Origin of the sequence: Arthrobacter sp. BL-252-APC-1A, assembly GCF_009696625.1 — a bacterium.
Classification (GTDB): Bacteria; Actinomycetota; Actinomycetes; order Actinomycetales; family Micrococcaceae; genus Arthrobacter_B.
The window spans coordinates 171,316-228,448 of sequence record NZ_VULS01000004.1; the positions used below are offsets into that span (position 1 = coordinate 171,316).

Genomic DNA, 57,133 nt, shown 5'->3' on the forward strand with positions numbered 1-57,133 from the left:
ACGATGATGAGCATTTGCTGCAGCGCCAGGAACGCAACGGTGGTCAGGTACAGGAAGGCACCCGTGCCCAGCAGGTAGGCGGGATGGATCTCAAGGCCCCAGACCATCACGGCCATCATGATCAGTACCTGGCCCAGGCCAATGGCCAGGGCAGGGATGAGCCCCGTTGCCGCTGCCCGGAATCCGGAGACACCGGCAGCCAGTGCCCGGGTGGGAAGTGCGCGGAGGAGCAGCCAGGTAATCAGTGCGCCCACGAAGGTGGCCAGGGCCAGGAAGAAGGGCGCAAAGCCTTCGCCGAAGCTGTCCGCCTGGGTAGCGAAACCGGCGTCCAGTTCAACTGGATCAGCAGCTACTGCGGCTTTGGCATCGATGAGTGAGCCGTCATCCTGGGGGAGGGCGCTGCCTCCGTCAGCCAGTGCATCGGCAAGGGTGTGGCTGCCTGCCGACAGTTCGCCGGCGCCCTCGGAGAGCGAGGTGCCGCCGTCAACCAGTTTTCCGGCTCCGTCCGCCAGGTCGGTGGTGCCTCCGCTGAGGGTGGCTGCGCCCGCGTTCAGTTCAGCGGCGCCCCGGGCTGCTGCCTGCGCGCCGTCGTCCACCTGGGAAGCGCCCGCAGTGAGGTCCGCCGCACCCGCGGACAGCGCCGCAGCGCCGTCGGCTGCGGACTGTGCGCCTGCGGAGACCTGGGCGGCTCCGGCGGCGAGGTCTGAGCTGCCGGCTGCCAGCCTTCCGGCGCCGTCGGCGGCCTGTCCAATGCCGGCCTGCAGTGATTCGGTGCCGGAGGCGACCTGCTGTGCGCCCTCGGCCAGCGGCATCAGCTGGGCCAGCAGTGCGTTGTCAGGATCCTGTGCGGCCAGTCCGGCGACGAGCTGATCGAGTCCGGAGGAGACCTGGGCCGCACCCGTGTTCAGCTGACCGGCCTGCGGGACGGCGTCTCCGAGTTTGCCCGAAAGCGCGGAAAGGCTGGTGTCCAGCGTCTGTGCGCCCGAGGCCACATCGGCAGCGCCGTCGGACAGGGTGGCTGTGCCGGCCGAGAGGGACTGTGCCCCCGCAGACAGGTTGCTGCTTCCGGCGGAGAGGGCTGCGGTGCCGGAGGACAGGTCGGTCAGTCCGGCTGCCAGCGTGCCTGCTCCGGCAGAAAGCCTGAAGGCTCCGTCCTGCAGGGTAACCGTGCCGTCGGCCAGGCTGCCCAGACCTGCGGTCAGCTCTCCAGCTCCGGTGACGGCGGAGTCGATTCCTTCGCTCAGTTCACCGGCGCCGGCGGCGGCGTCGCGGAGGCCGGAACCGGCGTCGTTCAGTCCCACAAGAAGCGTGGAGGCAACCTGATTGCCCAGCTGGGAGGAAACAGCGGCCTGCACCTGTGCCATTGCCTGCTTGCCGAGCACGCCGGCCAGGAAGTTGTTGGAGTCGTTGTAGTCGACCTTGAGTTTTGCCGCCACCGGGTTGTCCGTGCCCACGGACACGGCGCTGGCGGAGAAATCCTCCGGGATGGTCAGCGAGAGGTAGTACGTGCCGTCGGAGACTCCGGCGGCAGCATCGGCAGCGTTCGTTGAATGCCAGTCCAGGTCAGCGCCGTCGAGCAGTTTTGTTTCAAGTTCGTCTCCGGCATTGAGGGCTTCCCCGTCCCGGTCTGCTCCCTTGTCCTCATTGACCAGGGCGACCGACAGCCCGTCCAGGTGCTTGTCCGGGGAGTCGAAGGCCCAGAGATACAGGGCGCCGTAGATCAGCGGAATGAACAGCATCACCACAACCGCGATTTTGGGCAGGGTTCCCCGCCTGAACCGGCTGAGTTCGGTGCCGGGTGAAAAGAGAGCAAACATCAGTGCGCCTCCTCGGCGATGAGCAGTGCGGAGGGCTGGATCTCGAGACCGCTCCACAACCGTGTTTCCAGGGACGCGGCACCAACGACGACGGCGGTGCCGTCTGCCGCGAGGGCCGCCAGGCGCTCCATCACCAGGGCACGTGCCTCTTCGCTGTGGACCTGTTCAATGTCGTCAACGAAGAGGATGCGGGGACGGGACAGCATGGCCAGGGAGATGCGCAGCAGGAACTGTTCTGCCTCTCCGAGGTTCCAGATCACGGTGTTCCCGGCAGGCACCGGCGTGCTGCTGCCGAAAACGGGCCCGCAGGCACGGGCTGCCTGGCGGTCGGAAACCTTGGGAACGAACTGCCACCACGGCGCGAGCCAGGCGAGGCGTTCGCGGAGGGCCTGGCCGACAGTGACGCCGGGCTCCAGGTCATCAATGTCGCGGAACCCGGCAATGGCGGTCTCTTTCTGGACCTGGCGGGCGGCCCGGGGGAGCGGATGGCCGAGGACCTCGAGGGTACCGCTGCCGGCTTTCATTCGTCCCGCAAGGGTGAGGAGCAGGCTGGTCCGGCCGCTGCCGGCAGGGCCGCACACCACGCTGAGTGGATCGGCCACGGTGAAACTTAGCGGGCCGTAGACGCGGCCCCGCGCGGCGGCGAGGCTGAGCCCCTCCGCTGAGATAAGCGGTTGCACGTAGGTGCCTTTCTGTTTTTGTACTGACCAGTCAGTCTAACCCTGTTGGATGCCGGCGAATTACCGATTCGGCAATCAGCGCACGGCATAGGGAGAATGGGGGTGCCTACCCCGTCCGGCCATCCGGTCACCCCAAGAACCAGTGAGGACCAGCATGGGACACAGTCACCTGCCCGCTCCGGGCACACCCACGCGCGCTGCGCTCGCGGCACGGCGTCGGGCGAACCGCCTGCTGGCCTGGATCCTGGTACCCCTGGGGCTGCTGGCATTCGCCGGCATGGTGGCCCTGTGGCCCAGCGGAGACACCGGCGAGGTCACTGTGGCTGATCCCTATGCAACGGCCGACGGCGTTCGTATTGACACCGGTTCGGTCCAGCGGGTGCTGGAGGAAGACTGCCCTTCGGCAGTAACCCTCACGCAGGCCGGAGCCCAGGCTCCGCAGTGCCAGGTGGCGTATGCGCTGCCCTCATCCGGCGGTGCCGCCGTCCCGGTGGAAGTCCCCCCGGAAATCGCCAAGACCAATGAGATCGAGGCCGGGGACACCATCCGCTACCTCAACCTCGAAGACGTCATGGTGGACAGCGGTGCGCCACCCTACATCTTTATGGATTTCGTCCGGAGCGTTCCCATCGCGGCCCTGGCCGTGCTGTACGCCGGCGTTGTCATCGCCGTCGCGCGCTGGCGCGGACTGCGCGCCCTCATTGGACTTGGCGGCGCCTATGCCGTGCTGGCCGGGTTCATCCTCCCCGGACTGGTGGAGGGCAAACCGCCGCTGCTGCTGGGACTGGTCGGATCGAGCGTGATCATGATCGGGGTGCTGTATTTCGCCCACGGTTTCAGTGCCAGGACCTCGACGGCGCTGCTCGGCACGCTCTTTGGCCTCGCCATCACCGCCGGGCTGGCAGCGTGGGCCACGGATGCCGCACACCTGGTAGGCGTCGACAATGAGAACGCCTACGCACTGATCAACGCGTCCGACGAACTCTCCATCTCCGGGATCATCCTGTGCGGGCTCATAATCTCCGGACTGGGTGTGCTCAACGACGTGACCATCACCCAGTCCTCGGCGGTCTGGGAAATGTACGAACTCGCTCCCGGTGCCTCTGCCAAACGGCTGTTCGCCGGCGCCATGCGAGTGGGCCGGGACCACATCGCCTCCACGGTGTACACCATCGCCTTCGCCTACGCCGGTGCTGCGCTCCCGGTCCTGATCCTGGTGTCCCTCTACGACCGCACGCTGGCAGAGACCCTTACCAGCGGCGAGCTGGCCGAGGAAGTCATCCGAACACTGGTCGGTTCGATCGGCCTGGTGCTGGCCATCCCGGTGACCACCGCCGTCGCGGTCCTGGTGGTCAAGGCAGTGGGCATCTCCCGTTCCCCGGAAGCCGAAGGGGAAGGGGCCGGGGGAGTGGCCGACGCCGCCGTTTCTGTGGACGGCGACGACGCCGTTGTCTCCGGTGGAGCCCACGACGACGCCGGCACCCGGCGCGGTGCCCGGCGCCTTGCCCGGGCGCAGCGTGCTTCCGGCCGCGGACCCGTTGCTGTCTCCGGACCGGCTGCTGTCCCCGGCCCCGCTGATGTCCCGGGAACCGCAGGTGTCGCCGGACCGGCTACTGAGCTGCCGGCTCGGGAATGACCGGCGGCTCGAAGGTGAAGGTCATGCCGAGCAGCCAGACCAGCAGCAGCACCACCGGCAGGTGAAGAATGAACTGCAGGAACGTGAACCCCACCAGGTCCCGTGCCCGCAGCTTCAGCACGGCGAGCAGGGGCAGCATGAAGAATGGGTTGATCAGGTTCGGCAGGGCCTCGGAGATGTTGTAGATCTGCACGGTCCAGCCCAGGTTCATGTCCACGTCCGTGGCTGACTGCATGACGTACGGCGCTTCCACCAGCCACTTGCCGCCGCCGGAGGGAACGAAGATCCCCAGGATCACTGTGTAGACCGCAATGACCACGGCAAAGGCGCCGCCGGAGCCGACGTCGGTGAAGAAACCGGCCAGGTGCTCGGAGAGAGTCAGGCCGCCGGCGCCCTCGGCCTCGGTGAGGATGGCGGCCATTGACGCGTAGAGCGGGAACTGCACCAGGATTCCAGCCGTGGCGGGAACAGCTTTGGTGACTGCCTGGAGGAAGTTGCGCGGTGTGCGGTGCAGCACCAGGCCGAGCACCAGGAAAACCAGCAGATAGGCGTTCAGGCTGGAAATGACACTCAGGAATGGCTTGGCAGCGAAGGAAGATACCAGCCATCCGGCCGTCAGCAGACCGATCAGCGCAGGAAGGATCGCCGAGTACTCCAGCCACTCGCCGGGGCGCTGCCGCTTCGACGCAGGTTCGGGCTGGTCATTGAGGTCAATGCCCAGATCCTCGGCTGTTCGGATGGCACTGCCGCGGGGAGCAGAGAAGTGGGCGATCACCGTAGTCAGTGCTATCAAAAGAACGCAGGTCAGCATCGACTGCCAGGTGAAGATGGTCTTGCCGAAGTCGAGGACTCCCGTGATTTGCAGAAGTGCCGGCGGAAGGGAGGCGGCCGTGGCCTGGAGCTGGGCGGCAGAGGAAGACAGGCCAAGTGCCCAGACGGCGCCCAGGCCCATAAACGCTGCGGCGCCGAGCGCACGGTAGTCGACGTGCAGGTCCCTGCGGCGCGCGATGGCCCTGGCCAGGAGTCCGCCGAAGACGATGCTGAGTCCCCAGTTCAGTACGGAGACTGACATGGAGAGGAACGCTACGAAGCTTACGGCGGTGGCAGGCGCCTGGGGTATCCGGGCGAGCCAGGCGATCAGCCGCGCCACCGGGGGAGATGTGGCCACGACATAGCCGGTCAGGACCACCATGGACATCTGCAGCGTAAACGCGGTCAGGTCCCAGAAACCGTCTCCGAACGAATCCACCACCGCCTGCGGCGAGGAACCGTTCAGCAGTGCTGCCAGCCCAATAAGCACCACACCGCCGAGCGCGAAGATGTAGGCGTCGGGAAACCACTTTTCCGTCCAGCGGGCCAGTGCCTGGGCAACCCTGGCGAGCCCTTTCTCGGAACCGGCAGACCGCTCTGTGGCCGTTGGCATGGTGAGACTCCATCTTCTCGGTGCTTCCCGGCTGCGGCGTTGAAGCCGGGAGGCCTGCCAGTCCCGGAGGGGCCGGCAGGCCTCCTGCACCGTAGAAAGGGCTCCGGCGGACAGTCAATACCCCGGCCCCGAACCCGTGCCGGGAACCCGGAAACGGTCCTGCCGGCGTCGTGCATTATTGGCGCGTGATTGGCCGTGATTGGCCGCGTGCGGGGGAGCGGCGTTGCTGAATGCGGCGTCTGGTGTGCGGCGTTCCTGGACCCAGCGATCCTGCGTTTTGGGACAAATCGTCCACGAAGGGACAACCCTGCCACGAAGGGACAATCCTGCCGCCGCGCCGCGCAGGAAAGTCTCCAAGCGGGAGGAAAGTCCCAAAACGGAGGAATACGGCTCCCTGAGGTGTCCCGATACGGCGGGAAAGTCCCAAAGTGCAGGAAAACCCCTTCCCCCGGCTGCCCCTAACGCAGGAATGTCCCGAAACGGAGCAACCGGGCACCGGAGCAACCGGGGACCGGGGCAAACGTACATACAGGCAAGGCTGGGCTCCGGATAGGCGGGGCACCGGAGTAAGCGGACAGCAGACCGGCAGGGCCCCGGGCCGGCCGGGCCCCGGGCCGGCCGGGCTCCAAACGGACAGGCACCCTGCCAGGCGGGCCGCCAAAGCCGGGACGCAAGGCGCTGGACCAGGCCGGAATCCGCTCCGACCCGGGACCAACCCTGCGCTCGGCACCAACAGCCTGCGGCAAAGGTCAGCAGGATTTGCACCCGCTTGCGAGAATAGGAAGGTGAGCGTTGCAACGACTAAGACCAGGCTTGAACTGCCGCCGCTGAAACTCGGCCGGCTGACCGTTGATACGCCGGTGATCCTGGCGCCGATGGCGGGGATCACCAACAAGGCGTTCCGACGGCTGTGCCGTGAGTACGGCGGCGGGCTCTACGTGACCGAAATGGTTACTTCGCGTGCCCTGGTGGAACGCTCGCCGGAGTCGATGCGAATCATCGAGCACGACGATGACGAGTCCATCCGCTCCGTCCAGCTCTACGGCGTTGACCCGGTTACCGTTGGTGCCGCCATCCGGATCCTGGTGGAGGAAGACCGTGCCGACCACATTGACCTGAACTTCGGCTGCCCCGTTCCCAAGGTCACCCGCAAGGGCGGCGGCTCGGCCCTGCCCTGGAAGCTGGACCTGTTCACTGCGATTGTCCAGACCGCCGTCCGGGAGGCGTCCAAGGGCGGCGTCCCGCTGACGATCAAGATGCGCAAGGGCATTGACGAGGACCACCTCACGTTCCGTGAAGCCGGAAAGATTGCCCGGGATGCAGGAGTTGCCGCAGTCACGCTGCACGGCCGCACCGCGTCACAGTTCTACTCCGGCAAGGCCGACTGGAACGCCATTGCCGAACTGCGCGAATCCCTCCCGGACGTACCGGTGCTGGGCAACGGTGACATCTGGTCCGCTGAGGACGCCATCGCGATGGTCGAGCAGACCGGTGTTGACGGCGTCGTCATCGGCCGCGGCTGCCAGGGCCGCCCCTGGCTCTTCGCCGACCTGCAGGCTGCCTTCGAAGGAAGCGCCGAACGGCACCGCCCGGGCCTGAAGGAAGTGGCCGACAGCGTCTACCGCCATGCCGAACTGCTGGTGGAGACCTTCGGTGACGAAGTGATCGCCCTGCGGGACATCCGCAAGCACATGGCCTGGTACTTCAAGGGCTACGTCGTGGGGGGAGAGCTGCGGGCTAAGCTGGCCACTGTGCCTTCCCTTGAAGTCCTGCGGGGGCTCCTGGCGGAGCTTGATCCCACGGCACCATACCCGGGTGCGGATGCCGAAGGCCCCCGCGGCCGGGCCGGCACACCCAAGAAGACAGCCCTGCCGGAAGGCTGGCTGGACGGCCGGGAGCTCAACCCCGCCCAGAAAGCCATCATTGCGGCAGCCGAACTCGACGTATCAGGTGGCTAAGAACCAATGACCCTCCCGCAGGTTTTCCGTACCGCCGGCTACACCGATGTCGACCTGGCGCGCTGGGTGACCGAGCCGGCCAAGAGCACGCACCGGACCCAGTTTGGCCGTGACCGTGCCCGGGTGCTGCACTCCTCGGCGCTCCGGCGGCTGGGAGCCAAGACCCAGGTGGTGGCACCGGACACGGACGACTTTGTCCGCACCCGGCTGACCCACAGCCTGGAGGTAGCCCAGGTGGGCCGCGAGCTCGGCAACGCCCTGGGCTGCGATCCGGACGTCGTGGACGCCGCCTGCCTTTCCCACGACCTGGGGCACCCGCCTTTTGGCCACAACGGTGAAACTGCACTGAACGACATTGCCCACGCGATCGGCGGGTTTGAGGGCAACGCCCAGACCCTGCGCCTGCTCACGCGCCTGGAGCCCAAGATCATTGCGCCGGACGGCTCCCCGGCAGGGTTGAACCTGACCCGTGCCAGCCTGGACGCATCCTGCAAGTACCCGTGGTCCGCCGTCGACGCCCCGCTGGTCAATGGGCACCGCACCACCAAGTTCGGCGTCTATGAGGATGACCTTCCGGTGTTCACCTGGCTCCGCGACGGGGCCCCTGCCGGGCGTTCCTGCCTCGAAGCCCAGGTCATGGACCTGGCGGATGACATTTCCTACTCTGTCCACGACGTCGAGGACGCAATTGTTGCCGGGCACGTCCAGCTCAAGTGGCTGGACAATCCCGACCAGCGCGCACGCGTGATCGGCTATACCCAGCAGTGGTACGTACCCACCGCAGAGACTGCTGCCGTTGACGCTGCACTGGCCCGGCTGGAAGCCGAAGCGGTCTGGGTGCGCGAAGCCGACGGCAGCCGCCGCGCGATGGCGGCGCTGAAGGACATGACCAGCCAGCTGATCGGCCGGTTCTGCTCCAGCGCACTGAACGCCACACGGGACATCTATGGTCCGGATCCGCTGACCCGGTACAACGCGGAGATGGTGGTCCCGGAGGAAACGCAGCTGGAGATCGCCGTGATGAAGGGCCTTGCCACCACTTTTGTGATGACCACGGACCAGCGGCAGCCGCTGTACGAACGCCAGCGCGAGGTCCTCACCAACCTGGTTGCCCAGCTCTCCGCCACCGGCGACCGGCACCTGGAACCAATGTTCGCTGCGGACTGGCGGGAAGCGCCCGACGACGGCGCGCGGCTGCGCGTGGTCATCGACCAGGTCGCGTCCCTCACAGACGGTTCTGCCCTGGCCCTGCACGAACGCCTGGTTGGGCCGGTTCCCGCGCTCTGGTAGCCGGTCCGGTTTGGTGCCGGGGAATAAGGTAGAACCATGGCCGGCCTGATTAAACGCGAAGACATTGATGAAGTACGTTCCCGCACCGACATCAAGGCGGTAGTGGACGGGTATGTCACGCTGAAGTCCGCCGGCATTGGTTCCTTCAAGGGGCTGTGCCCCTTCCACGACGAGCGCTCACCGTCCTTCCACGTCCGGCCGCAGGTCGGCACGTACCACTGCTTCGGCTGCGGGGAGAGCGGCGACGTCATCTCCTTCGTGCAGAAGATGGACCACGGAACGTTCTCGGAAACCGTGGAGAAGCTCGCCGCCCGCCTCGGCTACGAACTGCACTACGAAGACGGCGGCACCGGCCCGCGCCGCGAAGACGTCGGCAAGCGGCAGCGGCTGCTTGATGCGCACAAGGTTGCGGCGGAGTTCTTCCGCGAACAGCTGGTAACCCCCGGCGCCGCTGCTGCCCGCGGTTTCCTGGCTGAACGCGGTTTCGACCCCGCCGCAGCCGAACACTTCGGCGTCGGATACGCGCCGCAGGGCTGGGACTCGCTGCTGAAGCACCTCACCGGCCGCGGCTTCACCCGGGATGAGCTGGCCCAGACAGGCATGTTCTCCACCGGGCAGGACGCCTCCAGGTTCTATGACCGGTTCCGCGGCAGGCTCATTTGGCCTATCCGCGACCTCACCGGCGCCGTCATCGGCTTCGGTGCCCGGAAGCTCTACGAGGATGATCAGGGCCCCAAGTACCTGAACACCCCGGAGACTCCGCTCTACAAGAAGTCGCAGGTGCTCTACGGCATCGACCTCGCGAAGCGCTCGATTGCGAAGGACCGCCAGCTTGTGGTGGTGGAGGGCTATACCGACGTGATGGCCTGCCACCTCGCCGGGATTACCACCGCCGTCGCCACCTGCGGTACGGCTTTCGGCACCGACCACATCAAGATCGCCCGCCGGCTGCTCTCCGATGACGGCACCGGGGGAGAGGTCATCTTTACCTTCGACGGCGACGCCGCCGGCCAGAAGGCAGCGCTCCGTGCGTTTGAGGAAGACCAGCGCTTCAACGCGCAGACCTTTGTGGCCGTGGACCCCAACGGCATGGACCCGTGTGACATCCGGCAGCAGAAGGGCGACGCCGCCGTGGCGGAACTGATTCGTTCCCGCCGCCCGCTCTTTGAGTTCGCGATCCGCTCCACCCTGGCCAAGTTCGACCTCAACACCGTCGAAGGCCGGATCTCCGCCCTGCGGGCAGCCGCTCCCGTAGTCGCTGAAATCCGCGATTCGGCGATGCGTCCGGCATACGCCCGTGAACTTGCGGGCTGGCTGGGCAGCGAAGTGGACGATGTCCTGCGGGCAGTCAATGCCGCCGCCAAGCGGCAGCGGGAATCCCGCGACCCCAACAGCCAGCACAATCAGCACAACCAGCGCTCCCAGCACGGCCAGGAGACCGCGCGGGACCGCAGCACCCACACGCCTCCGGCTGAAGATCCGGCGCACCAGGCTTTCACCCGGCCAGACCCCAACGATCCGGCCGCACGCATGGAACGCCAGGCCCTGGAAGTTGTCCTGCAGCAGCCCGGGCTCCTGGACGCCGGCCAGTGGGAACGGTTCAAGGCCGCCCGGTTCACCGTTCCGGCCTACGTTGCCGTCCATAACGCCGTCCGTGCAGCCGGGGAGGTACCCGGTTCAGCTGCTGCCTGGGTGGAACAGGTCCGCCAGGAGCTGCCGGACGCACTGCGCGGGTTCGTGAGCGAACTTGCCGTGACACCCATCCCTGCCCGGGACGCTGATGCACTGGCGCTTTACTGCCGTGACATCCTCAACCGGCTGTTCGAACTGCAGGTCACGCACCTGAAGGCAGAGAAACTGGGACAGCTGCAGCGGCTTGATCCGAACGCGGATCCGGCCCTGTTCCAGCAGCTGAACCGTGAGCTGATGGAGCTGGAAATGCAGCGCCGGGCCCTGCGCGAGATGCAGTGAAGTCCGGATTTCGTTTCTAGGCGCTTCGTCTGTAAAGTAATAGTCGCGCTTTCCCCCGTAGCTCAATTGGCAGAGCATTCGACTGTTAATCGAAGGGTTACTGGTTCGAGTCCAGTCGGGGGAGCAAATGGGCTCCTGACCTGCACAAACAGGTCAGGAGCCTTCTTCCTGCTTCGATGTCCGGGGTGGGAGGCAGGGCAGGTGGTCGGTGACAGCCTCCGGTTCCTGTAGACTGATGTCGCCGCTTTCCCCCGTAGCTCAATTGGCAGAGCATTCGACTGTTAATCGAAGGGTTACTGGTTCGAGTCCAGTCGGGGGAGCAACTGCCAAAGGCCTGTAACAGGAACACTGTTACGGGCCTTTGCCGCGTCCCGTACCATTCACTGCCCGTGGAACGCGGAGCCGCGCCGCCGAGACCGCATGGTTTGCGGATCTCCCCGTGATCGTGGCTACACTGGGGGTCTGCCGCTGCAAAGGGCACTGGAACCACAACTGTCCGGTGCTGCAGGCGCCAGGGGCGTACCTATCCTGATGCCCATACCGGAGCCCTACTGCTCTGTTACGTTTCGCGCACGTGAGGCCGCTGATCCAGCAGGCTACGCATCCGCGGTTCCTCTCTGTTCCTACATCAGGAGTACAACCATGACCTCTACCGTTGCATCAGCAGCCATCAGCCAGCAGGAAATTTACGCGGCCCACGAAGGCGGAAAGCTGTCGGTGGAAACGAAGCAGCCGCTGGATTCGATTCGCGCGCTCTCGATCGCCTACACGCCCGGAGTCGCAGAGGTGAGCCGCGGAATCGCCGCAGATCCTTCTTTGGCGCAGACCCACACCTGGGCATCCCGTCTGGTGGCTGTGGTCAGTGACGGCACCGCCGTGCTGGGCCTGGGAAACATTGGCCCAGCGGCATCGCTGCCGGTCATGGAAGGCAAATCCGCGCTCTTCAAGACCTTCGCCGGGCTGAACTCAATTCCGCTGGTCCTTCAAACCACGGACGTCGACGAGATCATTGAAACCCTGGTGCGGCTGCGGCCCAGCTTCGGTGCCGTGAATTTGGAGGACATCTCCGCTCCGCGCTGCTTTGAACTCGAACGCCGGCTCATCGAAGCACTGGACTGCCCGGTGATGCACGATGACCAGCACGGTACGGCGATCGTGGTGCTGGCAGCCCTCACCAATGCCGCCCGGGTCATCAAGAGGGACATGTCAGGGCTGCGTGTGGTGGTAAGCGGTGCCGGTGCCGCCGGCGTCGCCTGCGCGAACATCCTCCTCGAAGCCGGAGTGAAGGACGTCATTGTGCTTGATTCCCGCGGAATCCTCTCCGAGTCAAGGGCGCTGGACGGTGCCAAAGGAGAACTGGCCGGACGGACCAACCCCCGGAACCTCGACGGCGGTCCGGCAGAGGCACTGGCAGGCGCAGACGTCTTCATCGGCGTTTCCTCCGGTACCGTGCCGGAGGACATCCTGGCCACTATGGCCCCTGACGCCGTCATCTTCGCGCTCTCCAACCCGGATCCGGAAGTCCATCCCGATGTTGCTTCCCGCTACGCCGCAGTAGTTGCCACCGGGCGCAGCGATTTCCCGAACCAGATCAACAATGTACTGGCGTTCCCCGGTGTATTCCGCGGGGCACTGGACAGCGGTGCCCGCCGGATCACATCGGCCATGAAGGTCGCAGCTGCGCAGGCCATCGCTGACCTGGTGGGGGATGGTCTCAGCGCTGCACACATCGTGCCCAGTCCGCTCGATCCGCGCGTTGCGCCGGCCGTCGCGGCAGCCGTGGCATCGGCAGCGGAGTAAGTCCTCCGGAACCCACTCGCGGCGCGTCCCCGGACCTGAATCCGGGGACGCGCCGTCGTTGTGCCTGCCCGCGGTTCGGGTGCCCGGCGTTGCGCGTTGGCTGCGGAACGCTGAATACTCCCTGTGCAGTTCCCACCAACTCAAAGCATGCTTAGTGTTGGAGTAGGCTTTATTGGTTATTTCCCAGTACTAGGAAAGCCGAGGAATCGATGGGCGCCAGTCAGACAGGCCCTAGCCGGGGAAGTGCCGGGAATGTTGCTCATCCGGCCAAGGTCATTGCCGTTACCGTTGCCGCTGCCGTAGGCGGTCTGCTCTTCGGTTTTGATACGGCCGTGATCAACGGTGCCGTTGACGCGATCGGCGGCGAGTTTTCGCTTAGTGCGGGTGTCCTTGGATTCACCGTAGCCATCACGCTGCTCGGCTGCGCGATCGGTGCCTGGTTTGCCGGACAGCTGGCAGACCGGCTGGGACGCAAAACCGTCATGGTGACGGCTGCTGTCCTGTTCGCGGCCAACTCCATCGGTTCCGCCTGGGCGTTCAGCGTGTGGGACCTGATGCTGTGGCGGCTAATTGGCGGCCTGGCCATCGGTACCGCGTCAGTTATTGCGCCGGGATACATCGCCGAAGTGGCGCCGGCGAAATGGCGCGGCGCGCTTGGATCGGTGCAGCAGCTGGCGATCACCCTGGGTATCTTCGCGGCGCTCCTTTCGGATGCCTGGCTGGCAAACACCGCCGGAAGCGCGTTCAACGAGCTGTGGTGGGGCATGGCCGCCTGGCGCTGGATGCTCCTGGTAGGGGTGTTCCCGGCAATCGTGTACGGTGTCCTGGCCCTGACAATTCCTGAGTCTCCGCAGTACCTGGTGCGAAAAAACCGGGACGAAGACGCCGCCCGGGTGCTGCGTGACATAACCGGTGTGCAGGACACGGACCGGAAGATCCGCGAAATCCGGGACAGCTTCGAGAACGAGGAAAGGGCAACCTACTCCGACCTGCGCGGGACCATGCTCGGGCTCAAACCCATCCTCTGGGTCGGCATGGCGATTGCCGCCCTGCAGCAGCTGGTGGGCATCAACGCGATCTTCTACTACTCCACTACGTTGTGGCAGTCGGTTGGCTTCAGCGAGTCGGACTCATTTACGACATCGGTCATCACGTCCGTGGTGAACGTACTGATGACCATCGTCGCCATCGCGTTCGTCGACCGGGTGGGCCGGCGGAAACTGCTTATGACCGGCTCGATCGGCATGTTTGTCGGTTTGCTGGCAGCCACAGTCTCCTTCTTCCAGGCTGACAGCAGCAGCGGTGAAGTCGTCCTGCCGCAGCCCTGGGGTGCCATCGCCCTGATCGGCGCCAACCTGTTCGTGGTCTTCTTTGCAGCAACCTGGGGACCGGTCATGTGGGTGACGCTGGGAGAGATCTTCCCGAACAACATCCGTTCCCTGGCCCTCGGGCTCAGCACCATGGTCAACTGGATCTTCAATTTCATCGTGACGCTCTCCTTCCCCTGGGTCAGCGAGAACTTCGGCCTGTGGATCATGTACGCAATCTTCACGATCTTCGCCGTGGTCTCGTTCTGGTTCGTGAAGACCAAGCTTCCCGAGCTCTCGGGACGTGAGCTTGAGGAGAACAGGGACCATCTGTGACTGGTGGTGCTGGGGCGATGCGCGCAACTGATAGTGAAACCTGAGGAGAATGGTAATTTTGGGTAATGGCAACGGCGAACAGTAACGAGCAGACGGAGGCAGGGCCGATGAACAGCTCCGCAAGCACCAGGACCCAGCGGGCTAATGGAAGCTCCTCCCTCGTGGGCCTCTCCAAGGTGATGGCGAGGCTGCTGCCCCGCCAGGTCAGCGACGAACTGTCCCTGGCCCTGGCGGAGATGAAGCAGAAGGGCATCAAGGCAGGCGTCGCAGCGGCGTTCCTCGTCGTCGCGCTTCTTTTCCTTGCCGCACTGGGTGTTGCACTCATCGCCGCGGCCATCCTGGGCCTTGCCACAGTGATGCCCGCGTGGCTCGCTGCCCTGCTGGTCGCCGCTCTCTTCCTGGTGATCGCTGCAGTTGCTGCCCTTGTTGGCGTAAACCGCTTCAAGAAGACCATGCCGCTGCTCCCCGAAGACGCGCTCCGGGGAATCCGCTATGACCTCGGCGTCCTCAAGGAAGGCCGGAGCTTCGATCCGTCCACCCTTGATGCGCCCAGGAAGCCGAAGGAAAAGCCGGAAGAAGGCAAGCAGGAGAAGGCTGAGGATGCCGTGCAGAAGCCGACGCCCGAGGAGCTTCGCATCCGGCTGCGCCAGCGCCGCGAACACATGGCCGCGGTCCGGGACGGACTCGGCGAGAAGGCAGACGTCAAGAAGCAGATGCAGGACCTCAAGGCCCGCCGTGCGGCGGACCGGAAGAACGGGAGCTCTGCGGCAGGAGCCCAGGGCGAAGGCCTGGCCGATGAGGTCGGTGCCATGTTCCGTGAACGCAAGCAGCCTTTGGCGGTCCTGGGGGCCTCCCTGCTGGCCATGGGGATCCTGCTGCGCAGGCTGGCGCGAAAATAGCGATTTGTTGAGGAAGGCAGAAGGAGAATACCTGTGATCAGGCTCATCGGCGCCGGGACACGACCGGGCCGGGGAGAGCGGGTTCTTGATACTTTCTGGACGATCCCCAACCTGATCACCATCCTGAGGTTCTTTGGCGTACCGCTATTCGTCTGGCTGATCGTCCAGGACAACTACGGCGCCGCGTTCATCACGCTGGTGATCGTGGGTTCCACCGACTGGGTTGACGGTTACCTGGCGCGCCGGCTGGACCAGGTATCGGCAGCCGGGAAATGGCTGGACCCCGTGGCTGACCGGCTGGCACTGATCATCGTTGCCACGGTGTTCGTAGTGGACCGGATCGCTCCGGGCTGGTTCATCCTTGCAATCGTCATCCCGGACATCATCCTGATTATTAATTCCCTGGTCCTGTTCCGCGGCAGCCCCAACCTGCCGGTCAGCAACATAGGCAAGATCCGGACGGCACTGCTGCTGGTCGGAGCCCCGATGCTGCTGCTCCAGAAGGTCCCCGGCTTTGACTATGACTGGCTGGCAGTGGCCGGCAATACTGTCCTGATACTTGGCTGCATTGGCCATCTGGCAGCGTTCGTTGGTTATATGCAGGCGTCCTGGCGGAAATACAGGAACCTGCAGGTACCGGCAGCCAAGGACGCATATGGTGCGTAAACCAGAATTCCGGAAGTCACCGGCGTGACCGGCATAGCGATTGCCTGCGCGCTGGCCAGTGCCGTGTTCCTCGCGTTCGGGGCGCAGCGGCAGGGGAGTGCCGTCAGCGCGGACACCGGCGGCCTGAGCCTCAACAGTGCTGGGCTCGGCCGGCTGCTGCGCAACCCGCGGTGGCTCTTCGGCCTCCTTCTGCTGGGCGTGGGGACTGGCCTGAACGTCGCGGCGCTGGCGATGGCACCGCTGACGGTGGTTCAGCCCATCGGATCCCTGGCACTGGTTATCACCACGATCGTGAACTCCCGGGATCAGGGCCTAAGGCTGAACCGCGTGACAGTGGTTTCAATCGTGGCCTGCGTTTTGGGCAGCATGCTCTTTGTGCTCCTGGCAGTGGGTGCCACCCGGTCCGAACCGGTGGTGGAAGCGCGGCAGGAAATCGTCATCGTCCTGATCCTCGCCGTCGTGGTGGCCTTCTTCGGCATGCTCAACCTGGTCTTCGGCAAGCGGCTCGGAGCAATCGCCCACATTCTCGGGGCAGGCATCCTCTTCGGTTTCGTTGCCGTCCTGACCAAGACCATTGCCGCGGACCTCTTGGACCCCAACGGCAGGTTTCTCCTGAACGTGCCCTGGTACACGATCGTCGGTATTGCCGTGGCCGGCGGGCTGGGCGCCTGGTTCGTGCAGAGTGCCTATTCGAGCGGGCCCCCGGACCTTGTCATAGCGGGACTGACGGTGATCGATCCGATGGTGGGGATCGCCATTGGGATTGGTGTGCTGAACGAACTTCGCCCGGATGTCCCCGCCGTGCTCGGCGTCGCGATGGGTGTCTGCGCGGTCATTGCTATTGTTGGGGTGGTCGCTTTGTCCCGCTATCACCCGGACGTCATTAAGCGCCGGGCAATGAACAAGCGAAGGCAGAAGCCCGTGTCCACCCGGGCCACGCCTACGAACAAGCCCTGACACCGCCTGACCCGACCGCTGCAACTTCAATAGAGGACTTCATTCGTGACCGAGGAACCGGCAGATAAACCGCTGACCATCCTGATCGCCTGCGACACTTACCCGCCCCACCTCAACGGTGCTGCCCAGTTCGGATTCCGGCTGGCCCAGGGCATGCACGGACGCGGCCACAACGTGCACGTCCTTGCGCCGAGCCCCGAAAGCGGACCGAGCCATTCCGAGACAGACGGCCCCTGGACCGTCCACCGGCTCCGTTCGCACGGAGTGCCCACCCACGAGTACTGGAGGATCTGCCTTCCGTGGGAAATCAAGAAGCATATTTCAATGCTTCTGGACCGGGTCCAGCCCGACGTCGTACACATCCAGTGCCACTACATGGTGGGGGAGTACACCCTTTACGAAGCCCGCAAACGCGGCATCCGGGTGGTTGCAACCAACCACTTCATGCCGGAAAACCTTGATCCTTTCCTGCCGTTCCCGAAGTGGTTCAAGCGGATCGTGGCCCGGAACTCCTGGCGGGACATGGGCAAGGTCATGGGCCAGGCGGCAGTCGTTACCACGCCCACGCCCCTGGCAGCCAAGGCGATGGTCGAGTACGCCCGCCTGCCGGACGTCATGCCGCTGTCCAACGGAATCGACGCTTCAACCTACGAGCCGCGGCCGGGCGAGTCGATCGACCGTCCGGACCACCCCACGGTGCTCTTCGTGGGCCGTCTGGCGGAGGAAAAGCACGTTGACGTGCTGATCGACGCCGTCGCCAAGACCCCGCCGGAGCTGAACGTCCACGCCGAGATTGTTGGCGGCGGCGAGGTGAAGTCGGCACTGATTGCACAGGCCAAGCGACTCGGCATCGAGGACCGCGTTGCCTTCCGCGGACTGGTCAGCGACGAGGAGCTGCGGCAGGCCTACCATCGGGCAGACATTTTCTGCATGCCCGGAACTGCCGAACTGCAGTCACTGGTGACCCTCGAGGCGATGTCCGCCTCCACGCCTGTGCTCCTTGCGGATGCCATGGCGCTTCCGCACCTGGTGGAGCAGGGCGAAAACGGCTACCTCTTTGAACCAGGCAACAGCACCGAGGTGTCCAAGCGGATCACCGAAATCCTGGAGCTTTCAGAAGACGAGCGGGCGAAGATGGGCCGGCACAGCCGTGCCATGGTCGATTCCCACAGCCTCGAGAGCACCCTTGCCACCTTCGAAAAGCTCTACCGCGCCGAAGGCATCTAGCGGAGCGGCGAGTGCAACCCCGGACGGCGAACGATTCGGCGCCTGGGGCTGCTGCCGATTAGGATGGCACTACTGCCCGTCAGGAACGGTGCAGTACACGGGGCTGTAGCTCAGCCGGTCAGAGCAGCGGACTCATAATCCGTGGGTCGTGGGTTCAAGCCCCACCAGCCCTACCCGTGAAGGCAGCCGCCGTTTCTTCCCAGGCAGAACGGCTGCACTGCACCCAAACACCCCGGTCCTCGGACCGGGGTGTTTTTCTTTGCCAAGGTCTGCCCGGCCCAGGGGATTGTGCCCGATGTTACTGGCGGGTAACATAGGGGTCAGCCGGCTTCCCGGCCCGGATCACACTGGATCAGCGAAGGACATTCCATGGCAACTATCGACGTCGATAACCTCCCCTACGCGGACGGCGACTTCTACGCATTCGAGGACCTGCTCAGCGACAAGGAGCGCGACCGCCTTCACGAGGTCCGGTCCTGGCTGACAGCAGAGGTGAAGCCCTACGCCAACGACTGGTGGAATGCCGGCACCTTCCCGATGCACATGATTCCCAAGCTGGCGGAACTCGACGTTGTGTCACCGGTCTACCGCCAGGGTTACTCCAACCTCTTTGCGGGACTGTGCCACGCTGAGTTCACCCGCGCGGACACCTCCTTCGCAACCTTCATGGGTGTGCATGACGGACTCTTCACCGGCTCCATCGAGGCGCTGGCATCCGAGGAGCAGAAAGAAGCCTGGCTTCCGGACATTTATGCGCTCAAGAAGATCGGCGCTTTTGGGCTCACCGAGCCGCTGGGCGGTTCCGACGTCGCAGGCGGAACGCGCACCACCGCGCGCCGCGAAGGTTCGAACTGGATCCTGAACGGCGCCAAGCGCTGGATCGGCAACGCCACCTTCTCGGACTGGGTTGTCATCTACGCCCGCGACGAAGCGGACAACCAGGTCAAGGGTTTCCTGGTGGACACGAAGACCGAGGGGTACACCGCCACCAAGATCGAAAACAAAATCGCCCTGCGCACCGTCCAGAACGCCGACATCGTGCTGGATAACGTGGTTGTCAGCGACGATTTCCACCTCAAGGGCGCCAATAGCTTCCGCGACACGAACAAGGTCCTCAAAGTCACCCGCCTGGCTGTCGCCTGGCAGGCCGTGGGCCAGCAGATGGCTGCCTTCGACGTTGCCCGCCGCTACGCGGTTGAGCGTGAGCAGTTCGGCAAGCCGCTTGCCTCCTTCCAGCTGGTCCAGGAACAGCTTGTGCAGATCCTGGGCAACACCGTCAGCTCCATGGGCATGATGGTGCGGCTGGCCCAGCTTGAAGACGAGGGCCGGGCCAAGGATGAGCAGTCGGCTCTGGCGAAGGCTTTCACTACAGCACGGATGCGTGAGTCCGTGGCGCTGGGCCGCAGCATCCTGGGCGGCAACGGAATTGTCACCGACTATGGAATGGCCAAGATCTTCGCAGACGCCGAAGCCATCTACTCCTATGAAGGAACCTACGAGATCAATACGCTTGTGACCGGCCGCGCCATTACCGGCGTCGCCGCCTTCGTATAGCAGGCGCGGGCTTGAAGGACCGGCGCCGAGCGGCAGCAGTACGCTCGGCCGCCGGTCCATCACGAAGCGCAGTGGATCAACGTACTCCCCGTCCAGCCGCACTCCCCAATGCAGGCAGCTGCCGGGGCAGTGCGGTTTGTTGTTTTCCGGGCCGCCGGCCTGCCGCGTTTCCAGCTCGCCGATGACCTGCCCGGGCTCCACCCGGTCCCCAACGGCAGCGGAACCCGAAACCGGTTCGAAGCTGCTCAGCAGGCCCCCGCCGTGATCGACCGTGAGGACTCCCCGGTCCACCACCCGGCCGCTAAACCGGACCGTCCCTGCGGCCGGGGACAGGACCGCATTTCCGGGGCCGGCTGCGAGATCCACTCCGCGGTGCCCGGCCAGCCAGCGCTGGGCAGGCTTATCGAACCGGCGGACAACCTGCGGTTCGGGGTCCAGCGGCCACTGCCAGGACAGGGCAGATGCGGCGCTTGCGGAAGTCTTGCCCATGCCCGGCGGCCACAATGCTGCGCAGGCGGCAAAGACTGCGGCGGCCAGTACCAGAACACAGGCAGCCAGCCGGGCCGCCGGCCCGCCGGAACCAGGCAGCGGACGGGAAACCGGAGAAACACTCATGCCGGCAGTCCACCCGCCGGGACGCGGCTGGAGGGGCGGGGGACCGCCCGAAGTGGACACACGTTCCCGGGGCGCGGAGGTATCGGCTGCTGTGGAGGAGGAGCGGCCGGAAGGGCTCCGCCGCTGTAGTACACTTGACGAAGCAGTTTGCTGCGCGCTGATCCTCCCTGCCCAACCGGGAAAGTTCCCTCCTGCCGCCACTGGCGCCGGAGAACCGCCCGGAAAGTCAGGATGGGAGCAGGAAGACGCGCCTCAGGCTGACTACGCGTGCTCCAATTATCCGCTTTTTCCGCAAAGGAAAAGCGGGTGTGTTCCTGCGGTCCGGTCAACACCGGAAAGGTACACACGCCAACTGCCTGTTCCGGGCAGGAGGCTGATGGGCACCAGGAGCAGCACCCGCCGGGTGCTTCTATTAACCGTCAATAGGCAGCTTTCTTCGCGTGCGCCAAGCGCCGCATGCTGCCGGAAGGAGTGACGACATGCCCGTCGTTACCATGCGCCAGCTGCTCGACAGCGGCGTTCACTTTGGTCACCAGACCCGTCGTTGGAACCCGAAGATGAAGCGCTTCATCTTCACCGAGCGCAACGGCATCTACATCATCGACCTCCAGCAGTCGCTGTCCTACATCGACCGCGCATACGAGTTCGTCAAGGCCACCGTCGCCCACGGCGGCACCGTGCTCTTCGTAGGCACCAAGAAGCAGGCTCAGGAAGCCATCGCAGAGCAGGCCACCCGTGTTGGCCAGCCCTACGTCAACCAGCGCTGGCTCGGCGGCATGCTGACCAACTTCCAGACTGTTGCCAAGCGCATCCAGCGCATGAAGGAACTCGAAGAAATCAACTTCGACGACGTTGCTTCCTCCGGTCACACCAAGAAGGAGCTCCTGCTCCTCAAGCGTGAACTGACCAAGCTGGAATCCAACCTGGGCGGTATCCGCAACCTGACCAAGGCTCCGTCCGTGGTCTGGATCGTGGACACCCAGAAGGAACACCTCGCAGTTGACGAGGCCAAGAAGCTGAACATCCCCGTTGTTGCCATCCTGGACAGCAACTGCGATCCGGACGATGTCGACTTCCCGATCCCGGGCAACGACGACGCCATCCGCTCCGTCAACCTGCTGACCCGCGTTATCGCCGACGCCGTTGCCGAGGGCCTCATCGCCCGCCACAACAAGTCCGGCAACACCGAAGCCCCGGCTGAGCCGCTGGCTGAGTGGGAGCGCGAACTGCTCGAAGGCGCAGCTGCTCCGGCCGCTGAAGCCGCTGCTGAGGCTCCGGCCGCTGAGGCTGCTCCGGAGGCTCCCGCCGCCGAAGCTCCCGCTGCTGAAGCTCCCGCTGAAGAAGCAAAGTAATTCGATTTTCACTGTGATGGCAGCTGCTTTCCAGCAGCTGCCATTGCGGGACCTTCGCCTATGCGGCGGGCCGGAACCCCGGCCCGCCGCATAGCCGGAACTGCACCAATACTTTTATTACGGGAGGACTGGAGTCCAAATGGCGAACTACACCGCTGCTGATATCAAGGCTCTGCGCGAGCGCACCGGCGCCGGCATGATGGATGTGAAGAAGGCTCTCGACGAGGCTAACGGCGATGCCGACAAGGCCATGGAGCTTATCCGCATCAAGGGCCTGAAGGGTGCTACCAAGCGCGAAGGCCGTTCCACCGCTGAAGGCCTGGTTGCTGCCAAGGTCATCGACGGAACCGTTGGCGTGATGGTCGAACTGAACTGCGAGACTGACTTCGTTGCCAAGTCCGCCAAGTTCATCGAACTCGCCGACCGCGTTCTGGCTGCAGCCATCGAGTCCGCTGCCGCTGACGCCGAGACCCTCCTGGCCTACGAAGTGGACGGCAAGCCGCTGTCCGAGGTTGTTGTCGAAGAAGGCGCAATCCTGGGCGAGAAGGTTGTTGTCCGCCGCGTTGCACGCGTCGAGGGCAAGACCGTTGACGCTTACCTGCACAAGACCTCCAAGGATCTGCCTGCACAGGTTGGCGTGCTCTTCGCCGTTGACGGCGAAGGCGACGCAGCTTTCACCGCAGCCCACGACATCGCAGTCCACACTGCGGCATATGCTCCGACCTACCTGACCCGGGACGAAGTTCCCTCGGACATCGTCGAGAACGAGCGCCGCATTGCTGACGAGACCGCACGCGCCGAGGGCAAGCCCGAAGCTGCACTGCCGAAGATCGTCGAAGGCCGCCTGACCGGCTTCTTCAAGGAGATCGTGCTGCTGGACCAGCCGTTCGCCAAGGACGCCAAGAAGACCGTTGCCGCTGTTCTGGAAGAAGCCGGCGTCAAGCCGACCGCCTTCGCCCGGTTCCGCGTCGGAGCCTAAGGCACCGAAAATACGCGAACGCACAGCGGACGCGAAATGATGGCATAGAGGGGGTGGCCACCGAAAGGTGGCCACCCCTTTTGCCTGTCCAAATCCCCTTATTACTCTTGAAACAGCTGACAAGTTCACGCACCAGCATTGCCCCGGGAGGCATCATGGACCACGCCCTGACAGAAACCGACACTCCGCGCCGCCGCGTCCTGCTAAAGCTCTCCGGCGAGGTGTTCGGGGGAGGGAAACTCGGCGTTGATCCGGAAACGGTCCGCTCCGTGGCAAAGCAGATCGCCGCGACCGTAGGTGAGGTAGAGACCGCCATCGTGGTCGGCGGAGGCAACTTCTTCCGCGGTGCAGAGCTCTCCCAAAGCGGCATGGACCGCTCACGGGCCGACTACATGGGCATGCTTGGCACGGTCATGAACTGCCTGGCGCTGCAGGACTTCCTGGAACAGGCAGGCGTGGAGACGCGGGTGCAGAGCGCGATCACAATGGGCCAGGTCGCTGAAGCCTATATTCCCCGCCGCGCGATCCGCCACCTGGAAAAGGGCCGCGTAGTCATCTTCGGCGCCGGGGCAGGCCTGCCGTACTTCTCCACGGACACAGTGGCCGCCCAGCGCGCACTGGAAGTCCACGCCGACGAGGTCCTGATGGCCAAGTCAGGCGTAGACGGGGTCTACACGGCAGATCCGAACAAGGACCCCAATGCGCAGCGCCTTGAAACCCTCACGTATGACGACGCGCTGCGCCAGGACATCCGCGTCATGGACCAGACGGCTATGACCATGTGCAAGGACAACAACCTCTCCATGGTGGTCTTCGGCATGGAAGGTGAAGGCAACGTGACCCGGGCCATCCGCGGCGAAAAGATCGGCACCGTAGTTTCAAACTGACACTCCTTCCCGGAGCGGCTTCCGCCCGGTCGCCGTGCGGCATCGCCGCAGGTGCCGCCGCGGGAGCCGCGCGGGTTAGGATGGTAGAAGAGTCCAAACCACGCCGCTGCCCGGTATGTACTGCAAGATTTACTGCAAGTATTTCCGGCACTGGCCTTTTCCCTGCAACGAGGAGACACCGTGATCGAAGAGACCTTGAAAGAGGCAGCCGACAAGATGGACAAGGCTGTGGAGGTTGCCAAGGAGGACTTCTCGACAATCCGCACCGGCCGCGCCAATCCCGCACTCTTCTCCAGAGTCCTGGTCGATTACTACGGTTCCCCTACCCAGCTGCAGCAGCTGGCCTCCTTCGCGACGCCGGATGCACGCACCCTGCTGATCACCCCGTACGACGTCACCGCGCTTCGTGCGATCGAGCGTGCACTTAGCGACTCGGAAGTTGGTGCCAACCCCTCCAACGACGGCAAGGTCATCCGCGTCATCATGCCGGAACTGACTCAGGACCGCCGCAAGGAATACGTGAAGATTGTCCGCGGCAAGGGCGAAGACGCCAAGGTCTCCGTACGCAACATCCGCCGCAAGGCGAAGGATGCCCTGGACCGCCTGGTCAAGGACGGGGAGATCGGCGAAGACGACGGCAACCGGGCCGAGAAGGACCTGGACGCCCTGACCAAGGCTCACACCGACTCGATCGATGAGCTGCTCAAGCGCAAGGAAGCCGAGCTGCTCGAGGTCTGATGAACCAATCCCAGCCTTCTACCCAGGCTGGCGGAAAACCGTCTCCTGAGGCAGACCCGGCAGCGAAGGGCACGGACATGGACGGTCCCGCCAGCCGCAGGGCCCGCAGCTCAGCTGCCCGCACGCGGAAAGCAGCCAAGGAGCGCAAACCCTCGAAAGCCGGGCGGAACCTGCCCGCAGCCATCGCCGTCGGCGTAGTGCTGCTCGGGGCGCTGCTCGTGGGCCTGTTGTTCAGCCCGGTTGCCATTGCCGTGATCGCTGCGGCTTTTTCCGCCGTCGGCGTCTGGGAAGTCTCCCGTGCGCTGGAGGTCCGCGGGATCAGGGTTCCGCATGTGCCGGTCCTGGTGGGAGCGGTAGCCATACCGCTGGCGGCCTATTTTGGCGGTACCGAAGCACTGGCCTTCGCGCTTGCCGGAACCGGAATCGCGGTGTTGCTGTGGCGGAGCATTGATACGGCCCAGGACGCGCTGCGGAGCATCCTCGCCGGTGTATTTGTGCTGCTGTGGATTCCGTTCCTGCTCAGCTTCGCGCTGCTGCTGCTGCGCGAACCGGAGGGCCAGATCCGCGTGGCTGTCCTGCTGCTGCTGGTAGTGGCCAATGATACGTTCGGCTACCTGGTGGGCGCGTTCCTCGGCAAGCACCCAATGGCGCCGAAGATCAGTCCCAAGAAATCATGGGAAGGTTTTGGCGGTTCAGCCGCCGGCGCCACCGTGGTCGGCATCCTGGCATCGGTCCTGTTCCTGGACCAGCCGTGGTGGTTTGGCCTGGTGCTTGCTGTCGCAACAGTCGCGGCTGCAACAGCCGGTGATTTCTCCGAATCGATGATCAAACGCGAGCTCGGCGTGAAGGACATGTCCAATCTGCTGCCCGGACACGGCGGCGCGATGGACCGGCTGGATTCGGTGGTCTTTGCCTCACCCGTGGTATTCCTGCTGTCCGTGCTGCTGGTCCCGGGCTCAATGTAAGGTTCCCCGGGGAGTCCTGCCCAGGTCTCGGCCGGCGAACACGTAAGATATTTTCGACGGTCCCGCATCCCGTGGCGGAAGAAGACTTGACACCAAAGGATTAGTTGAACATGAACGATGCGAGGCAGGCGAGTGCCCCCTTTGAGCGTGTGGGCCGAAGGGAATACGGCTATAACGTCCGCCAGGTCGACGACTTCCTGACCAAGGCCCGGAACTACTACAACTCAGAGACACCGGGAGCAAAGGTCATCACCAGCCGCCACGTCCGTTCAATGGCGTTCGATCCGGCCAAAGGAGGCTATGAGGCTCAGGCCGTCGACGCCGCCCTGGACCGCCTCGAAGACGTCTTCGCCCAGCGTGAGCGCGACCGCCTCATCAAGGAGAAGGGCGAGGAAGCCTGGCTCCTGCAGATCGGCCGGACCTCCGCCGTGCTGCGCGCCCGGCTGCACCGCAAGCCGGGGGAGCGGTTCCGCCGCCCCACCAAAAAGCGCGCGCACAGCTACAACGTGCGCGACGTCGATGCTCTCTGCAACGAACTGCTCGGGTACTTCGAGCACGACCGCCCGCTTTCCGTTGATGTGGTCCGCAGGGCAGTCTTCCGCGAAGCCAAGGGCGACGCCGGCTACGAGGAAACGCAGGTGGATGCCTTCCTGGACCGCGTCGTCGAGCTTATGGCCGCCATCGACTAACTCTCTTTTCATCGAGAGGCCAGTTACGGCTCTTACCAGCGCTGGTAGGAGCCCTAACTGGCCTCTCGGCGTTTAAACAGGGGCGCAGAATGCGTTCCGGGGTATGCAGCCGGGCCAGGAAACGTGCGGTTCCGGCTGGAATGGTCCCCGGCCCGCGAAGGGATACAAGGACGGTGACGGCGAAGGCCGCCGGGACCGTCCACGCAGCCGGCTGCTCAAGCCACACGGGAACCGCTCCGCCGGACACTGACAACACACCTCCGGCCACAATCGCGCCGCCGCACAGCACCGCACCGGTCAGCATCCCGGCAACCGCTCCGGCAGCGGTCAGCCGCCGCCACCAGATCCCCATCAGCAGCAGCGGGCACAAAGTTGATGCAGTAAACGCGAAGACCATTCCCACGCTGCCGGCCAGCGCCTGGGTGTTGGTCAGCAGGGCCAGGCCCAGCGGAACCGCACCGGCCAGCAGGGTAGCTGTTCGGAAACCACGGATGCTGCCCCGGAAGAACTCCTGGCTGATCACACCGGCCAGGGACACGATCAGTCCGCTGGAGGTGGACAGGAACGCAGCGAAGGCCCCGGCAGTGACGAAGGCCGCCAGCAGGTCTCCGAGCGCGCCGTCGAACACCTGCGCAGGCAGCAGAAGCACCGTTGCGTCCGCGTTGCCATCCCCGGCCAGGTCAGGCAGGTAGGTGCGGCCCAGGATGCCGTACAGCGTGGGGAACACGTAGAAAACGGACAGCAGCCCCAGCACGATCAGCGTGGTGCGCCGGGCGGACACGCCGTCGGGATTCGTGTAGAAGCGCACAAGGACGTGCGGCAGCCCCAGCGTTCCGCACAGCAGGGCAATACTGAGTGAAACATTGCGGTAGACCGAGTCGGCGACTGCCGTGTCGGTCCCGAAGTCGAAAGCGGCGCCTGAATTGGTCCATGACACGCCGTCTGCGCCGAGCCGGAAGAGGATAAAGAGGACCGGAACGGCCAGCGCCACCAGCTTGAGCCAGTACTGGAATGCCTGCACGAACGTAATGGAGCGCATCCCGCCGCTGAGCACGCTCAGGCAGACGATCACGACGACGGCGGCGGACCCCGCCCAGCCCGGCAGCCCGGTGGTCAGGCCCACCGTCAGTGCTGCCCCGTGCAGCTGAGGCACAATGTAGAGCCATCCCACGGCGACCACCAGGAGGGACGTGACCCGGCGCGCGGGCAGTGAGTCGAGGCGCGCACGGGCGAAGTCTGGAACGGTGTACGCGCCGGAGCGCCGCAGCGGCGCTGCAACGAACAACAGCAGCATCAGGTAGCCGGCGGTGTAGCCGATCGGGAACCAGAGTGCGTCCACGCCGGAGACCAGCACCAGCCCGGCAACCCCGAGGAAACTGGCTGCGGATAGGTACTCACCGCCGATCGCGGATGCATTCCACCACGGCTTGACCGTCCGGGAAGCAACGTAGAAATCGCCGGTCGTCCGGGAGATCCGCAGGCCGTACGCGCCGATCAGCAGTGTTGCCAAGGTGACTGCGGCCAGCGCTGTGTAGCCCACGCCGGGGCTGACTTCCCATGTCACCTGGCGCTACCCTTCATCCAGGAGGTCCTGGAAACGTTTCTCGTTCCGGTTGGCACTGCGCACGTAGAGCGCGCCGCTGATGATCACCAGCGGATACACCCCAAACCCCAGCAGCACCCAGGGGACAGGAATGCCCAGCAGTTCCAAGGCCCCTATCTCCGGAAACAGGGCCAGCACCAGGGGGACGCCCAGCAGGATTAGCCCGAAACCGCCCGCCACTACCAGTGCCAGCCGCAGCTGTGAGCGGATCAGGGAGGAGAGGAAAACCTCGCCGACCTCGGACTGCTCATCCAGTTCCCGCGCGACGGGAAACGCCGGGGGGACAGCTCCGGGACGCGGGGGAGCAGTGACCCGGACCCGCTGCGGGCGGTTCTCGCCGCTCATGCCGAAGGCCGGACCCGGCCCGAAGCCAGCGTGCTGCGGACCGTGGGCAGATGCCGGCGGCTCACCGGAAGTTCGTCGGAGCCTATGCGGATACTCGCCCTGCCTGCGTTGAGCCGCACCTGGGTGATCTGGCTGCGGGCCACCAGATAGGAGCGGTGGATCCGCAGGAACCCGGCGTCCGCCCACTGGGCTTCAAGCTCGGCCAGCGGAATTCGGACCAGGTAACTGGTCTCTTCGGTGTGGAGGCGGGCATAGTCGCCCTGTGCCTGCACATAGCGGATATCCTCCCGGCGGATCATCCGGGTGGTGGCACCCTGCACCACGGTAACGACGTCGCCGTCCTCGGCGCTCTCTGTTCCGGAGCCTGCCAGCGCCTCGCTGATCCGGCGCACCGATTCAGTGAGGCGTTCAGTACGGACCGGTTTGAGCAGGTAATCAAGTGCTGCCAGATCGAAGGCATCAAGGGCATGGTCCTCGTCGGCGGTGACGAAAACAACGGCGGGAGCCCGCTCCTTGCGGGCCAGCGCCCTGGCGATGTCCAGTCCGGACAGGGCGGGCATGTGGATGTCCAGGAACACGGCGTCGACGTCGGCCGTCTCGATGGCGTGCAGTGCCTGGGCGCCGCTGGAAGCACGCAGGACCGTGCCGATGCGCGAATCCCGGCCCAGCAGGAAAGCCAGCTCGTCGACGGCGGGAGCTTCATCGTCGGCGACCACCACGGTCAGCTGCTTTGCGGATTTGGGCATGTGATCCAGACTACTTCCTTTACGTTTGATGCCCCGGCTGCGACTTGGGGATGCGCATGGTGATCAGGGTTCCGGCGCCCTCCGCCGTGTCGATCACCAGACCGTGCGCGTCCCCGTAAACCTGGCGCAGCCGGAGGTCAACGTTCCGCAGTCCCACGTGGTCGCCGTCGGCGTGCCCGGCGAACAGCGCCTGCAGTTTTTGTGGATCCATCCCCACTCCGTTGTCCTCCACAGTGATTTCGGCGAGGGCACCGGCGTCACGGGCGGAGATGGTGATGTGGCCTTCGCCGTCGATTGAATCCAGGCCGTGCCGCACCGAGTTCTCCACCAGGGGCTGGAGGGACAGGAACGGAATCACCGTGCCGAGGACTTCGGGACTGATCTGAAGGCTCACCTTGAGCCGTTCCCCAAAACGTGCCCGTTCCAGGAGCAGATAGCGGTCAATGGACTGCAGCTCCTCGGCGAGCGTGGTGAAGTCTCCGTGGCGGCGGAAGGAATACCGGGTGAAATCCGCGAACTCCACCACCAGTTCGCGTGCCCGCTGCGGATCGGTGTTGATGTAGGAGGCAATGGCATTTAGCGAGTTGTAGATGAAGTGCGGACTGATCTGTGCGCGCAGCGCCTTCACCTCTGCCTCCATCAGCAGCGCCCTGGACGCATCCAGCTCCACCAGCTCCACCTGGGCAGCAACCCAGTCGGCGACGTCGTTGGTTGCTCGGATGAGCCCGGCGCTGATCGACGGCGCGAAGATGCCCAGGGTGCCAACCGCCTGGCCGTTGGCGCGCAGCGGGCAAACCAGGAGCTCCCCGCCGTCCTGCAGCCCCAGCGCCCGCAGGGCGGGTCCGCGGAACACCTTGGTCCGTCCGGATTCAAGCACCCCCCGTGCAGCGAAGAAGATCCGTTCCCGCCGCTGCGGCGTGTCCGCCAGCACGCCCTCCCAGGCAAGAACACCGCCGGTGTCGGTCATGAACAGGGTCTCGCAGCGCAGCAGGCCGCGCAGGTGCCGGCTGGCACGGGAGGCTCCGGCCGGCGTGAGTCCGGCGCGAAGGTGGCGCGAAGCGAGCGACGCCGTGTGCAGGGTCGCGTAGGCTGCCCGCTCGGCGTCGGACCCCAGGTCCCGCTGGGAGCGGCTCAGCCGATAGCCCAGCGCAGCCACGGCTGCGAGCGTCAGGACGGCAACAGCGCAGACCAGAGCGACTTCCAAGGCGGCGGGCATGGCTCCCAGACTACCCAGTCCTGCAGCCCCTCAACGGCTCCGGGGATGCCGTTTGGCGCACGGATGGGCCCGTTCACCGACACAGGTGCGCGATAAGTGGCACCGGATGCATCCGCATTGGAAAAGTGATGCCCATCACAGCCGGCGTGCTGGCGGTCGCAGGTCCCCGATGGATCCGCGGTATCAGTGCCGTACCGCCGCACGTGCCCAACCCAAGGAGGAGAGATGGCTGAACACCAGCCACATTCACACCCCGAAAGCGAGGCGCCGGTCGACTTCCGGGAAGTCCAGCGGTCCCCGCAGTTCCAGGAGCTGCGCAAACGCCAGCGCAGCTTCATCTTTCCCATGGCCGTGGTCTTCCTCGTCTGGTACTTCGCCTACGTGCTGCTCGCTGACTACGCGCACGACTTCATGTCCACTCCGGTCATTGGCAACATCAACATCGGTCTGATCCTGGGCCTGCTGCAGTTCGTCAGCACCTTCGGCATCACCATGTGGTACGTCAGCTACGCCAACCGCCGCCTCGATCCGATCGCCTCCGAACTGCGCGGCGAGCTGGAGGCCAAAGGCGTGTCCCTTCCCGAGGAGACCAAATGAACACCCTCTACATCCCCGCCGCCGTCACCGCCGACGCCGTCCGGGAAACCGGCTGGCTGAACATGCTGATCTTCGGCCTGTTCGTGGCCGTGACCCTTGTGGTGGTGCTGCGTGCCAGCCGCAACAACAAGACCGCAGCCGACTACTACGCAGCCGGGCGTTCCTTCACCGGCCCGCAGAACGGCACCGCCATCGCCGGCGACTACCTCTCTGCAGCGTCCTTCCTCGGCATCGTCGGAGCCATCGCCATCAACGGCTATGACGGCTTCCTTTACTCCATCGGCTTCCTGGTTGCCTGGCTCGTGGCCCTGCTGCTGGTAGCCGAAATGCTGCGCAATACCGGCAAGTTCACCATGGCCGACGTGCTTTCCTTCCGGCTCAAGCAGCGCCCGGTCCGCATCGCCGCGGCTACCACTACCCTGGCTGTCTGCTTCTTCTACCTGCTGGCCCAGATGGCCGGCGCCGGCGGACTTGTTTCCCTGCTCATGGGCATCGACTCGAAGCTCGGCCAGTCCCTGGTGATCACCGTCGTCGGCGGACTCATGATCATCTACGTACTGGTCGGCGGCATGAAGGGCACCACCTGGGTGCAGATCATCAAGGCCTGCCTCCTGATTGCCGGTGCGGGCGTCATGACCGTCTGGGTCCTGGCCATCAACGGCTTCAACCTCTCCGAACTGCTTGGCTCCGCCGTCGAGATGTCCGGCAACGCCGCGATCCTCGATCCGGGACTGCAGTACGGCAAGTCTGAAACCTCCAAGCTGGACTTCATCTCCCTCGGCCTGGCCCTGGTGCTTGGCACCGCAGCCCTGCCCCACGTGCTGATGCGCTTCTACACGGTTCCCACCGCCAAGGAAGCCCGCCGCTCCGTAGTCTGGGCCATCTGGCTGATCGGCCTGTTCTACCTGTTCACCCTGGTCCTCGGCTACGGCGCCGCTGCCCTGATTGAGCGGGAGACCATCATAGGAGCTCCGGGCGGCGTGAACTCCGCTGCTCCGCTGCTGGCCTTCGCCCTGGGCGGGCCGGTCCTGCTGGGACTGATCGCCGCCGTCGCATTCGCTACCATCCTGGCTGTTGTGGCCGGCCTGACCATCACGGCAGCTGCCTCCTTCGCCCACGACATCTACGCCAACGTTGTCCGCAAGGGCAAGGTGGATGCCGACGGCGAGGTGAAGGTTGCCCGCCGGACCGTGCTGGTGATCGGCGTCGTGTCAATCCTGGGCGGCATTGGTGCCCAGGGGCAGAACGTTGCCTTCCTGGTCGCCCTGGCCTTCGCCGTCGCGGCCAGTGCCAACCTGCCCACCATCATCTACTCGCTCTACTGGCGCCGCTTCAACACCCGCGGTGCTGTCTGGAGCATGTACGGCGGCCTGGGCTCGGCCATCCTGCTGATCATCTTCTCGCCGGTTGTCTCCGGTGCTGAAACCTCGATGATCGCCGGAGCCGACTTCGCGATCTTCCCGCTGAACAACCCGGGCCTGGTCTCGATTCCGCTGGCGTTCTTCCTGGGCTTCCTGGGCACTGTCACCAGCAAGGATGACGAGTCTCCGGAAAAGCAGGCGGAAATGGAAGTCCGTTCGCTCACCGGTGTTGGCGCCGAGAAGGCAGTGGACCACTAGGTTTACCGCACGGTAAGAAGGGCGCCTCCCCATTCCTGGGGAGGCGCCCTTTTCCGTGCCTGGAAGCTGGTGGCAGTACTGCATGGGTGCGACGCCGCGGCGGCCCGCCTGCGGACCCCGGAAGCGGGCTATTCGGCGGCGGCAGGTCCACGGTCGAGCAGCGGGGCCACCCGGTAGGGGATCAGCTCACCCATCGCCAGGGTGGTGTCGGAACGTTCGACGCCGGGCACGGAAAGAATCGCCTTGTTCACCCGGAACAGGTCTTCGGCGTCAAGCGCCACAATCCGCAGCAGCAGGTCCGCAGCTCCGGTCAGTCCGTGGGCCTCCACGACCTCCGGTACAGCGGAAAGATCAGCGGTGATCTCTGCCAGCCGCTGCTGCTGGACATGCACATGGACGAAAGCCATCAGCGGGTACCCCAGGGCCACCGGGTTGATCCGCCGTTCAAAGGAGAGGAAGGCACCTTTCTTTTCCATCCGTGAGAGCCGCGCCTGGACCGTGTTGCGGGAGATCCCCAGCCGGCCGGCCAGGGCGACCACGGTCCGCCGGGGATCCGTAGCCATGGCCCGCAGGACGCGGAAGTCGGTGGAGTCCAGAATCTGCATAGTGCGCAACGCTAGCACGGGGTGAAACGCCGAAGCAGGGCAGTATGCGCAATCGGAGCGCATGTGGTTGTGCTGCCTGCGCTGTGTGAGTAGGGTCACATCCTATCTGGGCAACGGCGCCCGGCATCAGGTTCGGACCCCACCACCCCCGGGGCCCCAACACGAAAGGATGCGTATCAAAGTGTCCCTGCATATCCCGGTAGACCATCCCGAAAACACCGGGACGGAACCGAACGATCCATATGTTCAGCTCATCCGGCCCGACGGCACGCGCGTGGCTGACACGTTCTACAGCCGCTGGGTCCAGGACGTCGACGCGGAGATCCTCCGCGGCCTGTACCGGGACATGGTCCTGGTACGGCGGATCGACACCGAAGCCACGTCGCTCCAGCGGCAGGGAGAACTGGGGCTGTGGCCCCCGCTCCTGGGACAGGAAGCCTCCCAAATCGGATCCGCCCGGGCGCTGCGCCCAACCGACTTTGTATTCAGCAGCTACCGCGAGAACGCAGTGGCCTACTGCCGCGGAGTGGAGTTCGCAGACCTCATGCGCGTCTGGCGCGGCAACGCAGCAGGCGGCTGGGACCCGTACTCGGTGAACATGGCTCCCACGCAGGTGATCATCGGCGCCCAGGCGCTGCACGCCGCGGGTTATGCCATGGGTATCGCCCAGGACGGTGCCGACGACGCGGCGATCAGCTACTTCGGAGACGGCGCCACCAGCCAGGGCGATGTCAATGAGGCGATGGTCTTTGCCGCCAGCTTCCAGGCGCCGGTCATCTTCTTCTGCCAGAACAACCAGTGGGCTATTTCGGAACCGGTTGGGCTGCAGGCCGCCATTCCCATTGCCAACCGGGCACCGGGATTCGGCATACCCTCCATCCGGGTGGACGGGAACGACGTCCTGGCCGTCCTCGCCGCTACCCGCGAGGCACTGGACCGTGCCCGCAGCGGCGCAGGCCCAACCTTCATTGAAGCCGTCACCTACCGGATGGGTCCGCACACCACCGCTGATGACCCCACCCGCTACCGTGATGCGGCGGAGCTTGAGGACTGGCGGCGCCGCGATCCGATTACCCGGCTTGGCACCCTCCTGCAGAACGAGGGAGAAGCAGACAGTGCCTTCCTCGCCTCCGTGGATGCCGACGCCGATGCGCTGGCGGGCGGGCTCCGCGAGGCCTGCCTGACCATGCCTGATCCGGGGCCGCAGGACGTCTTCGCGCACGTCTACGCGGAGCCGAACAGCTGGCTGGACCGGCAGCAGGAACACTATGGGGCCTACCTGGCAATGATGGATGTCCCGGCGGAAGGAAACACCCGATGAGCAGCATGACTTTCGGCCGCGCGATCACTGCCGGACTGCACGACGCCCTGGCGGCAGACCCAAAGGTCGTGCTGATGGGGGAGGACATCGGCAAGCTTGGCGGAGTCTTCCGCATAACGGATGGACTGCAGGCCGAGTTCGGCCCCAAACGGGTCATGGACACCCCGCTGGCCGAATCCGGCATCGTCGGCACCGCCGTCGGACTGGCCTACCGCGGCTACCGCCCGGTTGTTGAGATCCAGTTCGACGGGTTCATCTATCCGGCTTTCGACCAGATCGTTTCCCAGGTTGCCAAGATGCATTACCGGACCAGGGGCGCAGTGAAGCTACCCCTGACCATCCGCGTGCCCTTCGGCGGCGGCATCGGCTCACCGGAACACCACTCGGAGTCCCCGGAGGCCTACTTCACCCACACTTCCGGGCTGCGGGTGGTCAGTGTGTCCAACCCGCAGGACGCCTACACCATGATCCGGCAGGCGATTGCCTCGGACGACCCGGTGCTCTACTTCGAGCCCAAGCGCCGCTACCACACCAAGGGGAACGTCGAACAGACTCTCGAAGGTGCGCTGCCGATGGGCTCAGCCCGTGTTGCAGCACCGGGGACGGACGTGACGCTGGTGGCCTACGGTCCGCTGGTTATGACGGCGCTTGATGCAGCGACGGCGGCCGGGGACGAGGGAATCTCAGTGGAGGTGATCGACCTGCGCTCGCTGGCCCCGGTGGATTACGACGCCGTTGAGGCCTCGGTGCGCAAGACCGGCCGGCTTGTGGTGACCCATGAGGCCGCCCAGTCCGGGGGCCTTGGCGCGGAGATCGCCGCCAGCATTACGGAACGCTGCTTCGATTTCCTTGAACATGCACCCGTCCGGGTGACCGGGTTCGATATTCCCTACCCGCCCGCACGGCTGGAAAAGCACCACCTTCCCGACCTTGACCGGATTCTGGACGGGGTTGACCGGGTGATGCGCCGGCCCAACTCACTGGAGCCCGCCGCCGTCCTGGAAGGAGTCCGCGGATGATCCGGGAATTCCGGCTGCCGGACCTGGGTGAAGGCCTGACCGAGTCCGAGATCCTTTCCTGGCGGGTGGCCGAGGGCCAGCTGGTCACGCTCAACCAGGTCATTGCGGAAGTGGAGACGGCGAAGGCCGTGGTGGAGCTGCCGTCTCCCTTCGAGGGGGTCGTGGCCAGGCTCCACGAGGCCGAGGGCACTGTTGTTGAGGTAGGCAAACCCATCATCAGCTTCGACGTCATCGATACTGACGTACCTGTACCGGCTGAGCCGGAACCACAGCGCCGCCAGCCCACCCTTGTGGGGTACGGCGCTGAACCCGACCGCGCCGGACGCCCCGCACGACGGGCACGCCGCGGGCTTGCAGCGCCGGCGGAACCGACGCCGCCGGCTCCGGCTCGGGCTCCGTCCCCGGCGGCAGCACCGGCACCGGCCGCAGCACCTGCTCCCGCCGCGGTGATCACTGACGCCCCGGTCCGGGAACGGCCGCGTTCCACGCCCCCGGTGCGCAAACTAGCCCGCGATCTGGGTATTGACCTCGCTTTGCTGACCGGGACCGGCCCGCAGGGCAGGATCCTCCGGGCGGATGTGGAGGCCGCCAGGCTGGCGGACCGTGGACGTTCCGGAGAATCCGTGACGGCTGAGACGGCCGTGCCGCCGGTGGTTGCCGACGCCCCGCATCTGGGTCAGGGCCGCGAAGAACGGATCCCGATCGCCGGGATCCGGAAGCACACCGCCGCGGCGATGGTGTCCAGCGCCTTCACCGCGCCGCACGCCACCGTCTTCCTTACGGTGGACGTCACGGCGTCCATGCAGCTGCTGGAGAAGCTCAGGTCACGCAAGGAGTACGACGGCGTGCGGCTGACTCCGCTTGTCCTGGCCGCCAAAGCTGTGTGCCTGGCGCTGCGCCGGCACCCTGAGCTGAACGCCCGCTGGGATGAACCAGCACGTGAAATCGTCCGCTACCGCTACGTCAACCTCGGGATTGCCGCGGCAACCCCCCGCGGCCTGATGGTACCCAACATCAAGGATGCCCAGGACCTTGGCCTGCGGGAACTGGCCCTGGCCATTTCGGATCTGGCACGCACCGCCCGGGAGGGACGCACGCCGCCTGCGGCGCTGTCCGGGGGCACCGTCTCCATCTCGAATGTGGGGGTCTTTGGGGTGGATGCCGGGACACCGATCCTGAACCCGGGGGAGGCCGCGATCCTGGCCCTGGGTGCGGTCCGGAGCCAGCCCTGGGAGTACGAGGGCGGAATTGCGCTGCGCCAGGTGACTACCCTAAGCCTGTCCTTTGACCACAGGCTGGTGGACGGGGCCGAAGGCGCCGCCTTCCTCCGGGACATCGGAGACGTGCTCGCCGAGCCGGCGATGGTCCTGGCGATGGACTGACCCAGGAGCCGCCGCGTCGGCCGCTTAAACTGCACAGGGCCCTTCTCCACCGTCCGGGAGAGGGGCCCTGCTGCAGTATGGTCGGCCAGTCTACGCCAGCTCGAGTTCCAGTTCGCGGACCACGGCACCGCGCGCATTGGCGAAGGTCTGTGCTTCGCCGATGACCTTGAAGCCGTAGCGTTCCAGGATGCGGATGGAGCTGACGTTGTCGGCCACGGCACGTGCCCGGATGGGGCGCTCAGGGAACTCTTCGAGGAAAAGTCCCACCGCCGCCGTCGTGATTCCCTGTCCCCAGCGGGAACGGTCAATCCAATAGCTGATCTCCGGGACGGCGCCGTCGCGGTAGGCCAGGATGGAACCAACGATTTCGCCGTCGGCAACGATCGTGCGCACGGTCACGCCGGAATCACTGAGGATCTGCTGCCAGTGAAGATCAAAGACACCCCGGTCTGAGGGATTCTTGGCGGCAAAGGCAGCCATATGGTTGGCGCCCGGGTCCAGCTGATGGGTGAAGAACTCATCAACGTCGCCCGGTTCTACGGCACGAAGCTCAATCACGGCAGGTCTTTCTGCTCGGGGGTTTTCTCCAGCGTACTAGGCATTCAGGGCTGCCCATGCCATGCGTTCGAGCAGGGCGCGGAGTTTGACGGTCTCGCGGGCGGTGGTTTTGCTGGTGAGGGTGTGGGAGGTGGAGTTGATCAGGCCGAACACTGCCTGCGCCCGGTGGCGCAGCAGCGGCAGTCCGGAGTTTGGGTGAAGGGCCGAGATGGCGTCCACCCAGACTTCAACGTACTGGCGCTGGAGCTGGCGCACAGCGCGCTCGTCGTCTTCGGGGAGGCTGGCAAGGTCGCGGTCCTGGACCCGGATGACGTTCGGCTGGCGCAGGGCGAAATCCACCTGGAATTCGATCAGTCCGCTCAACGCTGCTTCCGCGGTATCCGATTCAGCCACGACGGCGATGCCGCCTTCCAGCAGGTCCTTGCTGACCCCGACCAGCAGGGCTGAAAGCATGGCCGACTTGCCGCTGAAGTGGCGGTACACCGCCGGCCCGCTGACTCCCGCAGCCGCTCCCAGCTCTTCGATTGAGACCCCGTTGTAGCCTTTCTCGGCGAAAAGCGCGGCCGCGGCGTCCAGCATCGCAGCCCGGCGGGACGCCTTCGCGGCGCTCCTGCCCGTAGCGGTGCGCGGGGTGCTCTTGGTGGAATCCATGCCTGCCTTTCCGCGGTTCAATTTGGGGCAACCCTTCTATTGTGGTGGACAGGTCAGTTAATAGCCACTAACCTAATCCGAGTTAGCGTGCATTAACCAACACCTGTGATCCGGTTCACGGTTCCGGAAGACGCTCAACCTAAGGAAGTCGATGGAGACCCTTGCCACAGCGCTGGACGCCGCGTCGGCGTCGTACGCGGCCAACGATGCAGCCCAGCGGGTCCTCGCGGGGGAACTGCGCAAGCGGCTGGCTGAGACTGCCGAGGGCGGACCGCCCCGGTCCCGGGAGCGGCACACAGCCCGGGGGAAACTGCTCCCGCGCGAACGCATCGAAGCACTGCTCGACGACGGCAGCCCGTTCCTCGAGATCGCCCCGCTGGCGGCGAACGGCATGTACAACGACGAAAGTCCTGCTGCCGGACTGATTGCCGGAATCGGCCTGGTCCACGGACGGCACGTGATGGTGCTGTCCAACGACGCCACGGTCAAGGGCGGCACCTACTATCCCATGACAGTAAAGAAGCACCTGAGGGCACAGGAAGTTGCCCTGGAAAACCGGCTTCCGTGCATCTATCTGGTGGACTCCGGCGGAGCGTTCCTGCCGCTGCAGGATGAGGTGTTCCCGGACCGGGAACACTTTGGGCGGATCTTCTACAACCAGGCCCGCATGTCGGCAGAAAAGATCCCGCAGATTGCAGCCGTGCTCGGATCCTGCACTGCGGGAGGGGCCTACGTGCCGGCCATGAGTGACGAGACAGTCATTGTCCGCAACCAGGGCACGATCTTCCTGGGCGGACCGCCGCTGGTGAAGGCAGCCATTGGCGAAGTCGTCACCGCGGAGGAACTGGGCGGCGGGGAGCTGCACTCCAGGACCTCCGGAGTCACCGACCACCTTGCCGAAAATGATGCCCATGCCCTCGAAATCGTCCGGAACATTGCGGAGACCTTCCCTGACCCGAGGCGTGCCTGGGAGCCGGTCGAGGCGGTAGAACCCGCCGTGGATCCCCGGGAACTGTATGCGGCTGTGCCCGCCGACCTGCAGACCCCGTACGACGTCCGTGAAGTGATTGCCCGCATTGTCGACGGCAGCGCCTTCCACGAGTTCAAGAAGGAATACGGCACCACGCTGGTGACCGGCTTCGCACGGCTGCACGGACACCGCGTGGGCATTGTGGCGAACAACGGGGTGCTGTTCAGTGAGTCCGCGCAAAAGGGTGCGCACTTCATCGAGCTGTGCGACCAGCGGGGCATCCCGCTCATCTTCCTGCAGAACATTTCAGGGTTCATGGTCGGGCGGGACTACGAGGCCGGGGGAATCGCCCGGCACGGCGCCAAGATGGTTACCGCGGTGGCCACCTGCCGGGTTCCCAAACTGACCGTCGTGATCGGCGGATCCTTCGGCGCCGGCAACTACTCCATGTGCGGCCGTGCCTACTCGCCGCGCTTTTTGTGGATGTGGCCGGCTGCCCGGATCTCAGTGATGGGAGGAAGCCAGGCCGCTTCAGTCCTGGCGACCGTGCGCCGGGACGCCCTTGAAGCCCGCGGAGAGGAATGGGGCTCCGAAGACGAAGAAGCATTCCGGGAACCCATCCGCCGGGATTACGACGCCCAGGGAAGTCCGTACTACTCCACGGCCAGGCTCTGGGATGACGGCATCATCGATCCGGCTGACACCCGTACCGTGCTTGGACTGGCCCTGGATGTCTGCGCCAATGCACCGCTTCCCGAAACTTCCTTCGGCCTCTTCCGGATGTGAGCAGATGACCATGGAGAACAAACCACTGACCGCGTTCGGCACCGTACTGGTTGCCAACCGCGGCGAAATCGCCTGCCGCGTCATCCGGACACTCCGGCGCCTTGGCATCCGCAGTGTGGCCGTCTACAGCGACGACGACGCCGGTGCCCGCCACGTCCGTGAAGCAGACACCGCCGTGCGCCTGGGTCCAGCCGATCCGCGCCGCAGCTACCTGGACGCCGAAGCCGTCCTGGCTGCCTGCCGTGCCTCCGGAGCGCAGGCTGTACACCCCGGATACGGTTTCCTCAGCGAAAACCCGTCCTTCGCAAGGCTCCTGGCGGAGAACGGAATCGCCTTCATGGGCCCCGGGGTCAAAGCCCTTGAACTGATGGGGGACAAGATTGCCTCCAAGAACCATGTGTCCGGCTACGGGGTGCCTGTTATCCCGGGCATCGCGGAACCCGGACTGAGCGATGCGGACCTGCTCGCTGCTGCGGACACCGTGGGCTACCCGCTCCTGATCAAGCCGTCGGCGGGCGGCGGCGGCAAGGGCATGCACGCCGTAAGCGCCCCGGATGAACTGCCCGGGGCGCTGGCTTCGGCCCGGCGAGTGGCGGCAGCCGCCTTCGGAGACGACACACTGTTCCTGGAACGGCTGGTCTCCGCGCCCAGGCACATTGAGGTCCAGGTGCTGGCCGACACCCACGGGAATGTGATTCACCTCGGGGAGCGTGAGTGCTCACTCCAGCGCAGACACCAGAAGGTCATCGAGGAAGCGCCGTCGGTCCTGCTCGATTCAGCCACCCGGGAACGGATCGGGGCAGCGGCCTGCGAAGCTGCCCGGTCGGTGGATTACACCGGAGCCGGGACCGTTGAGTTCCTGGTGTCCGGTGAGGCACCGGACGAGTTCTTCTTCATGGAAATGAATACCCGGCTGCAGGTCGAGCACCCGGTCACGGAGATGGTGGCCGGAATCGACCTGGTGGAGTGGCAGGTCCGGATCGCTGCCGGTGAGCCGCTGGAACTGTCCCAGTCCGAGGTGCGGCTGGACGGCCACGCCGTGGAAGCACGTGTATATGCCGAAGATCCCGCGGCCGGGTTCCTGCCGACGGCAGGACGGGTGGACCTCCTGCGCGAAGCCGCCGGCGAAGGAGTGCGGACAGACTCAGGTCTGCTGGCCGGGCAGACGGTTTCCTCCAGCTATGACCCGATGCTCGCCAAGGTCATCGCCTGGGGAGCTGACCGGCAGCAGGCAATGGGCCGGCTGGACGCGGCGCTCGCCGGGACCGTCATCCTGGGCATCGGAACCAACATCGAATATCTGCGCCTGCTGCTGGCTGATCCTGCCGTCCAGGCCGGGGACCTGGACACCACACTCATTGAGCGGCGCCTGCCGGAACTGGCTTTCCAGGAACCCGGAGACCCGGAACTTGCTGCCGCCGCGCTGTTAAAGCTGGCTGGGCTCCGGGGCGGCGTGCACGGCACGCACGGCAAGCTGGCAGGAGCCGCGGCCCCCTGGAACCGGGCGGACAGCTGGCGGATCGGGGGCCCGCGTCCGCTTTCCGTGGCGGTAACGGCCGCTGGCACGGAGCGCACTGTAGAAGTGCTCGGATCGCCGGATGCTGCCCGGCTGAACATCGACGGGGGACCGGAGCGCTCAGCGGGCCTTGAGGTGGACGGGAGCCTGCTGCGCCTGGAGCTGGACGGTGTTGTGCACACCCTGCACTTTGCCCTGGTCCCGGGTGCCGGCGGCTCGGAGGTTCTCTGGACTTCCAGGGAGGGCTACACCGCCGTGCTGGATCTGCCGGACCGCACCGAGCGGCTGCGGAACCAGCTCGCGGCTGCGGGAAAGACCGAAGGGGCTGCCGATCCGGTACTGCGCTCGCCGATGCCGGGCACCGTCGTAACCGTGGCAGCCGCAGACGGGGACACCGTCGAAGCCGGCCAGGTGCTGCTGGGGGTTGAAGCCATGAAGATGGAGCACCAGCTCAGCGCCCCCGTGGCGGGACGGGTCTCCCTGGCCCTGCGGCCGGGAGATTTGGTCAAGGCCGGGCAGGTCCTGGCCACCGTAACGCCGCTGGACGAAACCGAACCACCTACCCAAGGAGCAGGCCATGCCCAGCTTTGAGCTCAGTGAAGAACACCAGGCGCTGTCAGACACAGTGAGGGAATTCGCGGACGAAGTAGTCGCTCCCGTGGCTGCACTGCACGACGCCGAGCATTCCTTCCCCTACAAGGTCGTCGAACAGATGGGGGAGATGGGCCTGTTCGGTCTGCCCTTCCCCGAGGAGTACGGCGGCATGGGCGGGGACTACTTTGCCCTGGCCCTGGCCCTGGAGCAGCTGGCCAGGGTGGACCAGTCCGTGGCAATCACGCTCGAGGCCGGAGTATCCCTGGGCGCCATGCCGATCTACCGGTTCGGCACCGAGGAACAGAAGCAGAAGTGGCTGCCTGGCCTGGCCCAGGGCACAGCGCTCGCCGGATTCGGCCTGACCGAGAGCGAAGCAGGCTCCGACGCGGGAGGAACCAAGACCACCGCCCGGCTGGACGGCGGACAGTGGGTGATCAACGGCAGCAAGGAGTTCATTACCAACTCCGGTACGGAGATCACCTCGCTCGTCACCGTTACCGCGGTCACCGGTACGTCGGAAAACCCCGACGGCAGCATCCGCAAGCATATTTCCACCATCGTTGTGCCCTCCGGTACCCCGGGTTTCACGGTCGAGAAGGCGTACAACAAGGTGGGTTGGAACGCCTCCGACACCCACCCGCTGACCTTGGCTGACGTGCGGGTTCCGCAGGAGAACCTGCTGGGCGCCGAAGGCCGCGGCTTTGCGAACTTCCTGCAGATCCTGGACGAAGGCCGCATCGCGATCGCGGCCCTTGCCACCGGCGCTGCCCAGGGCTGCGTGGACGAGGCCGTGCGTTATGCAGGCGAGCGTGTTGCCTTCGGCACCACCATTGGGAGCAACCAGTCAATTGCGTTCAAGATCGCCCGAATGCAGACCCGCGCCCATAATGCCCGGCTGGCCTACTATGACGCCGCGGCCAGGATGCTGGCAGGCAAACCGTTCAAGGTCCAGGCCGCGATGGCAAAACTGGTTGCCGGTGAAGCAGCGATGGACAACGCCAGGGATGCAACCCAGGTCTTTGGCGGCTACGGTTTCATCAATGAATTCCCAGTGGCGCGTCATTACCGGGATTCAAAGATCCTGGAGGTAGGTGAAGGCACCTCCGAGGTCCAGCTCATGCTCATTGCCCGGGAACTGGGGCTCTGAGCCGGCACAAGTTGGTCAACGGCGATTAACGGACGGACACATCATGATTGACAAGACAGTAGCCACGGCGGAAGAAGCCGTGGCGGACATTCCCAGCGGCGCCTCCCTGGCGGTAGGCGGGTTCGGGCTCTGCGGCATCCCGGAAGTACTGATTTCAGCGCTGCACGCCCAGGGCGCAGACGGGCTCGAAACAGTCTCCAACAACTGCGGGGTTGATGACTGGGGGCTGGGCCTGCTCCTTGCAGACCACCGCATCCGGCGCACCGTGAGCTCCTACGTGGGGGAGAACAAGGAGTTCGCCCGCCAGTTCCTGGCCGGCGAACTGGAAGTTGTCCTCACCCCGCAGGGAACCCTGGCCGAGAAGCTGCGGGCGGGCGGCGCCGGCATCCCGGCGTTCTACACCGCCGCAGGAGTCGGGACGCAGGTCAGCGAGGGCGGGCTGCCCCAGAAGTACGACGCCGAGGGGCTGGTTTCTGTGGCCTCGGAGCCGAAGGAAGTCCGCAGCTTCGGCGGACGGGAGTATGTCCTGGAGGAATCCCTCACCCCGGACTACGCGCTGGTCCATGCCTGGAAGGGGGACCGGCACGGCAACCTCGTCTTCCACGCCTCAGCCATGAACTTCAACCCGCTGTGCGCCATGGCGGGCAGAACCACCATCGCGGAAGTCGAAGAACTCGTGGAACCGGGGGAGATCAATCCGGCCGAGGTCCACGTGCCCGGCATCTTCGTTCAGCGGGTTGTGCTGACCGGTCCCGGGGAGAAGCGGATAGAGAAGCGGACCGTCGCGCAGGCCAAGGCGGCACCGGCAACGGCAGCGCCCGAAACAGCGCTGGCAGGGGAGGGATCCTAATGGCACTGACACGCAACGAACTGGCGGCCCGGGTGGCCCGGGAACTCGAAAACGGACAGTACGTGAACCTGGGCATCGGCATGCCGACCCTGATTCCGAACTACATTCCCGAGGGAGTGGAGGTGGTGCTGCATTCGGAGAACGGGATTCTCGGCGTCGGGCCCTACCCGGAAGAAGCTGCACTTGATCCGGACCTCATCAACGCAGGCAAGGAAACCGTTACGGTCAACCGCGGCGCGGCGTTCTTCGACTCTGCCCAGTCCTTCGGCATGATCCGGGGAGGCCACGTGGATGTGGCCGTCCTGGGCGCCATGGAGGTAGCGGCCAACGGGGACCTGGCAAACTGGATGATCCCCGGGAAAATGGTCAAGGGCATGGGAGGTGCCATGGACCTGGTGTTCGGCGCCAAGCGTGTGATCGTCATGATGGAGCACCTGGACCGGTCCGGCCGGCCGAAGATCGTGGAGCAGTGTTCCCTTCCCCTGACCGGCAAGGGCTGTGTGAACCTCATCGTCACGGACCTGGCTGTCATTGAGGTTGGTTCCGAAGGACTGGTGCTGCGTGAGACAGCACCCGGGGTCAGCGTGGAGGACGTCGTTGCCGCCACCGGTGCGCCGCTGGAGGTCTCCCTTGGTGTCTGACACCGCCGGGGGAGCCGCGCCGGACGAAACCGCGGCAGCGAAGGTGGTGGTTCAGCGCGGGCTCTTCTTTGATGAACTTGAGCCCGGGACCGTCTACGAGCACCGGCCGGGCCGCACCCTGACTGAAGCGGACAACGTCCTGTTCAGCACGCTCACCATGAACCCGCAGGCCCTGCACCTGGATGCTGCCTACTCAGCCGGGCAGCCCTTTGGGCAGCGGCTGGTCAACTCGATGCTGACCCTGGCCGTGATGGTTGGGCAGTCCGTAGGCCAGCTGACCCAGGGCACACTGGTGGCGCAGCTGGGACTGACCGACGTCGCCTTCCCCCACCCGCTTTTCCACGGGGACACCCTGTACTCGCAGACCAGGGTCGCCGGTAAGCGGCTCTCCGGGTCACGCCCGGGGCAGGGGATCGTGGCACTGGAGCACACGGGGCGCAACCAGGACGGCACAGTGGTGGCCACCTTCACGCGGAGCGCGCTGATGTGGACGTCGGACGGATACCGCCAAAGCGGTGCCCCGGGCGGCGTCCTGCACTGACCATTTCCGGGAGGCCATGTAGGTTGGAAAAGCCGCTGGACGCCACGTAAGGAGTACGCCAATGACCACTTTCCCCATGGGCCCTGCCCTGCTGTTCTGCCCTGCGGACCGGCCGGAACGGTTTGAAAAGGCCGCGCAGCGCGCCGACGCCGTCATTCTGGACCTCGAAGATGCGGTCGCGTTCGAGGACAAGGAACAGGCGAGGGAAAACCTGGCTGCCTCGGCGCTGGATCCGGAGAAGACCATCGTGCGGGTCAACCCAGTGGACAGCACCTCCTTCCGCGCAGACCTTGAGGCGCTCGCCGCTGCGAATTACCGCTGGGTGATGGCAGCCAAGGCGGAGGATCCAGGCAAGATCGGGCACAGCCTGCGGCACCTGTCCGTGGTGGCCCTGGTGGAAACGGCCCTGGGGGTACTCAGGGCTCCGGAAATCGCCCGTGAGAAGAACGTTGCAGCACTGATGTGGGGTGCCGAGGACCTGCTGGCCTCGCTGGGCGGGGAATCGAGCCGCCGGTCCGACGGCTCGTACCGGCCTGTGGCAGTCCACGCGCGCTCCGCCGTCCTGCTGGCAGCGGGAGGCTACGGCAAGGGAGCGATTGATTCCATCTACGGGAACATCGCCGACACCGCCGGGCTGGAAGAAGAAGCGCGCGACGGCGCCGCGTCCGGGTTCGCGGCAAAAGCCTGCATCCACCCCGGCCAGGTGGCCGCCATCCGAAGTGCGTATGCCCCTTCCGAGGAAGAGAAAGCACGCGCCCGGGATCTCCTCGAAGCAGCCAAGGGGCAGGGCGGCGTCTTCAGCTTCCGCGGTGAAATGATCGACGGACCGCTGCTGCGGCAGGCAGAACAGACGCTGCGCCGCGCCGGCATTCCCGGCTGAGCGGCGGTCTGGTCCCCGGCGGGTGGAAAGTTTGGGCAAACGCGGGACTCACCGGGGTGCAGCCGCTGATACTGGGGTATGCGCATAGTCATAGCTGGAGCCCACGGGCAGATTGCACGCCAAACCGGCCGTCTCCTGGTAGCGGCCGGCCATGATGTTGCGGGTTTGATCCGCGACCCCGATCAGGCGGCGGACCTGGAAGCGGACCATGTGGCCCCGGTGGTCCTGGACCTGGAGAACAGCACGCTGGAAGACCTGACCCAGGTACTGACCGGTGCGGACCTGGCGATCTTCGCTGCGGGAGCGGGACCTGGAAGCAGCGCCGGGCGCAAGGACAGCGTTGACCGCGCCGGAGCGGTGATGCTCTCCGAAGCCGCCGAGCAGGCCGGTGTTCCGCGGCTGATCCAGGTGTCTTCGGCCGGGACGGACGCAGTCAGCGGCGGGCAGCGTCCTGAGGGACTGGCGGACGCCATGTATGCCTACCTGACGGCCAAGCTCGCGGCGGAGGAAGACCTCATGGCCCGCGATGAGCTTGACTGGACGATCATTCGCCCGGGGACGCTGACCAACGGCGACCCGGTGGGCCTGGTGGAACTGGCACCGGATGTCCCGCAGAGCACAGTTCCGCGCCAGGACGTCGCAGCCGTCCTGGCGGAGCTGGCCACCACGGGCCGCGGCAGCGGACAGGCGCTCGGTGTTGTGACGGGCATGTATCCGATCCCGGACGCAGTCGCGGCACTGCCGCTGGCCCTCTAGCAGTCCCGGTTTCCGGCGGCGGGCCCCGCCGGGCATTGCCGGAACCGACGGGTGTGCTGCCCCGAAGCGGGCCCGGGTGCGCGATACTGGAAGGCATGCAGCTACCTGAACCCAGTGGATCGTTTACCGCCGAACCCAGCTCAATAGATCCGTCCGGCGGCGAAATGGTTCCACGGCGTGTGGTGCTGCTTGGCTCGACCGGATCGATCGGCACGCAGGCCATCGCGGTAGCCGACGCCGCGCCGGAGCGGTTCCAGATTGTGGCGCTGGCTGCAGGCGGCAACAACCTTGACCTGCTGGCCGAGCAGGCAGTCCACACGCGGGCCGCGGCCGTTGGCTGCGCCGCGGCTGACCTCGCTGCGCTCAGGCACGCCATCTCCAGGGCCAGCACGTCCGCCGGGGTGACCGGCTACGACCCCGAACTGTTCGTGGGCGCAGGCGCTGCGACCGCCGTCGCGGCCTGGCCTGAAGCCGAAGTGGTCCTCAACGGAATGACAGGTTCCATCGGCCTGGAACCTACGCTCGCGGCACTCGCGGCGGGGCACATGCTGGCCCTTGCCAACAAGGAATCGCTCATTGTTGGTGGCGCCCTTGTGAAGCAGGCCGCACGGCCGGGCCAGCTGGTGCCCGTCGATTCTGAACACTCCGCGCTTGCCCAGGCTCTTCGGTCAGGCACATTCGAGGAAGTGGACCGGCTGGTGGTCACAGCCTCCGGAGGCCCCTTCCGCGGCCGCCGCCGCGAAGAGCTCGCCGACGTGACCCCGGAACAGGCCCTGGCCCATCCCACCTGGAAGATGGGCCGAATGGTCACCACAAACTCCGCGACCATGGTGAACAAGGCCCTGGAAGTGATCGAAGCGCACCTGCTCTTCGACGTGCCCCTGGACCGGATCGACGTCGTGGTCCACCCGCAGTCCATTGTCCATTCAATGGTCCAGTTCACGGACGGCTCCACAATCGCCCAGGCCTCGCCGCCGGACATGAAGCTGCCCATCGCCCTGGGCATGGGCTGGCCGGAGCGGGTGCCCGGTGCCGCCACGCCCTGCGACTGGACCAAGGCCGCAGAGTGGACCTTCGAACCGCTGGACGAAGAAGCATTTCCGGCCGTCCGGCTTGCCAAGGAGGCAGCCGCTTCGGGCGGAACCGGCATGGCCGTCTACAACGCTGCCAACGAAGAAGCCGTCGATGCCTTCCATGACGGTCTCATCGGATTCACAGACATAGTTGATACGATCTCCGCGGTCCTGGCCGAGCACACCGCGTCCGGCGAGCTGACGCTGCAGTCAGTGCTGGCGGCTGAAAAGTGGGCCCGTTCCGCAGCCCGGGCCCGAATCGGCAGAGGCTGAGAAAGTGCATCCTAAGGAAGTCCGTTGAGCGTTTTACTTTTTATCCTGGGCGTGCTGTTCGTGGCCGTCGGCATCGCGGTCTCAATCGCGCTGCATGAGGTTGGCCACCTGCTGCCTGCCAAAGCGTTCAAGGTCCGCGTCACCCAGTACATGATCGGTTTTGGTCCCACCGTGTTCTCACGCAGGCGCGGGGAGACGGAATACGGTGTCAAGGCGCTGCCGCTTGGCGGCTATGTCTCAATGGTCGGCATGTTCCCGCCGAACAAGGAAACGCAGGACGGCGACGTTCGCCGGTCCAGCACGGGCATGTTCCAGCAGCTGGCAGTTGACGCCCGCCAGGCCGAGACCGACCGGCTCGAACCGGGGGATGAGAACCGGGTTTTCTACAAGCTTCCCGTCTGGAAGCGGATCATCATCATGCTCGGCGGGCCGTTTATGAACCTGCTGATCGGCGTCGTGCTGTTTGCCGTGCTGCTGATGGGTTTTGGCACCTCGCAGGCCACCACCACCCTGGCATCCGTGAATGAATGCGTTATCAGCGGCAGCCAGGCCGCCGCGGGCCAGACAGAGTGCACGGATGCGGATCCCGCCGCTCCGGCCCACGAAGCGGGGCTGCTGCCGGGGGATAAGATCACCGGGTTCGACGGCAAACAGGTGTCCGATTGGACCGAGCTTTCAGAATTGATCCGGGAAGCTGCCGGGCGCAGCGTCACCGTGACTTACGAGCGCGACGGTGTTGAAGCAGAAGCCACCATCACGCCGCTGCTCACGGAACGTCCTGTGACAGCGGAGGACGGCACCCCGCAGCTGGACGCCGACGGCAACGCGGTGACGCAGGAAGTTGGTTTTATCGGGGTCGGTTCGCAGACCGCGCTGGTCCGCCAGCCCGCCACCGAGGTACTGCCGATGGTGGGCGAGAACCTGCAGGGAATCGCCGGCGTCGTCATCAACCTGCCGCAGCGGATCGCGGACGTGGCGCAGGCCGCCTTCTCTTCCGAGGAACGCGATCCCAACGGGCCCATGAGCGTTGTGGGCGTTGGCCGGATTGCCGGCGAGATCTCCTCCATGGAACAGGCCCCGGTACAGAACCGGGTGGCCACGCTGATTGGGCTCGTGGGCAGCGTGAACCTGGCCCTGTTCGTGTTCAACCTCATTCCGCTGCTGCCGCTGGACGGCGGACACGTGGCGGGCGCGCTTTGGGAATCCCTGCGGCGCGGAGTGGCGAAGCTGTTCCGCCGGCCGGACCCGGGGCCCTTCGACATGGCCAAGCTCCTGCCGGTGACCTACGCCGTAGCGGTGCTGCTCATGGGCATGGGTGCACTGCTGATCTATGCGGACATCGTGAAACCCGTCAGCCTGTTCTAGTTTCAAACTGGTTTGAAATCAATTTGGGTTGTAATTCGATTTACAACCGAATAAGGTTTCATCATGTTCGTGCTCACAATAGACCAGAAAGGCAGCCGCAGCAGCCAGGACCGGGTGCCGGAGCTGCTGGCGCTGCTCCGCCCCCTGGGCATGGAGCTGCCGTTTGAGCGCACGGTAGGGGATGAGGCGCAGGCGGTCGTTTCCTCGCCGGACGCGGTGGTCGACGCCGCCCTGCTGGCCCTGCGCCAGGGCGGCTGGTCCGTGGGGATCGGGGTGGGCACCGTGGGGCTGCCCCTTCCTCGGTCTTCCCGTGAAGCGGGAGGCGCAGCCTTCATCGCCGCCCGCGCCGCCGTCGAACGCGCCAAGAAAACCGGCGACCGTCCGCCGATCGCCGTTTCTGCTGCCCCGGATGCGGGACCTTCCGCAGCGGAGGCCGCGGCCCATGCCGAAGCCGTGCTGGTGCTGATCGCCCGTCTGGTGTGCGGACGCAGTGAAGCAGAGTGGCGGATCCTGGAACACGTCGACCCGCACAAATGGGGAGCCCAAAGCGCGGCAGCACGTATGCTCGGGGTCAGTTCCCAGGCGGTCAGTAACGCCGTACAGCGGGCCGGCTGGCAGGAGGAATGGGCCGCACGTCCCGCAGCAGCGGTACTTCTTGAGTGGGCGGACCGGGCAGCCGGTTCTCCGCCGAGATAGCAGAAACTGCCCGTTACAGCGCCGAGACGTGCAGTTTCTGCCATCTCGAAGAAGACAAGGAGTTCCATGGACCTGCTCTGGATCGTGCTTGGCCTAGCGGCGGCGGCCCTCGGAGGCTGGCCGGTAACGAGTGGCGTGCTCAAGCTGGCCCGTGCGGTGGAAGCATCCCGTCCCGGCCGTGATCCGGCACATGACCCGGCTGCCGACCAGGTGCATGAACTGCACGGCGCGCCTGCCATCCCGCCGCTGCCCAGCCGCCCGCCGTTCCCGCCCGGCCCGGTGATCCTGCGGGGCGGACTGGTTATCGGTTTCCTGGAACGAATCGCCGTTGCCACCGCAGTCCTGGCCGATGAACCTGTGGCAATCGCCTACGTCGTGGCCATCAAGGGGCTGGGCCGGTACGCCGAGCTGAAGGAAACACCTGCTGCCGCCGAGCGGTTCATCATTGGAACCCTTGCCTCCATGCTCTGGGCGGTGGGCATTGCCGTGGCCGTACGGGTGGCGCTGGGGCGGGCCTGACATCCCTTAGGGTGGAAAACATGAGTATCTTTGCCGTTGAATATGTGTACGACGCCGAATCAGCAGCGCAGCGTGACGAGCACCGCCCCGCCCACCGCGAGTGGCTTGCAAGCCTGGTGGAGGAGGGCAAGGTTCTGGCCAGCGGCCCGTTCACGGACGGTGCAGGAGCACTGCTGATCTTCGCCGCTGCGGACGAGGAAGAGCTCAACAGCCTCCTCAAGCAGGACCCGCTGGCCGTCGGCGGAGGCATCTCCGGACTGAAGACCACCGAGTGGAAGCCGGTTACGGGTGCCTTCGCGCACCTGGCGGGCTAAGCCCTGAGTGATATTCCACCTGTCTGCTGCACACGGTGCCGCAGGCAGGTGGATAATAGGACAGGCGCACTTATCCCCGCCGCCACAGACTAATACCTGCCCCTGGGGGCACATGGAGGATGTTTTGACCTCGGTCAACCTTGGAATGCCAGCAGCACCGCCGCCCGTCCTTGCCCCGAGGCGCAAAACCCGCCAGATCAAGGTGGGCTCCGTCGGTGTCGGCTCCGACTTCCCGATCAGCGTGCAGTCGATGACCACCACCCCGACCACGGACATCAACGCCACGCTCCAGCAGATCGCCGAGCTGACGGCGTCCGGCTGTGACATTGTGCGCGTGGCCTGCCCCAGCGCCGACGACGCTGCCGCGTTGCCCATCATCGCCAAGAAGTCGCAGATCCCGGTCATTGCGGACATCCACTTCCAGCCGAAGTACGTCTACGCCGCGATCGAAGCCGGCTGCGCCGCAGTCCGGGTGAACCCGGGCAACATCCGCAAGTTTGACGACCAGGTCAAGCAGATCGCGAAAGAGGCCAAGGACGCAGGCGTATCCATCCGGATCGGCGTCAACGCCGGCTCCCTGGATCCCCGCCTGCTCGCCAAGTACGGCAAGGCCACCCCCGAGGCACTGGTCGAGTCTGCCGTCTGGGAAGCTTCCCTGTTCGAGGAACACGACTTCCACGACTTCAAGATCTCCGTGAAGCACAATGACCCCGTGGTTATGGTCCGTGCCTACGAGCTGCTCGCCGAGCGCGGCGACTGGCCCCTGCACCTGGGCGTGACCGAAGCAGGTCCCGCTTTCCAGGGCACCATCAAGTCCGCCACCGCTTTCGGTGCGCTGCTCTCCAAGGGCATTGGCGACACCATCCGTGTCTCCCTCTCCGCCCCGCCGGTTGAGGAGATCAAGGTGGGCAACCAGATCCTGCAGTCGCTGAACCTTCGGCCCCGCAAGCTCGAAATCGTGTCCTGCCCCTCCTGCGGCCGCGCCCAGGTGGATGTCTACACCCTCGCAGAGCAGGTCACCGCAGGGCTGGAAGGCATGGAGGTGCCGCTGCGTGTAGCCGTTATGGGCTGCGTCGTAAACGGCCCGGGAGAAGCGCGCGAGGCCGATCTGGGTGTAGCCTCCGGTAACGGAAAGGGACAGATCTTCGTCAAGGGCGAAGTCATCAAGACTGTTCCCGAAGACCAGATTGTTGAGACCCTGATCGAAGAAGCGATGAGGATCGCCGAGGATATGGGGGAAGCCGATGGCGAGGATGCTGGCACGGGTGGCCCCATGGTTACCGTCGGCTAGGACAGAGACGATGCGCAGCGGCAACGCGACAGGAACCCTGCGCATCCTCGGTGCTGCCGACACGGCGGCCCTCACCGGCCTTGCTGCCGCCGACCCGGTAGCTAATACCTTCCTCCTCTCACACCTTGAAGCCACCGGCACCGCCGCTCCGACGGCAGCTGGCGGCCAGGTACTGGGAGTGTTCGACGGCGATGAGCTCACCGCCGCTTGCTGGGCCGGCGTCAATGTAGTGCCCACTGCCGTAACGGTTGACACCGGTCCTGAAATTGGCGCCTACCTGGCCCGTACCGGCCGGCGTTTTTCCTCCCTGTTCGGGCCGGCCGAAGCGGTTTTGTCCCTCTGGTCCGTGCTCCAGCACAGCCTGCCCCGGCCGTTCGACGTCCGCAGCGACCAGCCTTTGCTGGAAATAACCGGTCCGTCCGCGGTGCCGCCGGCACCCGGGCTGCGCAAAGCCCGGCCGGAGGACCTTGACCGGCTCCTCCCTGCGTGTACGGCGATGTTCGAGGAAGAGGTGGGGTACTCACCGGTGGCCGGAGGCAGCCGGCACTACCGGCAGCGGGTCCTCTCCCTGATCCAAAAGGGCCATGCCCTGGTCGAGTTCGATGCCTCCGGCGAGGTTATCTTCAAAGCGGAGCTGGGCACGGTCTCCAGCAGCGCCGTCCAGGTGCAGGGGGTCTGGATGAACCCTGCCTACCGGGGCAGGGGCCTGAGCGCCGGTTATATGTCCGCCGTTGTTCAGTTTGCGCAGGAAATCGCGCCGCAGACCAGCCTCTATGTGAACCACTACAACGCCCCTGCGCGGGCCACTTACGAATCAGTGGGTTTCCGGCAGGTCGGAACGTTCGCCACGATCCTCTTCTAGCGATCCGCCGGCCAGCACGGTTCCTTGCGTCAGGCGGCCTTACGCTGCCAAACGAGGCGTCCTAGGCTGGGACGACTATGAGAACACTTCGCCGCGGAACCTGCCTGCTGGCCGCAGCCCTGATGGTGACGGCGTGTTCCGGCGGGGGAGGAGACGGGGCATCCATGGCCCCTTCCGTAACGGTTCCGGCCGGGCCTGTACCCTCTCCGTCCGGCCTCATTGCGCCCGGAGATCCATCATCCTCCGGAGCGCCGCAGGACCAGCCCCCTGAAACGGAAGAGGACAGGCGCGGCACGGACGCCGGTAACGGGCGGACTGCCGGGCCCGGGCAATCCAGCGCTCCGGCAAGCGGTTACGGTACGTCGGACCCGGTGTTCAGTTCCGCGAGGCTGCAGGCAGCAGTCGCGGCGGTGGACCGTGCACTCTACCTCGACGGCGAAGTCCTGGATGAGGCAACGCTGAGGCAGATCCTTCCAGCGGAGACCGGAACGTCCGGAGAAGTGACCTTTGACCCGCCTGTGTGTGCCGAGCTGGCGGTCAGTGAATCGGTGGAAGCGGTCCAGGGCGCGGCCCTGGCCGGGCTCGCCTACGGAGTGCCCGGCGAGGCTCCCACTGTCCTGAACGTGGCTGCCTATGGCGACGGCTCAATCCTTGAGACCCTTGGCTTCATCGATGAGGCAGTCCTGTCAGACTGCGCGGACGTGCGGATGTCCAGGGATGGCACCACGGTCACGGTCACCAACACCCGGCTGGAGATATCCACGACGGCAGAGGAGACCCTCGCGCTGGACACCAGGGTGAGCGGCGCCGCGGGGCAGACCCGGCTTGTGGCGGTGAGCGCCCGGACCGGCAGCGTGCGCGTGGTGGTTTCCATCCCGGCTCCGCAGGACCCTGAGGGGGCAGCGCGGGAAGCCGCGGTGCTGATTGATGCCGTACTCACCGAACTTGGTGTGGCAGTCCTCTAGGTGAGGCCTGCACCGCCACGGGCTTGCCCTGTCCGGTGCACGTGCTGCCAGGGGCTAGATTAGTAGGGAGAACTTCTTCCTTAGCGTGCAGCCCAAGCTGCAGAAACGGATTCGACGCGTGGTCCTTCGACTTTCCACCCTTTTCCTGCGCACCCTGCGCGAAGACCCGGCCGACGCCGACGTCGCCAGCCACCGCCTGCTGGTCCGGGCCGGATACATCCGCCGTGCCGCTCCCGGCATTTACTCCTGGCTCCCGCTGGGACTGCGCGTCCTGGGCAAGGTTGAGACCATCATCCGCGAGGAAATGGCGGCGATCGGCGCCCAGGAAGTCCACTTCCCGGCACTGCTGCCGCGTGAGCCTTACGAAGCCTCGAACCGCTGGACCGAATACGGTGAAAACCTGTTCCGCCTCCAGGACCGAAAGGGCGCGGACTACCTGCTGGCGCCGACCCACGAGGAAATGTTCACCCTCCTGGTCAAGGACCTCTACAACTCCTACAAGGACCTGCCGGTCTCGCTGTTCCAGATCCAGAACAAGTACCGCGACGAAGCACGGCCGCGTGCCGGACTGCTCCGCGGCCGCGAGTTCATCATGAAGGATTCCTACTCCTTCGACATTGATGACGAAGGACTTGAAGCCAGCTACCAGGCGCACCGCGGTGCTTACCTGCGCATCTTCGAACGCCTGGGCCTCGACGTCGTAGTTGTCTCCGCTGTTTCAGGCGCCATGGGCGGATCGAAGAGCGAAGAGTTCCTGCACCCCACCCCGGTCGGCGAGGATACCTATGTCCGTTCCGCCGCCGGCTACGCAGCCAACGTCGAAGCGGTCACCACAGTGGCCCCGGAACCGGTTGATTACACCGGCGCTCCGGCCGCACAGGTTGTGGACACCCCCGACACCCCCACCATCGACACCCTGGTAGCGGACGTCAACGCCCGCTTCCCGAAGGACGACGGCGAGTGGACCGCCGCAGATACGCTCAAGAACGTGGTGCTCGCGGTGACGCTGCCCACCGGAGAGCGGCAGATCGTCGTCGTCGGTGTTCCCGGTGACCGTGCCGTGGACCTCAAGCGGATCGAAGCCAATATCGGTGCGCACCTGGAAATCGGCGGCGAGCTGGGCATCGAAGCTGCCACCGACGAAGACCTGAAGAAGAACCCGGGACTCGTCAAGGGGTACATCGGCCCGGGCCTGTCCCTGGACGAAGCCGTGCTCGGCAGCGAATCCGCCACCGGGCTGCTTTACCTCGTGGACCCGCGCGTGGTTTCCGGAACCCGCTGGGTGACCGGAGCCAACACCCAGGGCAAGCACGTAATCGGCCTGGTCGCGGGACGCGACTTCGGCTGGGACGGCGTCATTGAGGCCGTGGAAGTCCGCGAGGGCGACGAAGCGCCGGACGGCTCCGGTCCGCTCGAAGCCGCCCGCGGCATCGAAATGGGCCACATCTTCCAGCTGGGCCGCAAGTACGCCGAAGCCCTGGGACTGAAGGTGCTGGACAAGAACGGCAAGCTCGCCACCGTCACCATGGGCTCCTACGGTGTAGGCGTCACCCGCGCCGTTGCCGCACTGGCCGAGTCAAACCACGATGACAAGGGCATCATCTGGCCGCGTTCCGTGGCCCCGGCTGACGTGCACGTTGTTGCCACCGGCCGCGGCGAGGAGATCTTCGAAGCCGCAGCCAAGCTCTCCGAGGAACTGGAAGCTGCCGGACTGGAGGTCATCTACGACGACCGCCCCAAGGTTTCCCCGGGCGTGAAGTTCGGCGATGCCGAGCTGATCGGCGTTCCGACCATTCTGGTGGTCGGCCGCGGGCTGGCTGACGGCGTCGTCGAAATCAAGGACCGCGCCACCGGCGAGGCCGAGAATGTTCCGGTGGCCGAGGCCGTGGAGTATGTGCTCCGCGCCGTCCGCGGCTGAGTCCGTAGGTGGTCTCAGGGCTTGAGGACATAACGCTCGCCACCATCGCACTTGTGGTGGTGGCGGGCCTCGCCGCAGGGTGGGTCGATGCCGTTGTGGGCGGCGGCGGACTGCTGCAGCTGCCGGCGCTTCTCCTGGTCCCCGGCATCACGCCGGTACAGGCTCTGGCGACCAACAAGATGGGGTCCGTGTTCGGGACCACCACGAGCGCCATCACCTACTACCGGCGCGCCCATCCGGACCTCAAAACCGCGCTGCCCATGGCCGGCGTCGCGCTGGCGGGCAGCTTTGGGGGAGCGGTGCTGGCGGCATCGCTGCCGTCCTCGGTCTTCAAACCCATCATTGTGGCGGCACTGATTGTCGTGGCGGTCTTTACTGCCACGCAGCCCACTGTGGGAGAGCTGACCAAGCTCCGCCACTCCGGGAACCGGCATTACATCACTGCCGGTGCCATCGGCGCCGTCATCGGTTTCTACGACGGCCTCATTGGTCCGGGCACCGGGTCTTTCCTGATCATTGCCATGGTGACGCTGCTCGGGTATAACTTCCTGGCGGCCAGCGCGAAGGCCAAGATCGTCAACATGGCCACCAACATCGGTGCCCTGGCGTTCTTCCTGCCGCACGGTTCACTGCTGTGGGGCGTGGGGCTCATCCTGGGCCTGGCCAACATGACCGGCGGTTACATCGGTGCCCGCATGGCCGTGAAGAAGGGCAGCAAGTTTATCCGGATCGTGTTCCTGGTGGTGGTTGGCGCGCTGATCATCAAGCTCGGCACGGACGTCTGGATGGAGAACTTCCCGGGCTGCCGCCGGTGTTAGCTGCCGGTGCCTTCCTGCTGCAGGCTAGGCGGCCGGCAGCTCGCTCACCGGCGGCAGCCCGGGATGGGTCTTTCCCGCCAGCGCCGAGGCGACCCACAGGGAGCGCTGCGCATCCCCAGCCATTCCGTCCCGGAGATAGTCCACGGCGTTGGCGACTTCACGGAGAATGCTCCACTCAGCCGCGGCTTCGGCGTCCAGCCCGCCGGCGGCACAAAGGTCCTGCAGCCGCTGCAGCAGTGCTGCTTCCGGCGCAGCCGGGTCCAGGTCCTGCAGCCGGTTCCACAGCATGGGTGCGACGGCGTACTCCGCCTCGCCGCAGACAGCCTGCGGATCAATTGCCGCGTACCCGCCGGCCGGACGTGCCAGGACGTTCCCAAAGTGCAGATCCGCATGCACCAGTACATCGCGGCTGCTCCGCCGTCCCACTATGCCCCGCGTTTGGCAGACGGCCAGCGCTTCTTCCAGCAGCCAGCGTTCGAAGGGCTGTCCCAGGTCCTCCCATTCCGCCGGCAATTCATCCGAGAGCTGTTCGGCCCGCTCCGCCGCGGAGGGAATCCCGGCCCACTCCGGCTCGTCCGCAACCGGGATGCCCAGCTGCCGGATGAGTCCGCCCCAGACCTGCACCGCGTCTTCCATGGGGGCCTGGAGCAGGCTTACTTCCGGGATGAGCCGCTCCAGCAGCAAAGCGCTTCCCGCGGGGTCCTGTCCCAGCAGGCGCACCGCCCCGCGGCCCGCCCAGAGGTGCAGGGCCGGTGCCTCGGCTGCTGCTTCGGGATGCGGGAAGGGCAGCTTGAGAACCGCCGGAGACCGGTCTGCGGCCAGCACGGGCAGCACCAGCGCTCCGTGACCATGCCAGCCTGCGGTACCGGCAGTGCCGTCAAACTGAAGACCGAAGGCAGCGAAGGCCGCGTCTACGAGGTCCGGAAGGCTGTCGACCCAGTCCCGGCCTT

Annotated in this window: 51 protein-coding genes, 3 tRNA genes and 1 pseudogene (2 of these 55 running past the window's edge); 43 read left to right on the forward strand and 12 right to left on the reverse strand. The window is 65.5% G+C overall.

Annotation, left to right across the window (positions count from 1 at the left end):
• Both FYJ28_RS08175 and FYJ28_RS08180 read right to left on the reverse strand, forming a co-directional pair.
• Positions 1-1,817: the 5' portion of a YhgE/Pip family protein gene (locus tag FYJ28_RS08175; protein WP_154578956.1), read on the reverse strand. 307 nt of this gene lie to the left of the window's left edge; 1,817 of the gene's 2,124 nt are visible here — the first part of the coding sequence; its start codon is at positions 1,815-1,817; its stop codon lies off the left edge, out of view.
• Positions 1,817-2,497, reverse strand: a complete 681-nt coding sequence (locus FYJ28_RS08180) for an ATP-binding cassette domain-containing protein (RefSeq protein ID WP_154578957.1) — start codon at positions 2,495-2,497, stop codon at positions 1,817-1,819. Before FYJ28_RS08180 ends, FYJ28_RS08175 begins: the two co-directional genes overlap by 1 nt.
• 154 nt (positions 2,498-2,651) lie before the next feature.
• Between FYJ28_RS08180 and FYJ28_RS08185 the strand changes: the two genes are divergently transcribed.
• Positions 2,652-4,133, forward strand: coding sequence for a YibE/F family protein (locus FYJ28_RS08185; RefSeq protein WP_154578958.1), 1,482 nt, complete (start codon positions 2,652-2,654; stop codon positions 4,131-4,133).
• Here the strand turns inward: FYJ28_RS08185 and FYJ28_RS08190 are convergent.
• Positions 4,108-5,556 carry a short-chain fatty acid transporter gene (locus tag FYJ28_RS08190; protein WP_154578959.1) on the reverse strand — a complete coding sequence of 483 codons (1,449 nt, stop codon included), beginning with the start codon at positions 5,554-5,556 and terminating at the stop codon, positions 4,108-4,110. The genes FYJ28_RS08185 and FYJ28_RS08190 overlap by 26 nt on opposite strands.
• 785 nt (positions 5,557-6,341) lie before the next feature.
• Between FYJ28_RS08190 and dusB the strand changes: the two genes are divergently transcribed.
• From dusB to FYJ28_RS08255, 13 genes are all read left to right on the forward strand, one after another.
• Positions 6,342-7,514 (forward strand): tRNA dihydrouridine synthase DusB, encoded by a 1,173-nt coding sequence (dusB, locus tag FYJ28_RS08195; RefSeq protein WP_055240393.1) that lies wholly within the window; start codon positions 6,342-6,344, stop codon positions 7,512-7,514.
• A 6-nt stretch (positions 7,515-7,520) separates the two neighbouring features.
• On the forward strand, positions 7,521-8,804 hold the full coding sequence (locus FYJ28_RS08200; RefSeq protein WP_154578960.1) for a deoxyguanosinetriphosphate triphosphohydrolase: 1,284 nt from the start codon (positions 7,521-7,523) through the stop codon (positions 8,802-8,804).
• Between the two features lie 36 nt (positions 8,805-8,840).
• The gene (dnaG, locus tag FYJ28_RS08205; RefSeq protein WP_154578961.1) at positions 8,841-10,775 is read left to right on the forward strand and encodes a DNA primase; all 1,935 of its coding nucleotides are present in this window, start codon (positions 8,841-8,843) and stop codon (positions 10,773-10,775) included.
• 51 nt (positions 10,776-10,826) lie between these two features.
• Positions 10,827-10,899, forward strand: a tRNA-Asn gene (locus FYJ28_RS08210).
• 123 nt (positions 10,900-11,022) lie between these two features.
• Positions 11,023-11,095 (forward strand) — tRNA-Asn (locus tag FYJ28_RS08215).
• Positions 11,096-11,417: 322 nt separating this feature from the next.
• A complete protein-coding gene (locus FYJ28_RS08220; RefSeq protein WP_154578962.1) occupies positions 11,418-12,575 on the forward strand; it encodes an NAD(P)-dependent malic enzyme in 1,158 nt (385 codons plus the stop codon).
• A gap of 209 nt (positions 12,576-12,784) precedes the next feature.
• Positions 12,785-14,218 carry a sugar porter family MFS transporter gene (locus FYJ28_RS08225; RefSeq protein ID WP_055240397.1) on the forward strand — a complete coding sequence of 478 codons (1,434 nt, stop codon included), beginning with the start codon at positions 12,785-12,787 and terminating at the stop codon, positions 14,216-14,218.
• Positions 14,219-14,325: 107 nt separating this feature from the next.
• Positions 14,326-15,117: a phage holin family protein gene (locus FYJ28_RS08230; protein ID WP_082413433.1), complete on the forward strand. Its 792-nt coding sequence runs from the start codon at positions 14,326-14,328 to the stop codon at positions 15,115-15,117.
• 33 nt (positions 15,118-15,150) lie between these two features.
• Positions 15,151-15,783, forward strand: coding sequence for a CDP-alcohol phosphatidyltransferase family protein (locus FYJ28_RS08235; RefSeq protein ID WP_326831597.1), 633 nt, complete (start codon positions 15,151-15,153; stop codon positions 15,781-15,783).
• A 24-nt stretch (positions 15,784-15,807) separates the two neighbouring features.
• The gene (locus FYJ28_RS08240) at positions 15,808-16,740 is read left to right on the forward strand and encodes a DMT family transporter (protein WP_055240399.1); all 933 of its coding nucleotides are present in this window, start codon (positions 15,808-15,810) and stop codon (positions 16,738-16,740) included.
• A 45-nt stretch (positions 16,741-16,785) separates the two neighbouring features.
• Positions 16,786-17,967 carry a glycosyltransferase gene (locus FYJ28_RS08245; protein ID WP_326831598.1) on the forward strand — a complete coding sequence of 394 codons (1,182 nt, stop codon included), beginning with the start codon at positions 16,786-16,788 and terminating at the stop codon, positions 17,965-17,967.
• Positions 17,968-18,066: 99 nt separating this feature from the next.
• Positions 18,067-18,140 (forward strand) — tRNA-Ile (locus FYJ28_RS08250).
• Positions 18,141-18,336: 196 nt separating this feature from the next.
• Complete coding sequence (locus tag FYJ28_RS08255; protein WP_154578963.1) at positions 18,337-19,521, forward strand: acyl-CoA dehydrogenase family protein; 1,185 nt, start codon at positions 18,337-18,339, stop codon at positions 19,519-19,521.
• A gap of 84 nt (positions 19,522-19,605) precedes the next feature.
• Here the strand turns inward: FYJ28_RS08255 and FYJ28_RS08260 are convergent.
• A pseudogene (locus tag FYJ28_RS08260) lies at positions 19,606-20,136 on the reverse strand (M23 family metallopeptidase); the annotation flags it as partial.
• Between the two features lie 479 nt (positions 20,137-20,615).
• Between FYJ28_RS08260 and rpsB the strand changes: the two are divergent.
• The 6 genes from rpsB (at position 20,616) to FYJ28_RS08290 (ending at position 25,746) form a co-directional block, all read left to right on the forward strand.
• Positions 20,616-21,488 (forward strand): 30S ribosomal protein S2, encoded by an 873-nt coding sequence (gene rpsB / locus FYJ28_RS08265; RefSeq protein ID WP_154578964.1) that lies wholly within the window; start codon positions 20,616-20,618, stop codon positions 21,486-21,488.
• A 139-nt stretch (positions 21,489-21,627) separates the two neighbouring features.
• Entirely contained in the window at positions 21,628-22,467 is an 840-nt protein-coding gene (gene tsf / locus FYJ28_RS08270; RefSeq protein ID WP_154578965.1) for a translation elongation factor Ts, read from the forward strand.
• Between the two features lie 155 nt (positions 22,468-22,622).
• A complete protein-coding gene (gene pyrH / locus FYJ28_RS08275) occupies positions 22,623-23,354 on the forward strand; it encodes a UMP kinase (protein WP_055240404.1) in 732 nt (243 codons plus the stop codon).
• 180 nt (positions 23,355-23,534) lie between these two features.
• A complete protein-coding gene (frr, locus tag FYJ28_RS08280) occupies positions 23,535-24,092 on the forward strand; it encodes a ribosome recycling factor (RefSeq protein ID WP_055240405.1) in 558 nt (185 codons plus the stop codon).
• A complete protein-coding gene (locus FYJ28_RS08285; protein WP_195840631.1) occupies positions 24,092-25,057 on the forward strand; it encodes a phosphatidate cytidylyltransferase in 966 nt (321 codons plus the stop codon). Before frr ends, FYJ28_RS08285 begins: the two co-directional genes overlap by 1 nt.
• Before the next feature lie 110 nt (positions 25,058-25,167).
• Positions 25,168-25,746, forward strand: coding sequence for a DivIVA domain-containing protein (locus tag FYJ28_RS08290; RefSeq protein WP_195840632.1), 579 nt, complete (start codon positions 25,168-25,170; stop codon positions 25,744-25,746).
• Here FYJ28_RS08290 and FYJ28_RS08295 read toward each other — a convergent pair.
• From FYJ28_RS08295 to FYJ28_RS08310, 4 genes are read right to left on the reverse strand one after another with little or no spacing between them, the layout of a single operon-like run.
• Complete coding sequence (locus FYJ28_RS08295) at positions 25,727-27,310, reverse strand: sodium/solute symporter (RefSeq protein WP_326831599.1); 1,584 nt, start codon at positions 27,308-27,310, stop codon at positions 25,727-25,729. The two genes, FYJ28_RS08290 and FYJ28_RS08295, sit on opposite strands and share 20 nt — an antisense overlap.
• A 6-nt stretch (positions 27,311-27,316) precedes the next feature.
• The gene (locus tag FYJ28_RS08300) at positions 27,317-27,694 is read right to left on the reverse strand and encodes a hypothetical protein (protein ID WP_055240408.1); all 378 of its coding nucleotides are present in this window, start codon (positions 27,692-27,694) and stop codon (positions 27,317-27,319) included.
• Positions 27,691-28,440, reverse strand: a complete 750-nt coding sequence (locus FYJ28_RS08305; protein ID WP_055240409.1) for a LytR/AlgR family response regulator transcription factor — start codon at positions 28,438-28,440, stop codon at positions 27,691-27,693. The genes FYJ28_RS08300 and FYJ28_RS08305 overlap by 4 nt, the downstream gene beginning before the upstream one ends.
• A gap of 19 nt (positions 28,441-28,459) precedes the next feature.
• Positions 28,460-29,656, reverse strand: coding sequence for a sensor histidine kinase (locus FYJ28_RS08310; RefSeq protein ID WP_154578967.1), 1,197 nt, complete (start codon positions 29,654-29,656; stop codon positions 28,460-28,462).
• Between the two features lie 225 nt (positions 29,657-29,881).
• Here FYJ28_RS08310 and FYJ28_RS08315 point away from each other — a divergent pair, with 225 nt between their 5' ends.
• Positions 29,882-30,253, forward strand: a complete 372-nt coding sequence (locus FYJ28_RS08315; RefSeq protein WP_055240411.1) for a DUF485 domain-containing protein — start codon at positions 29,882-29,884, stop codon at positions 30,251-30,253.
• Complete coding sequence (locus FYJ28_RS08320; RefSeq protein WP_055240412.1) at positions 30,250-31,872, forward strand: solute symporter family protein; 1,623 nt, start codon at positions 30,250-30,252, stop codon at positions 31,870-31,872. The genes FYJ28_RS08315 and FYJ28_RS08320 overlap by 4 nt, the downstream gene beginning before the upstream one ends.
• Positions 31,873-32,000: 128 nt before the next feature.
• Here the strand turns inward: FYJ28_RS08320 and FYJ28_RS08325 are convergent, their stop codons facing one another.
• The gene (locus FYJ28_RS08325; RefSeq protein ID WP_154578968.1) at positions 32,001-32,477 is read right to left on the reverse strand and encodes an Lrp/AsnC family transcriptional regulator; all 477 of its coding nucleotides are present in this window, start codon (positions 32,475-32,477) and stop codon (positions 32,001-32,003) included.
• 169 nt (positions 32,478-32,646) lie between these two features.
• Here FYJ28_RS08325 and pdhA point away from each other — a divergent pair, with 169 nt between their 5' ends.
• Genes pdhA through FYJ28_RS08340 form a run of 3 tightly spaced genes read left to right on the forward strand, consistent with a single transcriptional unit; the run spans position 32,647 to position 36,199 of the window.
• Complete coding sequence (pdhA, locus tag FYJ28_RS08330) at positions 32,647-33,798, forward strand: pyruvate dehydrogenase (acetyl-transferring) E1 component subunit alpha (protein ID WP_055240414.1); 1,152 nt, start codon at positions 32,647-32,649, stop codon at positions 33,796-33,798.
• Complete coding sequence (locus FYJ28_RS08335; protein ID WP_154578969.1) at positions 33,795-34,817, forward strand: alpha-ketoacid dehydrogenase subunit beta; 1,023 nt, start codon at positions 33,795-33,797, stop codon at positions 34,815-34,817. Before pdhA ends, FYJ28_RS08335 begins: the two co-directional genes overlap by 4 nt.
• Positions 34,814-36,199: a dihydrolipoamide acetyltransferase family protein gene (locus tag FYJ28_RS08340; RefSeq protein ID WP_154578970.1), complete on the forward strand. Its 1,386-nt coding sequence runs from the start codon at positions 34,814-34,816 to the stop codon at positions 36,197-36,199. Before FYJ28_RS08335 ends, FYJ28_RS08340 begins: the two co-directional genes overlap by 4 nt.
• A gap of 90 nt (positions 36,200-36,289) precedes the next feature.
• Here the strand turns inward: FYJ28_RS08340 and FYJ28_RS08345 are convergent, their stop codons facing one another.
• Both FYJ28_RS08345 and FYJ28_RS08350 read right to left on the reverse strand, forming a co-directional pair.
• Positions 36,290-36,757 (reverse strand): GNAT family N-acetyltransferase, encoded by a 468-nt coding sequence (locus FYJ28_RS08345; RefSeq protein WP_082413434.1) that lies wholly within the window; start codon positions 36,755-36,757, stop codon positions 36,290-36,292.
• A gap of 36 nt (positions 36,758-36,793) precedes the next feature.
• A complete protein-coding gene (locus tag FYJ28_RS08350) occupies positions 36,794-37,408 on the reverse strand; it encodes a TetR/AcrR family transcriptional regulator (RefSeq protein WP_055242028.1) in 615 nt (204 codons plus the stop codon).
• 151 nt (positions 37,409-37,559) lie between these two features.
• On the opposite strand from FYJ28_RS08350, the gene FYJ28_RS08355 reads away from it, so the two are divergent.
• From FYJ28_RS08355 to FYJ28_RS08440, 18 genes are all read left to right on the forward strand, one after another.
• Positions 37,560-39,164, forward strand: coding sequence for a carboxyl transferase domain-containing protein (locus FYJ28_RS08355; RefSeq protein WP_154578971.1), 1,605 nt, complete (start codon positions 37,560-37,562; stop codon positions 39,162-39,164).
• A gap of 4 nt (positions 39,165-39,168) precedes the next feature.
• Positions 39,169-41,271 carry an ATP-binding protein gene (locus FYJ28_RS08360; protein WP_154578972.1) on the forward strand — a complete coding sequence of 701 codons (2,103 nt, stop codon included), beginning with the start codon at positions 39,169-39,171 and terminating at the stop codon, positions 41,269-41,271.
• Positions 41,258-42,421 carry an acyl-CoA dehydrogenase family protein gene (locus FYJ28_RS08365; RefSeq protein WP_055240419.1) on the forward strand — a complete coding sequence of 388 codons (1,164 nt, stop codon included), beginning with the start codon at positions 41,258-41,260 and terminating at the stop codon, positions 42,419-42,421. The genes FYJ28_RS08360 and FYJ28_RS08365 overlap by 14 nt, the downstream gene beginning before the upstream one ends.
• A 43-nt stretch (positions 42,422-42,464) precedes the next feature.
• Positions 42,465-43,271, forward strand: a complete 807-nt coding sequence (locus tag FYJ28_RS08370; RefSeq protein ID WP_154578973.1) for a CoA transferase subunit A — start codon at positions 42,465-42,467, stop codon at positions 43,269-43,271.
• Complete coding sequence (locus FYJ28_RS08375; RefSeq protein WP_055240421.1) at positions 43,271-43,912, forward strand: CoA transferase subunit B; 642 nt, start codon at positions 43,271-43,273, stop codon at positions 43,910-43,912. Before FYJ28_RS08370 ends, FYJ28_RS08375 begins: the two co-directional genes overlap by 1 nt.
• Entirely contained in the window at positions 43,905-44,453 is a 549-nt protein-coding gene (locus FYJ28_RS08380) for a MaoC family dehydratase (RefSeq protein WP_055240422.1), read from the forward strand. Before FYJ28_RS08375 ends, FYJ28_RS08380 begins: the two co-directional genes overlap by 8 nt.
• A 61-nt stretch (positions 44,454-44,514) precedes the next feature.
• The gene (locus tag FYJ28_RS08385) at positions 44,515-45,333 is read left to right on the forward strand and encodes an HpcH/HpaI aldolase/citrate lyase family protein (protein WP_154578975.1); all 819 of its coding nucleotides are present in this window, start codon (positions 44,515-44,517) and stop codon (positions 45,331-45,333) included.
• 78 nt (positions 45,334-45,411) lie between these two features.
• Positions 45,412-46,089, forward strand: a complete 678-nt coding sequence (locus FYJ28_RS08390) for an NAD(P)-binding oxidoreductase (protein ID WP_154578976.1) — start codon at positions 45,412-45,414, stop codon at positions 46,087-46,089.
• 164 nt (positions 46,090-46,253) lie between these two features.
• The gene (gene dxr, locus FYJ28_RS08395) at positions 46,254-47,435 is read left to right on the forward strand and encodes a 1-deoxy-D-xylulose-5-phosphate reductoisomerase (protein ID WP_154579042.1); all 1,182 of its coding nucleotides are present in this window, start codon (positions 46,254-46,256) and stop codon (positions 47,433-47,435) included.
• 24 nt (positions 47,436-47,459) lie between these two features.
• Positions 47,460-48,800, forward strand: a complete 1,341-nt coding sequence (locus FYJ28_RS08400; RefSeq protein ID WP_055240425.1) for a M50 family metallopeptidase — start codon at positions 47,460-47,462, stop codon at positions 48,798-48,800.
• 63 nt (positions 48,801-48,863) lie between these two features.
• Positions 48,864-49,496 (forward strand): MarR family transcriptional regulator, encoded by a 633-nt coding sequence (locus FYJ28_RS08405; RefSeq protein ID WP_154578977.1) that lies wholly within the window; start codon positions 48,864-48,866, stop codon positions 49,494-49,496.
• 66 nt (positions 49,497-49,562) lie between these two features.
• Complete coding sequence (locus tag FYJ28_RS08410) at positions 49,563-50,015, forward strand: hypothetical protein (protein ID WP_154578978.1); 453 nt, start codon at positions 49,563-49,565, stop codon at positions 50,013-50,015.
• A gap of 20 nt (positions 50,016-50,035) precedes the next feature.
• On the forward strand, positions 50,036-50,329 hold the full coding sequence (locus FYJ28_RS08415; RefSeq protein ID WP_055240428.1) for a YciI family protein: 294 nt from the start codon (positions 50,036-50,038) through the stop codon (positions 50,327-50,329).
• Between the two features lie 124 nt (positions 50,330-50,453).
• Positions 50,454-51,620 carry a flavodoxin-dependent (E)-4-hydroxy-3-methylbut-2-enyl-diphosphate synthase gene (gene ispG, locus FYJ28_RS08420; protein WP_055240429.1) on the forward strand — a complete coding sequence of 389 codons (1,167 nt, stop codon included), beginning with the start codon at positions 50,454-50,456 and terminating at the stop codon, positions 51,618-51,620.
• Between the two features lie 10 nt (positions 51,621-51,630).
• Complete coding sequence (locus FYJ28_RS08425; protein ID WP_229780339.1) at positions 51,631-52,482, forward strand: GNAT family N-acetyltransferase; 852 nt, start codon at positions 51,631-51,633, stop codon at positions 52,480-52,482.
• 77 nt (positions 52,483-52,559) lie between these two features.
• The gene (locus FYJ28_RS08430; RefSeq protein WP_154578979.1) at positions 52,560-53,447 is read left to right on the forward strand and encodes a hypothetical protein; all 888 of its coding nucleotides are present in this window, start codon (positions 52,560-52,562) and stop codon (positions 53,445-53,447) included.
• Between the two features lie 118 nt (positions 53,448-53,565).
• On the forward strand, positions 53,566-55,365 hold the full coding sequence (locus tag FYJ28_RS08435) for a proline--tRNA ligase (RefSeq protein ID WP_326831601.1): 1,800 nt from the start codon (positions 53,566-53,568) through the stop codon (positions 55,363-55,365).
• Positions 55,366-55,373: 8 nt separating this feature from the next.
• Positions 55,374-56,183: a sulfite exporter TauE/SafE family protein gene (locus tag FYJ28_RS08440; RefSeq protein ID WP_326831602.1), complete on the forward strand. Its 810-nt coding sequence runs from the start codon at positions 55,374-55,376 to the stop codon at positions 56,181-56,183.
• A gap of 24 nt (positions 56,184-56,207) precedes the next feature.
• Here the strand turns inward: FYJ28_RS08440 and FYJ28_RS08445 are convergent, their stop codons facing one another.
• Positions 56,208-57,133 carry the 3' portion of an aminoglycoside phosphotransferase family protein gene (locus FYJ28_RS08445; RefSeq protein WP_154578980.1) on the reverse strand. The gene runs 58 nt beyond the window's last position, so 926 of the gene's 984 nt are visible here — the last part of the coding sequence; its start codon lies off the right edge, out of view; it ends in the stop codon at positions 56,208-56,210.

What these genes read in the sequence shown, in the direction of transcription:
- FYJ28_RS08185 (WP_154578958.1), top strand. Translation starts at nt 2,652, where the DNA reads ATGGGACACAGTCACCTGCCCGCTCCGGGCACACCCACGCGCGCTGCG.
- FYJ28_RS08190 (WP_154578959.1), bottom strand. Translation starts at nt 5,556, where the DNA reads ATGCCAACGGCCACAGAGCGGTCTGCCGGTTCCGAGAAAGGGCTCGCC.
- FYJ28_RS08200 (WP_154578960.1), top strand. Translation starts at nt 7,521, where the DNA reads ATGACCCTCCCGCAGGTTTTCCGTACCGCCGGCTACACCGATGTCGAC.
- dnaG (WP_154578961.1), top strand. Translation starts at nt 8,841, where the DNA reads ATGGCCGGCCTGATTAAACGCGAAGACATTGATGAAGTACGTTCCCGC.
- FYJ28_RS08220 (WP_154578962.1), top strand. Translation starts at nt 11,418, where the DNA reads ATGACCTCTACCGTTGCATCAGCAGCCATCAGCCAGCAGGAAATTTAC.
- FYJ28_RS08225 (WP_055240397.1), top strand. Translation starts at nt 12,785, where the DNA reads ATGGGCGCCAGTCAGACAGGCCCTAGCCGGGGAAGTGCCGGGAATGTT.
- FYJ28_RS08230 (WP_082413433.1), top strand. Translation starts at nt 14,326, where the DNA reads ATGAACAGCTCCGCAAGCACCAGGACCCAGCGGGCTAATGGAAGCTCC.
- FYJ28_RS08255 (WP_154578963.1), top strand. Translation starts at nt 18,337, where the DNA reads ATGGCAACTATCGACGTCGATAACCTCCCCTACGCGGACGGCGACTTC.
- rpsB (WP_154578964.1), top strand. Translation starts at nt 20,616, where the DNA reads ATGCCCGTCGTTACCATGCGCCAGCTGCTCGACAGCGGCGTTCACTTT.
- tsf (WP_154578965.1), top strand. Translation starts at nt 21,628, where the DNA reads ATGGCGAACTACACCGCTGCTGATATCAAGGCTCTGCGCGAGCGCACC.
- pyrH (WP_055240404.1), top strand. Translation starts at nt 22,623, where the DNA reads ATGGACCACGCCCTGACAGAAACCGACACTCCGCGCCGCCGCGTCCTG.
- FYJ28_RS08285 (WP_195840631.1), top strand. Translation starts at nt 24,092, where the DNA reads ATGAACCAATCCCAGCCTTCTACCCAGGCTGGCGGAAAACCGTCTCCT.
- FYJ28_RS08290 (WP_195840632.1), top strand. Translation starts at nt 25,168, where the DNA reads ATGAACGATGCGAGGCAGGCGAGTGCCCCCTTTGAGCGTGTGGGCCGA.
- FYJ28_RS08300 (WP_055240408.1), bottom strand. Translation starts at nt 27,694, where the DNA reads ATGAGCGGCGAGAACCGCCCGCAGCGGGTCCGGGTCACTGCTCCCCCG.
- FYJ28_RS08305 (WP_055240409.1), bottom strand. Translation starts at nt 28,440, where the DNA reads ATGCCCAAATCCGCAAAGCAGCTGACCGTGGTGGTCGCCGACGATGAA.
- FYJ28_RS08310 (WP_154578967.1), bottom strand. Translation starts at nt 29,656, where the DNA reads ATGCCCGCCGCCTTGGAAGTCGCTCTGGTCTGCGCTGTTGCCGTCCTG.
- FYJ28_RS08315 (WP_055240411.1), top strand. Translation starts at nt 29,882, where the DNA reads ATGGCTGAACACCAGCCACATTCACACCCCGAAAGCGAGGCGCCGGTC.
- FYJ28_RS08320 (WP_055240412.1), top strand. Translation starts at nt 30,250, where the DNA reads ATGAACACCCTCTACATCCCCGCCGCCGTCACCGCCGACGCCGTCCGG.
- FYJ28_RS08325 (WP_154578968.1), bottom strand. Translation starts at nt 32,477, where the DNA reads ATGCAGATTCTGGACTCCACCGACTTCCGCGTCCTGCGGGCCATGGCT.
- pdhA (WP_055240414.1), top strand. Translation starts at nt 32,647, where the DNA reads ATGCGTATCAAAGTGTCCCTGCATATCCCGGTAGACCATCCCGAAAAC.
- FYJ28_RS08335 (WP_154578969.1), top strand. Translation starts at nt 33,795, where the DNA reads ATGAGCAGCATGACTTTCGGCCGCGCGATCACTGCCGGACTGCACGAC.
- FYJ28_RS08340 (WP_154578970.1), top strand. Translation starts at nt 34,814, where the DNA reads ATGATCCGGGAATTCCGGCTGCCGGACCTGGGTGAAGGCCTGACCGAG.
- FYJ28_RS08350 (WP_055242028.1), bottom strand. Translation starts at nt 37,408, where the DNA reads ATGGATTCCACCAAGAGCACCCCGCGCACCGCTACGGGCAGGAGCGCC.
- FYJ28_RS08355 (WP_154578971.1), top strand. Translation starts at nt 37,560, where the DNA reads ATGGAGACCCTTGCCACAGCGCTGGACGCCGCGTCGGCGTCGTACGCG.
- FYJ28_RS08360 (WP_154578972.1), top strand. Translation starts at nt 39,169, where the DNA reads ATGACCATGGAGAACAAACCACTGACCGCGTTCGGCACCGTACTGGTT.
- FYJ28_RS08365 (WP_055240419.1), top strand. Translation starts at nt 41,258, where the DNA reads ATGCCCAGCTTTGAGCTCAGTGAAGAACACCAGGCGCTGTCAGACACA.
- FYJ28_RS08370 (WP_154578973.1), top strand. Translation starts at nt 42,465, where the DNA reads ATGATTGACAAGACAGTAGCCACGGCGGAAGAAGCCGTGGCGGACATT.
- FYJ28_RS08375 (WP_055240421.1), top strand. Translation starts at nt 43,271, where the DNA reads ATGGCACTGACACGCAACGAACTGGCGGCCCGGGTGGCCCGGGAACTC.
- FYJ28_RS08385 (WP_154578975.1), top strand. Translation starts at nt 44,515, where the DNA reads ATGACCACTTTCCCCATGGGCCCTGCCCTGCTGTTCTGCCCTGCGGAC.
- FYJ28_RS08390 (WP_154578976.1), top strand. Translation starts at nt 45,412, where the DNA reads ATGCGCATAGTCATAGCTGGAGCCCACGGGCAGATTGCACGCCAAACC.
- dxr (WP_154579042.1), top strand. Translation starts at nt 46,254, where the DNA reads ATGGTTCCACGGCGTGTGGTGCTGCTTGGCTCGACCGGATCGATCGGC.
- FYJ28_RS08405 (WP_154578977.1), top strand. Translation starts at nt 48,864, where the DNA reads ATGTTCGTGCTCACAATAGACCAGAAAGGCAGCCGCAGCAGCCAGGAC.
- FYJ28_RS08410 (WP_154578978.1), top strand. Translation starts at nt 49,563, where the DNA reads ATGGACCTGCTCTGGATCGTGCTTGGCCTAGCGGCGGCGGCCCTCGGA.
- FYJ28_RS08415 (WP_055240428.1), top strand. Translation starts at nt 50,036, where the DNA reads ATGAGTATCTTTGCCGTTGAATATGTGTACGACGCCGAATCAGCAGCG.
- FYJ28_RS08425 (WP_229780339.1), top strand. Translation starts at nt 51,631, where the DNA reads ATGCGCAGCGGCAACGCGACAGGAACCCTGCGCATCCTCGGTGCTGCC.
- FYJ28_RS08430 (WP_154578979.1), top strand. Translation starts at nt 52,560, where the DNA reads ATGAGAACACTTCGCCGCGGAACCTGCCTGCTGGCCGCAGCCCTGATG.